Origin of the sequence: Streptomyces sp. NPDC047841, assembly GCF_040704085.1 — a bacterium.
GTDB lineage: Bacteria > Actinomycetota > Actinomycetes > Streptomycetales > Streptomycetaceae > Streptomyces > Streptomyces argyrophylli.
This window is the reverse complement of the sequence record NZ_JBEYRP010000006.1, coordinates 347,247-395,797: the sequence shown is the minus strand read 5'-3', so window position 1 is coordinate 395,797 and position 48,551 is coordinate 347,247. Positions and strand designations below refer to the sequence as shown.

Genomic DNA, 48,551 nt, shown 5'->3' with positions numbered 1-48,551 from the left:
TTCCCTTTCCGGCGGTTCCGACTCTATCAGATCCTTTCGGCGTCTGATCCCCGGTCAGCGGGGTTCGTCCTCGCGGCTGTTGGGCCGTTCCGACGAGTGAGACTTTAGCGGATTCCTGGCTCCCGAGCTAATCGGCGGCCGGCGCCCTTTCGAACGCGGATTCCTCATTTCGCAAATACGCACGCCAAAACAGCCGACGCGAAGAGCGTCGATCGAGTGGGTGGTGCTTGCGGAATGGCTGTCCGGGGACCGACCGGGGTCGGCGCTCACGTCGGACAACTCGGAGAACAGTACGTATCGGCGTGGGGCGTGTCAACTCGCCGCCACGAGGCGCTCCCGCGGCGTACTGTGGAGCGCGTGATGACGCGTACGTGCACCCAGCTCTGGTGGGCCGCCTGACGGCGGCCGTACTCACGTATGCACTCAACGGCCGCCGCTTCGGCGGCCGTTCTCGTATCTCCCTCCGGGTCCCGGGGGCCGGCCGCAGGGGCGGCGGTCCCGACCAGAAGGAGTGGAGATGACTCGGGTCTTCAGCGGGATTCAGCCGACCGGGCACCTGACCCTGGGCAACTACCTGGGGGCCATGCGGCGCTGGGCCGAGGTGGACCAGCACCGGGCGGACTCGCTGTTCTGTGTGGTGGATCTGCACGCGCTGACCATGGACCACGATCCGGCGCGCGTATGCAGGCTCAGCCGGCAGACGGCGACCTTGTTGCTGGCGGCCGGGCTCGACCCCGAGGTGTGCACGGTGTTCCTGCAGAGCCACGTCGACGAGCACACGCGGTTGTCGTACCTGCTGGAGTGCGTGGCGACCGACGGTGAGACGCGGCGGATGATCCAGTACAAGGAGAAGGCCGCGAAGGAGCGGGAGCGTGGTGGGAGCGTGCGGCTGTCGCTGCTGACGTATCCGGTCCTGATGGCGGCGGACATCCTGGCGTACGGGACGGACGAGGTGCCGGTCGGTGAGGACCAGGCGCAGCACGTGGAGCTGACCCGGGACCTGGCGGTGCGGTTCAACCAGCGCTACGGGCAGGCGTTCGTGGTGCCGAGGGCGACGATCCCTCAGGTGGCGGCACGGGTCATGAACCTCCAGGACCCGACGAGGAAGATGGGGAAGTCGGACGACTCGGGCGCGGGGGTCGTCTATCTGCTGGACGAGCCGGACGTGGTGCGCAAGAAGGTGCTGCGGGCCGTGACGGACAGCGGGCGGGACGTCGTCTACGACCGGGCGGAGCGGCCGGGCCTCGCGAACCTGCTGGATGTTCTCGCCGCGTGCACGGGCGGGAACCCTGAGTCACTGGCGGACGTTTACGACTCGTACGGCTCTTTGAAGAAGGACACCGCGGAGGCGGTGGTGGAGGTGCTGCGGCCGGTGCAGGCCAGGCATCGGGAGCTGTGCGCCGATCCGGCGTACGTCGAGGGGGTGCTGCGCGATGGTGCGGAGAAGGCGAGGGCGTTGGCCCGGCCGACGGTCGATACGGCCTACCGGGCGATCGGGCTGCTGCCGCCCGTGGCGGAGCCCTCGCTGAGCGCCGCGCGTTAGCCGGGCGGCGCTCCGGCGCGGTCGGCCGGTTCAGTCCTTCTTGCCGGAGGCGAGTTCGCGGCTGCGGTCGCGGGCGGCTTCGAGGGCGGCGATGAGGGCGGCGCGTACGCCGTGGTTCTCCAGTTCGCGGATGGCGTTGATGGTGGTGCCCGCCGGGGAGGTGACGTTCTCCCGGAGCTTGACGGGGTGTTCGCCGCTGTCGCGGAGCATCACGGCGGCGCCGATCGCGGACTGGACGATGAGGTCGTGCGCCTTGTCGCGCGGGAGACCGAGCAGGATGCCGGCGTCGGTCATGGCTTCGACCAGGTAGAAGAAGTACGCCGGGCCGGAGCCGGAGAGTGCGGTGCAGGCGTCCTGCTGGCTCTCGGGGACGCGGAGGGTCTTGCCGACGCCGCCGAAGATCTCCTCGGCGTGTGCGAGGTGCTGTTCGGTGGCGTGGCTGCCTGCCGAGATGACCGACATGGCCTCGTCGACCAGGGCGGGGGTGTTGGTCATGACGCGGACGACGGGGGTGCCCTCGGCCAGGCGCTCCTCGAAGAAGGAGGTGGGGATGCCGGCGGCTCCGCTGATGACCAGGCGGTCGGCGGGGACGTGCGGGGCGAGTTCGTCCAGGAGGGTGCCCATGTCCTGCGGCTTGACCGTGAGGATCAGGGTGTCGGCGGTCTTGGCGGCCTCGGTGTTGGTGACCGGGGTGACTCCGTGGCGGGTGCGGAGTTCTTCGGCGCGTTCGGGGCGGCGGGCGGTGACCAGGAGGTCGCCGGGGGCCCAGCCGGCCCGGATCATTCCGCTGAGCAGGGCTTCGCCGATCTTGCCGGTGCCGAGGACTGCGACTTTCTGGCTCATGCGGTTCAGTCTGGCACCGGGGTGGGGGGTGCGGGCGGGTTGTCCGGTGGGCGGAACGGCGGCGGGTGGGGCCCGTGGTCACGCCGTGCGCCGTCGTAGCGTCGCCGCGCCCAGGCCCAGGACGAGCAGTGCGCAGCCGGCCACGATCAGCACGTCGCGGACGAAGGCCGCCGTCATGTCGGTGTGGTGGAGGACCTGGTTCATGCCGTCGACGGCGTACGACATCGGCAGGACGTCGGAGACGGCCTCCAGGACGGGGTGCATGTCGGAGCGGGGGGTGAACAGGCCGCAGAGGAGGAGCTGGGGAAAGATCACCGCGGGCATGAACTGGACCGCCTGGAATTCCGAGGCCGCGAAGGCCGAGACGAAGAGACCGAGGGCCGTGCCGAGCAGAGCGTCGAGGAGGGCGACGAGGAGGAGCAGCCAGGGGGAGCCGGTGACGTCGAGGCCGAGGAGCCAGAGCGCGAGTCCGGTGGCGAGGGCGGACTGGACGATGGCGAGGGCGCCGAAGGCGAGGGCGTAGCCGGCGATGAGGTCGGCCTTGCCGAGGGGCAGGGCGAGGAGCCGTTCGAGGGTGCCGGAGGTGCGTTCGCGCAGGGTGGCGATGGAGGTGATCAGGAACATCGTGATCAGCGGGAAGATGCCGAGCAGCGAGGCGCCGATGGTGTCGAAGGTGCGCGGGCTGGCGTCGAAGACGTAGCGCAGCAGGATCAGCATCACGCAGGGGATCAGGACCAGCAACGCGATGGTGCGCGGGTCGTGGCGCAGCTGGCGCAGGACCCGGGCCGCGGTGGCGGTGGTGCGGGAGGCGTTGAGGGTGCTGGGGCCCGTGGTGGGTGCCGCCGGGGTCGTCGTGGGTGCCGCGGTCGCGGGGCTGGGGTTCATCGGGTGCTCTCTCTGGTACGGCCTGCGGCTTCGTCGACCAGGCTCAGGAAGGCGGCCTCGACGGTGTCGGTGCCGGTGCGGCTGCGCAGGGCGTCCGGGGTCTCTGTCCCGGCCTCGCCCCCGGTGAGGATCTCGCCCTCGCGCATGAGGAGGAGGCGGTGGCAGCGCTCGGCCTCGTCCATGACGTGGGAGGAGACGAGGAGGGTGGTGCCGCGGGTGGCGGCGAGGTCGTGGAAGAGCTGCCACAGGTCCCGGCGGAGGACGGGGTCGAGGCCGACGGTCGGTTCGTCGAGGACGAGGAGTTCGGGGGTGCCGAGGAGGGCGACGGCGAGCGAGACGCGGCCGCGCTGGCCGCCGGAGAGGTTGCCGGCGAGGGCGTCGGCGTGGCTGGTGAGGTCGACGTCGGCGATGGCCTGGGTGACGTGCTGGTGGCGGCGGTCGGCGGCGGCGCGGCCGGGGTCGAGGATCGCGGCGAAGTAGTCGAGGTTCTGGCGGACGGTGAGGTCGTCGTAGACGGAGGGGGCCTGGGTGACGTAGCCGATGCGGTTGCGGAGGGCGGGGTGGCCGGCCGGGTGGCCCAGGACGTCGAGGGTGCCGGTGACCTTGGCCTGGGTGCCGACGATCGAGCGCATGAGGGTGGATTTGCCGCAGCCGGAGGGGCCGAGCAGGCCGGTGATCCGGCCGCGGGGGACGGTGAAGCGGAGGTGGTGCAGGACCGTGCGGGGGCCGCGGGTGACGGTGAGGTCGTCGGCGTGGACGGCGGGGGGCGGGGCAGCGGGGGCCGGAGGGCCCGGCTCATTATTCATCACATGATGAATAATTGGGCTGGAGGGGTCGGGGCGTCAAGGGGCGGTGACGAACAGAGGGCGGCGGCAGCCGGTGAAGGGTGCGGGAGGCGGGGTCAGGGCTTGCGGGCGACCAGGAGGAGGACGTCGTAGGTCTCCTCGACCGTGCCGTCCGGGAAGACCTCCAGGAGGTGGGCGCGCTCCTCTTCGAGGAAGGCGGTCGTGCGCTCCTCGGACGTGATGAGGAAGGCGGAGTGGCTGCCGATGTTGGCGAGGTGGACGTCGACCGGCACGCGGCGGCTCCAGCGGACCGTGCGGCGGGTGAAGTCCAGGCGCCCGCTGGGGTCGGCCAGCTCGACGCGGTCGCCGGCCTTGCGTGCTTCGGCGGCGACGTCTACGCCCAGGAAAGCGCCGACGCGGCGGGCGGCGTCGGCGATCCACTCGACGTCCAGCGCCTGGGTGTTCCACCACAGCGCCAGCGCACCGCCCGGGCGCAGCACGCGCAGCGCCTCCGGCACCGAGTGGGCCTGGTCGGTCCAGTGCCAGGCCTGGGCGTAGGTGATGAGGTCGGCGTGGGCGTCGGCGACGGGCAGGGCGTCGCCGTTGCCCCGGGCGAGCGGGACGTGCGGGAGCGCGCGGCGGAACTCGGCGGCCATGCCCGCGCCGGGTTCGACGGCGAGGACGTCGGCGCCGCGCGCGTGCAGGAGGGCGGTGGCGATGCCGGTGCCCGCGCCGACGTCCACCGTCCTGGCGCCCGCGAGGGGGCGGCCGGCCAGTTCCTCGACGGCGTCGAGGAGGGCGGGCGGGTAGGAGGGGCGGTTCGCGGCGTACTGGGCGGCGGCGGAGTTGAAGGAGGCGGCGCGGGAGGCGTGGGAGGCGCCCGGGTCGGCGGGCGACGGCTCGGTGACGGTCATGGGGTCCTGTCTACGGCATCGCCGGCCGCCTGTCGTACCCGGTTTTCCGTCCCGTGGCCGCGGTTCCGCCGTCGGCGTCCCGGCCTTGCCGTTCGACGGCGCCGTCCTACCGGCGGCGCTTCTTCTTCGACGGGTTGCCGGTGCGGCGGGTGGTGCGGCGGGCGTGGGCCTCACGGGCCTGCGCGTACTCCTCGCGGTGCAGCTTCTCGCCCGGCGCCTCGGTGAGGGAGCGGAAGAAGTAGGCGAGGAGGGTGCCGACGAAGCCGATGGCGAGCAGACCGCGCAGGGACGCCTGGCGCTGCGGGTCGTGGCGCCTGCCGAAGCCCTCCCAGGTGTTGCGGAAGGCGAGCGCGCTGCAGATCGCGAACATGGCGACGACCAGCACGGTCACGAAAGAGCCGGACTCGGCGATCCGGATGCCCTCGTAGGCGAGGCGCAGCACCAGACAGGAGGCGGTGGCGGCGGCGAGGGAGCCGACGGCGACGCCGGCGCGGCGGGCCGCGTAGCCGTTGTCGTGGTCCACCCAGGAGGTGCCGAAGAAGCGCAGGGGCTCCGGGCGGGGGCCGCCACCCTGCGGCGGGGCGCCGTCGTCCTCGGGCGCGCGGCCGAGGGAGCCCGCCGAGGTGTCCGGGGTGCCGGTTTCGTCGCTCACAGCACGATTATGGCGCCGGCCGTGGACGGGCTTCCGGGCGGGGTCCGGGCGGCGGTTCCGCGTCGGCGGCCCCGCCCGCCCAGGCACGGCCCGGACGGGACGGGGGGGCTCACGGCGCCCGGTGGTGCGGGCCGGGGTCAGCCGCAGCGGGAGGCGATGTAGCCGTCGCTGCCCGTGTGGACGTAGGCGTCCGAGACGTACTCGCCGCTGTCGATGAGGTCCCAGATGTTCGTCGTGCCGTAGGTCCCCGTCACGGTCGTGCCGGGTGTCTGGCAGTAGATCGGCACCTGGACGCCCTCCGGCAGGACGCGGACCAGGTTGTACTGGGTGCCCGGGCCGCTGCGGACGTTCAGCCGGACGCCGGGCGCCACGGCGTAGGTGCGGACGGCTGCCGCCGCCTCCGTCACCACGCTCCCGGTGTCACCGGCTCCGTTCTCGATGGCCTCGGCCTCTTGTGCGCGGTCGACCGACATGAATGGTCCTCCCCCGTCGTCTTCCTCGAACTCGGCGCGAAACGCTGCTGCGCGACGCGCACGCAGACGCTAGCAAGCCGCCTCCGTCTCGTACGAGTCATCGACTAGGCTCCGTGCGTCGCGCGCGCGGACGAAGAGCACGGGGGTGGTCCATGGCGCCACAGCGCAACACCGGAGCGGGCGCGGAAGCGGAACTTCCCGAGTACGCCGGGCACTATCGGCTGGAGTCCTGCCTGGGCTCCGGCGGCATGGGGGTCGTACACCTCGCCCGGAGCACCTCGGGGATGCGGCTCGCGGTGAAGGTCGTACACGCGGAATTCGCGCGGGATCCCGAGTTCAGGGGCCGTTTCCGGCAGGAGGTGGCCGCCGCGCGCCGGGTCAGCGGGGCCTTCACGGCATCTGTCGTGGACGCCGATCCCGAGGCCGAACGCCCCTGGATGGCCACCTTGTTCATCCCCGGGCCGACCCTCTCCGACCAGGTGAAGCGGAAGGGTCCCCTGCCCAAGGAGCAGTTGCGCCGGCTGATGGCCGGGCTCGCCGAGGCGCTGCGCGACATCCACCGGGTCGGGGTCGTGCACCGGGATCTCAAGCCCAGCAACGTGCTGCTCGCCGACGACGGGCCGAAAGTCATCGACTTCGGCATCTCCCGGCCGAAGGACAGCGAACTGCGCACCGAGACCGGCAAGTTGATCGGCACCCCGCCGTTCATGGCGCCCGAGCAGTTCCGGCGGCCCCGGGAAGTCGGCCCGGCCGCCGACATCTTCGCGCTCGGTTCGGTCATGGTGCACGCGGCCACCGGGCGCGGGCCGTTCGACTCCGACAGCCCGTACGTCGTCGCCTACCAGGTGGTCCACGACGAACCCGACCTGACCGGCGTGCCGGAAGGGCTCGCACCGCTGGTACGCCGGTGTCTGGCCAAGGAACCCGAGGACCGGCCCACGCCGGACGAACTGATGCGGGAACTGCGCTCGGTGGCGGCCTCGTACGACACCCAGGCGTTCATACCGGCGCAGCGGACGGGCGAGGCGCAACGGGCCGGCGAGGAGCGGACTCCCGCGGAAGCCGGGGCGGCGGCAGGGGCGGCACAGGCAGGGGGATACCCTGCCGGGGCCGGCCGCTCCGAGGGAGCCGGCCGTTCCGAGAGTGCCGGCCGCTCCGAAGGCCCCCGTCGGCGCACGGGCCGACGTCCCGGGCGCCGGCGGGTGGTGGCGCTCACGGCCGGGAGCCTGGGGCTGGCGCTGCTCGGCGCGCTCGTCGGAGTGTGGGTGTCCGGCGGAAACGATCAGGCAGCCAGGGGGGCGGGCGAGCCGACCCTGACGGCGGCTTCCGGCGGCACGTGGACGGCCCGGCCGGCGGTCGGCGGCGAGGGCATGCCGCACTGCGCGTACGCGGCCGGCAAGGTGTTCTGCGCGCGGCCGGGTGCCGTCTTCGCGCTCTCCGCGAGCGACGGCGGGCTGCTGTGGCGGCGCTCGGTCGGCACCGGGTCCACGAGCGGGCCCCCGGCCCTCTCCGGCGGGCTGGTCCAGCCGTACACGGACGGCGGCGGCTCACGGCTCACCGGGCTGGATCCGGCCACGGGCAGGCAGGTGTGGCAGCGGCGGCTGCCGGCCGGGACGACCGTGCGCTACGCCGGTGACACGGCCCTGCTCACCAGCGCCGACGGCACGGTCACCGGCGTGGACGGCGCGAACGGCGCCACGCGCTGGCGGAAAGCGGTGCCCGGTCGGGGCGTGCCGGTCCTCGACGCGTTCCCCGGCGCCCCGACGGCCTTCGCGACGCGTACGTCCGCCGACGGGACGAGCACCCAGGTGACCGCCGTGGACCCGGGCACCGGCCGGGTGCGGTGGGACGTGCGGCTCGGCGGCTGGCTCAAGCCGTTCGCGGCGCAGGGCGGTTCGGTGTTCTTCCTGGCCGTGGACAGCGCGTACGGCGCCAAGGAGATCGTCCGCTACACCCCCGGCACGGGCGCGGCCCGGCGCGTGGCACTGCCCGCCGTCCTCGACGGCGCGCACGCGACGGTGCGCGGGAACGTGGTCTACGTGCTGGCCACCGGTGGCCCCCTGGACGCCGTGGACCTGGAATCCGGGCGGTCGGGCAAGCACATGTGGCACCTGGAGACGTCGGTGAGCCGCGGTTCGGCGCCCGTCGTGCGGGGCGGGCGGGTGTACCTCACCGCGAGCGACGGCCGGCTGCTCGCCGTCGACGCCGGCGACGGCAGGCTCGTCGGGCAGACGCCGGCGCGGCTGGGCGCGAACTCGGCCGAGGTCGTGAGCACCCCGCCCGCGCCGGTGCCGGTCGGCCCCCGCGTCCTCGGCGCCGCGCCCGACGGCACGGTCTTCACCGTGGACGGCGGGAAACCGTCGGCCTGGTGACCCCGGTCACGGGGAGGGTCCTCCATGGAACGGCGAAGGGCCGCCCCCTGTCGGGAGCGGCCCTTCTGCCTCGGCTCGGCCCGGGCGGGTGCCCTGGCTCAGCCCAGGCGGGACACGTCGCGCACCGCGCCCTTGTCCGCGCTCGTCGCCATCGCCGCGTAGGCGCGCAGGGCGGCGGAGACCTTGCGTTCGCGGTTCTTCGGGGCGTAGACGCCGTTCAGGGCCTGCTCGCGGCGGGCCAGCTCGGCCTCGTCGACCAGCAGCTCGATGGTGCGGCCCGGGATGTCGATGCGGATGCGGTCGCCGTCCTGGACCAGCGCGATGGTGCCGCCGGAGGCCGCCTCGGGCGAGGCGTGGCCGATGGAGAGGCCGGAGGTGCCGCCGGAGAAGCGGCCGTCGGTGATCAGGGCGCAGGACTTGCCGAGGCCGCGGCCCTTCAGGTACGAGGTCGGGTACAGCATCTCCTGCATGCCGGGGCCGCCCTTGGGGCCCTCGTAGCGGATGACGACGACGTCGCCGTCCTTGACCTCCTGGGTCAGGATGCGCTGGACGGCCTCCTCCTGGGACTCGCAGACGACGGCCGGGCCCTCGAAGGTCCAGATCGACTCGTCCACGCCGGCCGTCTTGACCACGCAGCCGTCGACGGCGAGGTTGCCGCGCAGGACCGCGAGGCCGCCGTCCTTGGAGTACGCGTGCTCGGCGGAGCGGATGCAGCCGTTCTCGGCGTCGTCGTCCAGGGCCTCCCAGCGCTCGGACTGGGAGAACGCCTCGGCGGAGCGGACGCAGCCGGGCGCCGCGTGCCACAGCTCCACGGCCTCCTGGGACGGGGAGCCGCCGCGCACGTCCCAGGTCTTCAGCCAGTCGGCGAGGGACGGGCTGTGGACGGCGTGGACGTCCTCGTTGAGCAGGCCGGCGCGGTGCAGTTCGCCGAGGAGGGCGGGGATGCCGCCGGCGCGGTGCACGTCCTCCATGTAGTACGTGCGGTTCTTGGCGACGTTGGGGGCGACCTTGGCCAGGCAGGGCACGCGGCGCGAGACGGCGTCGATCTGGTCCAGGCCGAACGGGACGCCCGCCTCCTGCGCCGCGGCCAGCAGGTGCAGGATCGTGTTGGTGGAGCCGCCCATCGCGATGTCCAGGGCCATGGCGTTCTCGAAGGCCTGGAAGGTGGCGATGTTGCGGGGCAGGACGGTGTCGTCGTCCTGCTCGTAGTAGCGGCGGGTGAGGTCCATGACCGTGCGGGCCGCGTTCTCGTACAGGGCGCGGCGCGCGGTGTGGGTGGCGAGGACGGAGCCGTTGCCGGGCAGGGACAGGCCGATGGCCTCGGTCAGGCAGTTCATCGAGTTGGCGGTGAACATGCCGGAACAGCTGCCGCAGGTCGGGCAGGCGTTCTCCTCGATGCGGAGGATGTCCTCGTCGGAGATCTTGTCGTTGACGGCGTCGGAGATCGCGTCGACCAGATCGAGGGTGCGGACCGTGCCGTCCACGAGGGTGGCGCGGCCGGACTCCATGGGGCCGCCGGAGACGAACACCGTCGGGATGTTCAGGCGCAGGGCCGCCATCAGCATGCCCGGGGTGATCTTGTCGCAGTTGGAGATGCAGACCAGGGCGTCGGCGCAGTGCGCCTCGACCATGTACTCGACCGAGTCCGCGATCAGGTCGCGGGAGGGCAGGGAGTACAGCATGCCGCCGTGGCCCATGGCGATGCCGTCGTCGACGGCGATGGTGTTGAACTCGCGCGGGATGCCGCCGGCCTCCTTGATCGCCTCGCTGACGATCCGGCCGACGGGCTGGAGGTGGGTGTGACCCGGCACGAACTCGGTGAAGGAGTTGGCGACGGCGATGATCGGCTTCCGGCCGATGTCCGCACCGGGTACACCGGAGGCGCGCATAAGGGCGCGGGCGCCCGCCATGTTGCGGCCGTGGGTGACTGTGCGGGACCTCAGCTCGGGCATCGTCGCTCGCTCCTTCAGACGGGTGTGGCTGTTGTCGAGCGTACGCCGGTCATCCAGTGGGCGGGACAAGGTGTCCGCATCGCGGGATGCGCGTTTCACGGAGCCGTCAGGTGCCCCTGTACGACGGGGGCGACCCGGGCGATGATCCGCTCCAGGTCGGCCGACGCCAGCGGCTCCACCTTGATCACGTACCGGAGCATGGCGCAGCCCACGAGCTGGGCGGCCGCCAGCTCGGCGCGCAGCTCGGCGTCCGGCAGCTCCAGCTGGGCGGCGATGCGGCGCAGCAGCTGGGTGGCGACCAGGCGGCGGAAGACGGCGGCGGCCGTGTCGTTGTTGACGGCGGAGCGCACGATCGCGAGCAGCGGGGTGCGGGTGGTGGGGTTCTCCCAGATGCCGAGGACGAACCGGGTCAGCCGCTCGCCGACGGCGTCCGGGGGGCCTTCGGCGACCGCCTCCGGCCCGTTCAGCGCGGGCGCGAAGGCGACCTCGACGGCGGCTTCGAAGACCTGTTCCTTGGTGCCGAAGTAGTGGTGGACGAGTGCGGAGTCCACGCCGGCGGCCTTGGCGATGCCGCGTACGGACGTCTTCTCGTAGCCGCGCGCGGAGAACTCCTCGCGGGCGGCGGCGAGGATGCGGTCCCGGGTGCCGGCGGACTCGGTGCGCGGGGGGCGGCCCCGGCGCCGGGCGGGCGGCTCGGGGGCGGTGTCGTGCGCCGGCGGGGAGGCGGTCATCGGCGGGTCACCCGTACGGCCGCGGCGGCCAGGTGCTTGCGGGTGTACTCCAGGGCCTCGGCGAGGTCGGCCTCGCGCTCGGCGCCGGACATCGCCCGCCGGGTGTTGACCTCGATGACGACATGGCCGTCGAAGCCGGTGTGCACCAGGCGCTCCAGCAGTTCGGCGCAGGGCTGGGTGCCCCGGCCGGGCACCAGGTGCTCGTCCTTGGCGGAGCCCCGGCCGTCGGCGAGGTGGACGTGCCCGAGCCGGTCCCCCATGCGGTCGATCATGCCCAGGGCGTCGGTGCGGGCCGTCGCCGTGTGGCTGAGGTCGATCGTGAAGTGCCGGTAGTCGTCGTGGGTGACGTCCCAGTCGGGGGCGTAGGCGAGCATCTCGCGGTCGCGGTAGCGCCAGGGGTACATGTTCTCGACGGCGAACCGCACGTCCGTCTCGTTCGCCATCCGCCAGATCCCGTCGACGAACTCCCGGGCGTACTGGCGCTGCCAGCGGAAGGGCGGGTGGACGACGACGGTGGAGGCGTCCAGCTTCTCCGCCGCCGCCCGGGCCCGCTGGAGCTTGACCCAGGGGTCGGTGGACCAGACGCGCTGGGTGATCAGCAGGCAGGGGGCGTGGACGGCCAGGATCGGGATGCCGTGGTAGTCAGACAGGCGACGCAGGGCCTCGATGTCCTGGCTGACCGGGTCGGTCCACACCATGACCTCGACGCCGTCGTAACCGAGGCGCGCGGCGATCTCGAAGGCCGTCGCCGTCGACTCGGGGTAGACGGAGGCGGTCGAGAGCGCGATGCGCACGTCTGCGTCCCTTGGTTCAGCCACGTCCGTCACCATACGGCGCTGAGGGGCTCGGGTGTTGGGTGGCTGTTCGCCGTTGTGAGGTTTGCCATTTGCCTGGTGCGGGCGCGTGGTCGCTTCCCGCGCAGTTCCCCGCGCCCCTCTCTCGGGGCGCTACGCCGAACCCATGTGGTCGAGGCGCCGCAGGATCACGCCCTCCCTCAGGGCCCAGGGGCAGATCTCCAGCTGCTCCACGCCGAAGAGGTCCATCGCGGCCTCTGCCACCAGGGCGCCGGCGAGGAGCTGGCCGGCCCTGCCGTCCGAGACGCCGGGGAGTTCGGCGCGCTGCTCCACCGTCATGCCGGCCAGGCGCGGGACCCACGCCTCCAGCGACTCGCGCTTGAGTTCGCGCTGGACGTAGAGGCCCTCGGCGCTGCGGGCGGCACCGGCGATGCGGGCGAGCTGCCGGAAGGTCTTGGAGGTGGCGACCACGTGGTCGGGGGCGCCGAAGCGGCTGAACTCGCCGACCGTGCGGGCGATCTCCGTGCGGACGTGGCGGCGCAGGGCGCGGACGTCCTCGGGGGCGGGCGGATCGCCGGGCAGCCAGCCGACGGTGAGACGGCCGGCGCCGAGCGGGAGGGAGACGGCCGCGTCCGGTTCCTCGTCCATCCCGAAGGCGATCTCCAGGGAGCCGCCGCCGATGTCCAGGACCAGCAGCTTCCCGGCGGACCAGCCGAACCAGCGGCGTACGGCGAGGAAGGTGAGCCGGGCCTCCTCGGCTCCGGTGAGGACCTGGAGCCGTACACCGGTCTCGTCGGCCACGCGTGCGAGGACGTCGTCGGCGTTGGTGGCCTCGCGGACGGCGGAGGTCGCGAACGGCAGCAGGTCCTCGACGCCCTTGTCCTCCGCGGCCTGGAGCGCGTCCCGTACGACGGCGATCAGCCGGTCGATGCCTTCGTCGCCGATGGCACCGCTGTTGTCGAGGAGCTGGGCGAGCCGGAGTTCGACCTTGTGCGAATGCGCGGGCAGCGGGCACGCGCCGGGGTGCGCGTCCACCACCAGCAGGTGCACCGTGTTCGAACCCACGTCCAGGACACCGAGTCTCATGTACGGAACGCTACTGCCAGATCGTCCGTCCTCGGTCCCCGATGCGGCACCCGGCCACTTACCCTGGACGGGTGCCAAAGACGAAAAAGGCAAAGGTCGACAAAGCCGACAAGCATGACAAGGCGGACAAAGGACGTAAGGCCGCCAGAACCACCACGGAGGCGCTGATGGGCGACGAGAAGGGGCTCGACTTCGCCCGCGCCTGGGTGGAGTTTCCTGATCCGGCGGACGACGAGCAGGTCTTCCGCTGCGATCTGACCTGGCTGACCTCTCGCTGGAACTGCATCTTCGGCAGTGGCTGCCAGGGCATTCAGGCGGGCCGCGCGGACGACGGGTGCTGCTCGCTGGGGGCGCACTTCTCCGACGAGGACGACGAGAAGCGGGTCGCCGGGCACGTGGCGCGGCTCACGCCGGAGCTCTGGCAGCACCACGACGAGGGCACGCGCAACGGGTGGGTCTCCGAGGACGAGGAGGGGTCCCGGCAGACGCGGCCGTTCCAGGGGTCGTGCATCTTCCAGAACCGGCCCGGGTTCGCGGGCGGGGCCGGCTGCTCGCTGCACATCCTGGCGCTGAAGGAGGGCCGGGAGCCGCTGGAGACCAAGCCGGACGTGTGCTGGCAGCTGCCGATCCGGCGGACGTACGAGTGGATCGACCGGCCGGACGACACGCGGGTGCTCCAGGTGTCCATCGGGGAGTACGACCGCCGGGGCTGGGGGCCGGGCGGGCACGACCTGCACTGGTGGTGCACCTCGGCGACGTCGGCGCACGGCGCGGGTGAGCCGGTGTACGTGTCCTACCGGGCCGAGCTGACGGAGCTCATGGGCAAGGCGGGGTACGACCGTCTGGTCGAGCTGTGCGAGGCGCGGCTGGCGTCGCGGTTGCCCCTGGTGGCGCCCCACCCGGCCGACCCGGGAGCCTCGTGACGGCCTTCTCCGCCCGCTCACCCGGCTTTCCCGGCTTTCCCGGCTGACAGATCCCGTCCTCCCGGTCGGCGCCTAACTGTCCGCCGGGGTCGGGGTGCCGGTGTCGGTCGGCGTGGGAGTCGGCGTCGGGGAGTCGGAGGGGGGCGGGGTCGTCGGGGTCGGCGTCGGGTCCGTGGGCGGCGGGGACTGCGTGGCGGGCGGTTCGGTGGGCGGTGTGCTCGGCGGGGGTGACGGCGGTGTCGGTGAGGCGTGGGGCGGGGCCGGGCGGCTCGGCGCCGTGCCGTAGCCGTCGATCGAGACGACCGCGCCCGCCGGTGCCACCGCCACCTGCGCGTGCCAGTGGCCGGACGGCTCGCGCAGGTGGTCGACGTACACCTTGACCGTCAACGTCCGGCCGGGCTCCAAGGTTCCGGAGGACTGGCTGAAGTAGAGCCAGCCGGCCGGCGTGGACACCGACCAGCGGACCTCGGACGCGCCGGACGCCGTGAGGGTGATCAGGGTCGTGTCGCCGTCGTTGGCGGCGCTCACCTCCAGCTGTCCCGCGCCCTTGGCGCCCGTGCCGCCGACGCTGACGACCTCCACCGAGACGTCCGCCTTGCCGTCCTTGCCCATGCGGACGCCCGGCTTCACGCTGGCGTTCCCCGCGTTCTCGTAGCCGCCGGACGTGTCGCCGCCGAGTGCCCCGGGGCCCTGCGCCTCCCGCGCGGTCGCCGGGCGCCCGTCGTCCTCCCCGGCCGGCCCGCCCCGGTAGGCGGCCCAGAGGGCGAGGACCGGCGCCGCGACCACGGTGGCCACGACCGTCGTCGTGACCGCCCGCGCGCGGATGCGGTCGCGGCGGGCCGCGCGGTCCTTGGGGTCCATCGGGAAGCCGCGCCGGTCGAAGCGGGGCACGGCCGCGCCCCTCGTGCGCGGGTGGGGTGCCAGGGCCGCGCGCGGGGCTTCCAGGACGGGCAGCTCGGCGGGGGTGACCGTGGCGCCGGGCCAGTGGCCGGGGACCGCGCGCTCGGCGGTGCGGCGGCAGCGCGGACAGTCGTCGACGTGCCGGACCAGCTCGCGGCGCACCGCCGCGCTGAGGACCAGCCGGTTGTCACCGGTGAGGTGGGCCACGCTGGGGCAGCCGCCCGTCTCGACCACCGCGAGGGCCGCGCGCGTGCGCTCGACCTCGCAGGCGGCGGACGCGAGCAGTTCCCGGGCGGCGGCGGGCTCCATGCCGAGGACGGCGGCGACCTCGTGGGTGGCGAGGTGGTGACGGACGGCGAGTTCCAGGGCCTCGCGCTGCTCGGGCGTGGTCCCGGCGGCCTCCGGCCAGGCCAGCAAGGCGAGTTCACGCCGCCGCCGCTCCTGGACCTCCGGGGGGAGCGCGGCCGGCGTGGAGGGTTCCCCGGCGGCGGGCTCCTTACCGGCGGACCCGGGAGGCCGGGCACTCCCGTCGGCCCAGGAGGGCCACTGAGCGGCGGCGCGGGGTCCGGCGAACGCGGGATCTCCCGCTGGTCCGGGAGATCCCGCGGGCCCGGGAGATCCGGGGGACCTGTGCGATCCCAGGGGCGGTTCCGGAGACCCGGACGGCCCCCCTGTCCCTGTGAACCCGGCCGGCGCGGCAGACCGGCCCGGCCCGGCGGTCCGCTCGGCCCCGGGCGGCCCGCCTGTCCCCTTTCCGGCGCCGCCCGGCCCGCCGCGCCCCGCCGCGTGCGTGGCCTGACGTTTCTGCTTGGCCTCGGCGAGCTTGCGGAGGCAGGCCCAGCGGGCGAGGGCGTACAGCCAGGCCCTGCGGTCGCCGGGCGCACCGGGGGCCCGGTGGCCGCGCCGTTCGGCCAGGGCGAGGACGTCGCCGAGGGCGGCGGTGGCCGTGTCGTGGTCGCACAGGACGGACAGGCAGTAGGTGAACAGGCCGTCCAGGTACGGCTCGTAGCGCGCGGGCGTGCGCTGGGCGACGTTGCGCGCGGCGGCGCGGTCGCGCGCCTCCTTCTCCTCACGGTTCTCGCGCGCTTCGCGTCGTGCGTCACGGGCCTCACGTGCCCCGCGATGCGCCCGGTGCGCGCCTGTCGTGCGGGTGGTCGTCTCCGGACTGCTGCTCATCACCCGTGCGACCGTAGGCGGCTGCGGAGTGCCCCTTCTGGCACCTTGAGCACTTTTAATCCGTACGGGTGAAACGATCCCTCATAAGGGGACAGGAACCCTTTATTCCGCGGCTGGATCCCTGTGGGCGGTGGCCGAGAACGGTTCACCCACATGTGCCCCCCGCTCCCGCGCACCCGACCGCCGGGCCCGTTGTCAGTGCTCCGGGCTACGGTTCTCCGCATGGCTGCCCGTACCAAGACAACCAAGGACCGCCCGTCCTACCGCTGCACCGAGTGCGGCTGGCAGACGGCCAAGTGGCTCGGCCGCTGCCCGGAGTGCCAGGCCTGGGGCACGGTCGAGGAGTACGGCGCGCCCGCGGTCCGCACCACGGCCCCGGGCCGGGTGACCAGCTCGGCGCTGCCCATCGGCCAGGTCGACGGCCGGCAGGCCACCGCCCGGACGACGGGTGTGCCGGAGCTGGACCGGGTGCTCGGCGGCGGCCTGGTGCCCGGCGCGGTCGTCCTGCTCGCGGGCGAGCCCGGCGTCGGCAAGTCCACCCTGCTGCTGGACGTGGCCGCCAAGGCGGCCGGCCCCGAGCACCGCACCCTCTATGTGACCGGCGAGGAGTCGGCGAGCCAGGTGCGGCTGCGCGCCGACCGCATCGGTGCGCTCCACGACCACCTCTATCTGGCCGCCGAGACCGACCTGTCCGCCGTCCTCGGCCACCTGGACGAGGTCAAGCCGTCCCTGCTGATCCTCGACTCGGTGCAGACGGTGGCCTCCCCGGAGATCGAGGGCGCGCCCGGCGGCATGGCCCAGGTCCGCGAGGTGGCGGGCGCGCTGATCCGGGCGTCCAAGGAGCGGGGCATGTCCACGCTGCTCGTGGGCCACGTCACGAAGGACGGCGCCATCGCCGGGCCCCGCCTGCTGGAGCACCTGGTGGACGTCGTCCTGCACTTCGAGGGCGACCGGCACGCGCGCCTGCGCCTGGTGCGGGGCGTGAAGAACCGGTACGGGGCGACGGACGAGGTGGGCTGCTTCGAGCTGCACGACGAGGGCATCACGGGTCTCGCCGACCCCAGCGGCCTGTTCCTGACCCGCCGGGCCGAGCCGGTCCCGGGCACCTGCCTGACCGTCACGCTGGAGGGCCGTCGTCCGCTGGTGGCCGAGGTGCAGGCGCTGACCGTCGACTCCCAGATCCCCTCCCCGCGCCGTACGACGTCCGGGCTGGAGACCTCCCGGGTGTCGATGATGCTGGCCGTCCTGGAGCAGCGCGGCCGGATCAGCGCGCTCGGCAAGCGGGACATCTACTCGGCGACGGTCGGCGGCGTGAAGCTGTCGGAGCCCGCCGCCGACCTAGCCATCGCGCTCGCCCTCGCCTCGGCCGCCAGCGACACCCCCCTGCCGAAGAACCTGGTGGCGATCGGCGAGGTCGGGCTCGCGGGCGAGGTCAGACGGGTCACGGGCGTGCAGCGCAGGCTCGCCGAGGCGCACCGGCTGGGCTTCACGCACGCGCTCGTACCGGGCGATCCGGGCAAGGTGCCGGCCGGCATGAAGGTCCTGGAAGTCGCCGACATGGGCGACGCGCTCCGGGTCCTGCCGCGCTCCCGTCGCCGAGAGGCCCCACGGGAGGCGGAGGAGCGCCGGTAGACTTTGCCCAGGTCTCGCCCGTCCGTACGAACCGAGTGCGGGTGCGGGAGCGCGTCAGAACCTGCGACCGGAGGAGTGCAGTGGCAGCCAACGACCGGGCAGCAGCTCCCGGCAAGTCCGGTGGGAGTGCCGGTTCCGATGGCCTGATGCGCGCCTCGCTGAGTGCCGTGGCACCCGGTACGGCCCTGCGTGACGGGCTGGAGCGCGTCCTGCGCGGCAACACCGGCGGGCTCATCGTCCTCGGCTCGGACAAGACGGTCGAGGCGATGTGCACGGGCGGTTTCGTGCTGGACGTCGAGTTCACCGCGACCCGGCTGCGGGAGCTGTGCAAGCTGGACGGCGGCATCGTGCTGTCGTCGGACCTGTCCAAGATCCTCCGGGCGGGCGTGCAGTTCGTGCCGGACGCGACGATCCCGACGGAGGAGACGGGCACGCGGCACCGCACGGCGGACCGGGTGTCCAAGCAGGTCGGCTTCCCGGTGGTCTCGGTCTCCCAGTCGATGCGGCTGATCGCCCTGTACGTGGACGGTCAGCGGCGCGTCCTGGAGGACTCGGCGGCGATCCTGTCCCGCGCGAACCAGGCGCTGGCGACCCTGGAGCGGTACAAGCTCCGGCTGGACGAGGTCGCGGGCACGCTGTCGGCGCTGGAGATCGAGGACCTGGTCACGGTCCGGGACGTGTCGGCGGTCGCGCAGCGGCTGGAGATGGTCCGCCGCATCGCCACCGAGATCGCCGAGTACGTGGTCGAGCTGGGCACGGACGGCCGTCTCCTCGCCCTCCAGCTGGAGGAGCTGATCGCCGGTGTCGAGCCCGACCGCTCGCTCGTCGTCCGCGACTACGTGCCCGAGCCCACGGCCAAGCGGTCGCGCACGGTCGACGAGGCGCTGGCCGAGCTGGACGCGCTGACCCACTCCGAGCTGCTCGAACTCGGCACGGTGGCGCGGGCGCTGGGCTACACGGGGTCCCCCGAGACGCTCGACTCGGCGGTGTCCCCGCGCGGGTTCCGGCTGCTGGCCAAGGTGCCGCGGCTGCCGGGGGCCATCATCGACCGGCTGGTGGAGCATTTCGGGGGCCTGCAGAAGCTGCTCGCCGCGAGCGTCGACGACCTGCAGACCGTGGACGGGGTCGGCGAGGCCCGCGCGCGGAGCGTGCGGGAGGGGCTGTCGCGCCTGGCGGAGTCGTCGATCCTGGAGCGCTACGTCTGAGGTCCGGCCGGGCGCCTGAGGGCTCGCAGCCGGAGGGCGTACGGCGACTGCGGGTGCGTGGGGGTGTTCGCGCGGTCCGCGCGCTCCTCAGTCAGCCGACAGTACGAACGACGCCTGGGTCTTGCCGAATCCTGGGGTCTTGGCCTCCAGCAGGTACGTGCCCGGCTTCGCCGCGCCCCCGGAGGGCGTCGCGCAGTGGGCCGCGCTCGGTTTGCGGTCCCACTTCACGGTGTAGGTGATGCTCTGGCCGGCGGGCACCCGGAACACCAGGCTGCCCGCGCCCGCGGGGCAGTCGGCCGACGACCAGAGCGCGTCGTCGCCGTCCGCGGGCGTGACCGTCAACACCGCGTTCTTCGGGCCGAGATCCACCTTGCAGTCGGCAGACGAGCCGTTCTTCGCGGTCAGTTCGAACGTCGGCGTCTGGTCCGGGGAGTAGGAGTTGCGCAGGCTGCGCAGGCTCAACGACACCGCTTTGGACGTGCAGTCGGGCAGCGTGGAGGACGCCGGGAGCGTGTCGCCCGCGCCGACACCGCCGCCACCGGACGCCGTACCGGAACCCGAGCCGCCACCGGAGCCCGAGGAGCCGCCGGCCGGGCCGCCGGCCCCTCCGGAGGCGGAACCCGAACCAGAACCCGAACCCGAACCGGAGCCGCTGCCGCCGGAGTTGCCGCCGCCCGACTCGTCGCGCCCGCCCGGGTGCTGACTGATGGCGGGACCGGACGAGCTCGGTCCGGGCGTGATGGTGTGCGTGGGATTCTTGCCGTTGGACCCGTCGGCGTTCTTCTTGCCGCCTCCGCCGCCGGCGGTGACGATCCATATGATCACCAGCGCCAACAGGGCGACCACGGACAGCAGTACGGCCCTCCGACGCCAGTAGATGGTGGAGGGAAGCGGCCCGACCGGATTGCGCAGAGATCCCACGGCGCAAACTGTACGAGAGATCGCCGCGCTTGCTCGCGTCACCCGCCGCGCCGACGTCAACTTTTCCGGATCATCATCCCGGTAACTGCCGCGAACGGCACGGCCCTTCCCGTTCCGCCACGCTCGGTGAGCGGGAGGTCACCCATCGGGCCCGCCAACCCGTGGCAGGATCGGAAGGGCCATGACTGAGAAGCTGCACGCCCCCGTGATCGCCTGGTTCGACATCCACGCCCGCGACCTTCCCTGGCGCCGCCCGGAGGCGGGCCCGTGGGGCGTGATGGTCAGCGAGTTCATGCTCCAGCAGACCCCGGTGAACCGGGTGCTGCCCGTCTACGAGGAGTGGCTGGCCCGCTGGCCGCGCCCCGCCGACCTGGCGAAGGAGGCGCCCGGCGAGGCGGTGCGCGCCTGGGGCCGGCTCGGCTATCCGCGCCGCGCGCTGCGCCTGCACGGTGCCGCGGTCGCCATAACGGAGCGGCACGGCGGTGACGTACCGACGGATCACGCGCAGCTGCTCGCGCTGCCCGGCATCGGCGAGTACACGGCCGCCGCGGTGGCCTCGTTCGCGTACGGGCAGCGGCACGCGGTGCTGGACACCAATGTGCGCCGGGTGCTCGCGCGGGCGGTGACCGGGGTGCAGTACCCGCCGAACGCCACCACGGCCGCCGAGCGGCGCCTGGCGCGGGAGCTGCTGCCGCAGGACGAGCGGACCGCCGCGCGGTGGGCCGCCGCCTCCATGGAGCTGGGCGCGCTGGTGTGCACGGCGAAGAACGAGGGGTGCGCGCGGTGCCCCATCGCCGCGCAGTGCGCCTGGCGGCTCGCGGGCAAGCCGGAGCACGCGGGTCCGCCGCGCCGCGGACAGACGTACGCCGGCACGGACCGGCAGGTGCGGGGCAAGCTGCTGGCCGTGCTGCGGGAGGCGCACGCGCCGGTGCCGCAGGCGGTGCTGGACCGGGTGTGGCACGAGCCGGTGCAGCGGGCGCGCGCGCTCGACGGGCTGGTCGCCGACGGTCTGGTGGAGCCCCTTCCGGGCGGCCTCTACCGGCTGCCGCTCGGCTGACGCACGGCTGACCCACGGCCAAGTCACAGCCGCCCGGCGTCCGTTACGGAGAAACCGATCGGACAAATCACCCCATACAGGGATAAGTCCCCTGTTGGCGCTACCCAGTTCGTCCGTCCGTTACACAACCGACGGATAGCTGATTGCCAGCCGCAGGCTGGTCCGCACAGCCCCGTGACAACCACTCCGTAGCTTCTACTGCGTGCCCGGCGGACCACCGGGCGCGGGGAGAGCGGGACTTCGGGCAAGGGCCGGAAGCACAACGGGGAACGGAGGCGGTTGATCATGGCGCAGGGCGAGGTGCTCGAATTCGAGGAGTACGTCCGCAGCCGGCAGGACGCGCTGCTGCGCAGCGCCCGCCGGCTGGTCCCGGACCCGGTCGACGCCCAGGACCTGCTGCAGACGGCGCTGGTGCGGACGTACGGCCGCTGGGACGGCATCGCCGACAAGCGCCTCGCCGACGCCTATCTGCGCCGCGTCATGATCAACACGCGGACCGAGTGGTGGCGGGCGCGCAAGCTGGAGGAGGTGCCGACCGAGCAGCTGCCGGACGCCTCCGTCGAGGACTCCACCGAGCAGCACGCCGACCGGGCCCTGCTGATGGACGTCATGAAGGTGCTCGCACCGAAGCAGCGCAGTGTCGTGGTGCTGCGACACTGGGAGCAGATGTCCACTGAGGAGACGGCCGCTGCCCTCGGCATGTCGGCCGGTACGGTCAAGAGCACGCTGCACCGGGCGCTCGCCCGGCTCCGTGAGGAGCTGGAGGCCCGCGATCTGGACGCACGCGCTCTGGAGCGTGAGGAGCGGGAGCGTTGCGCGGCCTGACCGGGGCCGGGCCCGACCGGGCCCGAGGCAGTACACAGGCGGTGATCGCGGTGGGGGCCGCGCTCGCCGCCCCCGCCCTTTTCCTCGCCGCGTGCGGCAGCGGGGGCACGGGCGCACGGGACGAGGGCCCGGCACACGCCTCGGCGATGGCGGGGGCCGTCGCCTCCCCCTCCCCCAGCCCGTCCGAGCACTACCGGCGGGTGGACCCCGTGGCGCTGGTCAAGAGCGATCCCGAGGTGTCGCCGGCGGTCAAGCGCGAACTGAAACCGTGCAACGGTGATGAGTACCCGGTCGACGTCTCCTACGGCAATCTGACCGGGGCCCCGGTGGACGACGTCGTGGTCAACGTGCTGACCTGCGCCGACGCCGTCGGCATCGGCTCGTACGTGTACCGGGACGCCGGCGGCTCGTTCCGGAGCGTCTTCAAGAGCGAGGAGTCCCCGGTCTACGCGGAGATCGACCAGGGCGTCCTGTCGGTGACCAGGCAGTACTACGAGAAGGGCGACCCGATCTCCAGCCCGTCCGGTGAGATCGTGACCCCGTACACCTGGAAGGCGGGACGGTTCGCCCAGGGCAAGCCCACGCGCAACGAGTACAGCAAGTCGGCCGGCGGGGGCCCGACACCCGTGCCGGACAGCTGACCGCCCCGCACCCTCGCACACCCGACCGCCGCACCTACCCCACGAAGACTGAGAGCACCGGGATGGCAGACCAGACCCACGTCCTGTTCGTCGAGGACGACGACGTCATCCGCGAGGCCACCCAGCTCGCCCTGGAGCGGGACGGCTTCGCGGTCACCGCGATGCCCGACGGCCTGTCGGGCCTGGAGGCGTTCCGGGCGAACCGCCCCGACATCGCGCTGCTGGACGTCATGGTGCCGGGCCTGGACGGCGTCAGCCTGTGCCGCCGGATCCGGGACGAGTCGACCGTGCCGGTGATCATGCTGTCGGCGCGCGCCGACTCCATCGACGTCGTCCTGGGGCTGGAGGCGGGCGCCGACGACTACGTGACCAAGCCCTTCGACGGTGCCGTGCTGGTCGCCCGGATCCGCGCGGTGCTGCGCCGCTTCGGGCACGCCGGCGGGTCCGCGCAGGCGGAGGAGGCCGTGTCGGCGGACGGCGGCGGCACGCTCGCCTTCGGCGACCTGGAGATCGATACCGACGGTATGGAGGTGCGCCGGGCCGGGCAGCCGGTGGCGCTGACACCGACCGAGATGCGGCTGCTGCTGGAGTTCTCCGCCGCCCCGGGCACCGTGCTCTCCCGCGACAAGCTGCTGGAGCGGGTGTGGGACTACGGCTGGGGCGGCGACACCCGGGTCGTGGACGTGCATGTGCAGCGGCTGCGGCAGAAGATCGGCCAGGACCGGATCGAGACGGTCCGCGGCTTCGGCTACAAACTGAAGGCCTGAGCGGAGCGGCGGTATGCGGGGGATTCTTCGGCATCCGGTCCGGCGCATGGAGCGCGCGGGCCTGCGCACCGGGCTCCGGTGGAAGGTCAGCGCGGCCATCGCGCTGGTGGCCGGGCTGGTGGCGATCGTCCTCAGTCTGGTCGTGCACAACGCGGCCCGCGTCTCGATGCTGGACAACGCGCGCGAGCTGGCCAACGACCGGGTCCTGATGGCCCAGCGCAACTACGAGCTGAACCGGGGGCCGGTCTTCCCCTACGTCAAGGTCGACGACCCCGGGCTGCCGGCCGCGCTGCGCGAGAGGGTCGAGCGGGGCCGCCGGGCGAGCGACGTCTCCGAGCACCACGGGGTGGCGGACGTCTGGGCGGCCGTACCCGTGAAGGACGGACATGTGCTCTCCCTGCACAGCCATCTGCCCGACCGCAGCACCGACATGCTGCAGGACCTGGACCAGGCCCTGGTCATCGGCTCGGTCGCGGTCGTGCTCGGCGGCAGCGCGCTGGGCGTGCTGATCGGCGGGCAGCTGTCCCGCCGGCTGCGCAAGGCGGCGGCCGCCGCGAACCAGGCCGCGGCCGGTGAGACCGACGTACGGGTGCAGGAGGCCATCGGCGGGGTCGTACGGGACGAGACCGACGAACTCGCGCGCGCGGTGGACGCCATGGCGGACGCGCTGCGGCAGCGCCTGGAGGCCGAGCGGCGGGTCACCGCCGACATCGCGCACGAGCTGCGCACCCCGGTGACGGGTCTGCTGACGGCGGCCGAACTGCTGCCGCCCGGCCGGCCCACGGAGCTGGTCCTGGACCGGGCCAAGGCCATGCGCACCCTGGTCGAGGACGTCCTGGAGGTGGCCCGGCTGGACGGGGCGTCGGAGCGGGCGGAGTTGCAGGACATCATGCTCGGCGAGTTCGTCGCGCGCCGGGTGGCGGCCAAGGATCCGGACATCGCCGTACGGGTGGTGCACGAGTCGGAGGTCACCACCGACCCGCGGCGGCTGGAGCGGGTGCTGTTCAACCTGCTCGCCAACGCCGCCCGGCACGGCCGGCCACCGATCGAGGTCACCGTGGAGGGACGGGTCATCCGCGTCCGCGACCACGGCCCCGGCTTCCCGGACGAGCTGCTCGCCGAGGGGCCGAGCCGGTTCCGCACCGGCAGCAAGGACCGCGCCGGGCAGGGCCACGGCCTCGGCCTGACCATCGCGGCGGGCCAGGCGCGGGTGCTGGGCGCCCGGCTGACGTTCCGCAACGTACGGCCCGTGGGGGCGCCCGCCGGTGTTCCCGCGGAGGGTGCGGTGGCCGTGCTGTGGCTGCCGGAGCACGCCCCGACCAACACGGGCAGCTATCCGCTCCTCCCCGCGTCCGGCGGCACGTCGCTGCCGTCCCACCGCGCGCCCCGGGACGCGTGAGGAGGCACCGCGCACCGGGGCCCGATCCGGGTCCCGCCCCCAGCCTCACCGCTCACCGGGGCCTGGTCCGGGCCCTGCCACCCAGGCCCACCGCTCACCGGGAAGCCCGAGCCGGAACCCGCCACCCAGGCCCGGCACCGCGCCGGTACCGTCCAGGCTCAGCGCCGCCCCCGCCTCAGCCCCGTCCCGGACAGGTGCCTGGGACGGCCGAAGGCCCCGGCGCTGCGGACGCGCGCCGGGGCCTTCGGGCTATGGCTGGTTCAGACGGCCTCGACCACGGTCACCGGCGCCGCGTCGGCACCCTCCGTGGCGGCCTTGGGACCGCCCTTGAGCGGCACCTCCTTGACGAACAGCGCCGCGATCAGCACCAGCACCGAGATGCAGGCACCGAGCAGGAACGCCGAGTGCGTGCCGGAGGACACCGCGTGCTGGTACGCCTCGCGGGCCGCCGCCGGGAGCTTCGCCAGGCTCTTCGCGTCCAGCTGCGCCGACTGTTCGGTCATCTTGGCCCCCGCCGTGCCGGCCCGCTCGGCCATGACGTCCTGGACCCGGTGGTTGAACAGAGCGCCCATGATGGCCACGCCGAAGGAGGAGCCGAGCGTACGGAACAGGGTGGTGGAGGAGGACGCCACGCCCATGTCCCTCATCTGGACGCTGTTCTGCGCTACCAGCATGGTGATCTGCATCAGGCAGCCCATGCCCGCGCCGACCACGGCCATGTAGAGACCGGAGGTCAGGCGGGTCGTCCCGGTGTCCATCAGGGACAGCAGGTACAGGCCGACGGTCATCAGGACGCCGCCGACGATCGGGAAGATCTTGTACCGGCCGCTGTTGGTGGTGACCCGCCCGGCGATCATCGAGGTCACGAGCATCGCGCCGAGCATCGGCAGGAGCAGCAGTCCGGAGTTGGTGGCGGAGGCGCCCTGCACGGCCTGCTGGTAGAGCGGCAGGAACAGGGTGGCGCCGAACATCACGAAGCCGGTGATGAAGCCGATGACCGACATCAGGGTGAAGTTGCGGCTCTTGAAGATGTGCAGCGGCACGACCGGTTCGGCGGCCTTGGTCTGCCAGAACACGAACCCGACCAGCGCGGCCACGCCGATGCCGGTCAGCTCCATGATCCGCGCGGAGGTCCAGGCGTACTCGGTGCCGCCCCAGGTGGTGACCAGCACGATGGAGGTGATGCCGACGGTGAGCAGCAGCACGCCCAGGTAGTCGATGCCGGCCTTGGAGCGCTTCTTCGGCAGGTGCAGCACGGCGGTGACGAGCGCGAGGGCGACCGCGCCGAGCGGCAGGTTGATGTAGAAGGCCCAGCGCCAGCCCCAGTTGTCGGTGATGGTGCCGCCGACGAGCGGGCCGCCGATCATCGCCAGCGCCATCACGCCGGCCATCATGCCCTGGTACTTGCCGCGCTCCCGCGGCGGGATCAGGTCGCCGATGATCGCCATGACGCCGACCATCAGACCGCCGGCGCCCAGGCCCTGTACGGCACGGAACCCGATCAGCTGGCCCATGTCCTGGGCCATGCCGCTCAGCGCCGAGCCGAGCAGGAAGATCACGATCGAGCTGAGGAAGGCGCCCTTGCGCCCGTACATGTCGCCGATCTTGCCCCAGATGGGGGTGGAGGCCGCAGTGGCCAGGGTGTAGCCGGTGACGACCCAGGAGAGGTGTTCCAGGCCGCCCAGCTCGCCCACGATCGTGGGCATCGCCGTACCGACGATCATGTTGTCCAGCATCGCGAGCATCATCGCGATCATCAGTGCGAGCAGCACCACCCGCACACTCCGGGGCTGTTTGCCCTCGGCAGCACTCTGGGGCTGTCCGCCCTCAGCTATGACACTTTCGACCGTGTCCGCCATCGTCTTTCCATTCCCCCTGCGGCAGCTACTTACTTGCCGCCCGGCTAGTTACTACACTGCGGAAGGTAGACCCGCTACTAGCCGGTCGTCAAGTAAGTTTTCGCGGGAGCGCGAGGAGTACGAGGATGGGCCTCACCATGGACGGCACCAAGCACCAGCGCCGCGGCAACACCCGCCAGCGCATCCAGGACGTGGCGCTCGAACTCTTCGCGGAGCAGGGCTACGAGAAGACCTCCCTGCGGGAGATCGCCGAGCGCCTCGACGTCACGAAGGCGGCCCTGTACTACCACTTCAAGACGAAGGAAGAGATCATCGTCAGCCTCTTCGCGGACCTGACGAAGCCGATCGAGGACCTGATCGAGTGGGGCGGGCGGCAGCCGCACACCCTGGAGACCAAGCAGGAGATCGTCCGCCGCTACAGCGAGGCGCTGGCCGGTGCGGAACCGCTGTTCCGCTTCATGCAGGAGAACCAGGCGACGGTCCGGGAACTGCGCATCGGCGACACCTTCAAGGACCGGATGCGCGGCCTGCGGGACATCCTCATCGACCCGGAGGCGGAGCTGGTCGACCAGATCCGCTCGGTCAGCGCGATGTTCACGCTGCACGCCGGGATGTTCGTGCTGCAGGACCTCGAAGGCGACTCCGAGAAGAAGCGCGAGGCTGTTCTCGAAGTCGCCATGGACCTCGTGGCGCAGGCGCACGAGCACGCCCGCGAGAAGGGCTAGGCCCCGTCGTAGGTCAGACCTTCACGCCCTGGGCGCGCAGGAACGGGACCGGGTCGATGCCGGAGCCGTAGTTCGGGGTCGTGCGGATCTCGAAGTGCAGGTGCGGACCCGTGGAGTTGCCGGTGGAGCCGGAGAGCGCGATGTGCTGGCCGGTCGCGACGACCTGGCCGATCCGGACGTCGACGCGGGACAGGTGCGCGTACTGCGAGTAGGTGCCGTTGCCGTGCTTGATGACGATGGCGTTGCCGTACGCCGGGCCGTCGCCGGCGCCGTTGGGGCCGGCCTTGACGACGGTGCCGCCGTGCGCGGCGACGACCTCGGTGCCGGTCGGCACGGCGAAGTCCTGGCCGCTGTGCTTGTGCGCCCAGTGGCTGCCGGCCTGCGCGAAGCCCGCCGAGAGCGCGTACTTCTTGACCGGGTCGACCCAGGAGCCGGCGGACGCGGTGGCGGCGCTCGCGACCCCGGTGCCCAGCACGGCCGCGGCGCCGAGTCCGGCAGCCAGGACGGTCACACGGGAACGGAGCGAGGACGTACGGGAGGAGCGGGACGTGAAGCGCTGGAACATCTGGACCTCGTGAACTCGGAGACACTTCCGCCACCCGGCGTACGGACGTCCATGGAGACGTTTCACCGGAGCGGCTGTTCCTTGGTAACCGAGCACCCCATCAAGCCCAAAACACCCCAAGTACGGCATCACGTAGTAGAGGCCGCCAATACCACTTGCTTTCTTGACAGCCGCCCCCTCTCGCGCGCAGGGCCCTGACGACGCACTTCTCAGGCGTGACTCCGCCGAATAAAGCTCTCCCTTTTGTCCGTTTTGCCCGTACGATGCATCCCACTATGCCGTCTAGTACCGGACATTTCGCCTGTGCCGCATATCACCGGCACCCCTTGTCGGGAAATGCAGAAATGTGACGCAGGCCTCTAGGCGCCTACCCTCCAGTAACCCTACGGTTCCCCTCGCGCCACCCTCGCCTCAGATCATGCCCCTGACATTCAGACGCGAGAGGACCCCCACCGATGACCAGACGCCCCTGGGCGCGCCGCATCTGCGTGACCACCGTCTCCGTGGCCGCCCTGGCCTCGCTGGCCGCCCCGGCGGCGACGGCCGCCCCCGCCGGGGCCGCGGCCACGAGCACCTCCTCCGCCAAGGTCGACCACGCCGCCTGGCAGAAGGACTGCCAGGCGGTCATGGACCAGGCCCTCCCGTACCTGAAGGACCGCATCGCCGCCGCCAGGCCCGGCGAGAAGCAGGCGATCGTCTTCGACATCGACAACACCACGCTGGAGACCGACTTCGGCTTCAGCTACCCCCAGCCGGCCAACCGCCCCGTCCTGGACGTCGCCCGCTACGCCCAGGAGCACGGCGTCTCGCTCTTCTTCGTCACCGCCCGCCCCGGCGTCCTGTACTGGCCCACCGAGTACAACCTCGAGCACGACGGCTACGACGTCTCCGGTCTCCGTGTCCGCGGCCTGGCCGACCTCTTCAAGGACGTCGCCGCCTACAAGACCGCCCAGCGCGCCGGCATCGAGAACGACGGCTACACGATCATCGCGAACATCGGCAACAGCGCCACGGACCTGTCCGGCGGTCACGCCGAGAAGACCTTCAAGCTGCCGGACTACGACGGACAGCTGTCGTAGGACCGGACGCGCCCGGCACGGACCGCGTCCTGGGCACGCGACCGCGCCCGGGAACGCCGAAGGGGCCGGTGCCCGAAGGCACCGGCCCCTTGAGTCCGGCTGGACCGCCGGAGGCTGACGCTTACTCCTTGCTCAGGTTGGGCCCTGCCCCACCCGCGGCCTGCTCGATCGGCGGGACGTCCGGCAGTGCCGACTTCTCCTCACCCCGGAAGGTGAAGGTGACGGCGTCGCCCTCGCCCTCGGTGTCCACGACCACGATGTGACCGGGGCGCAGCTCACCGAAGAGGATCTTCTCCGAAAGCGTGTCCTCGATCTCGCGCTGGATCGTGCGGCGCAGCGGCCGGGCGCCCAGCACCGGGTCGTAACCCTTCTTGGACAGCAGTTCCTTGGCGGACTGGGACAGCTCGATGCCCATGTCCCGGTCCTTCAGGCGCTCGTCCACCTTGCTGATCATCAGGTCGACGATCCGCAGGATGTCCTCCTGCGTCAGCTGCGGGAAGACGACCACGTCGTCGACGCGGTTGAGGAACTCGGGGCGGAAGTGCTGCTTGAGCTCGTCCGACACCTTGTTCTTCATGCGCTCGTAGTTGGTCTTCGTGTCGCCCGCGGCGGCGAAGCCGAGGTTGAAGCCCTTGGAGATGTCCCGGGTGCCGAGGTTGGTCGTCATGATGATGACCGTGTTCTTGAAGTCCACGACCCGGCCCTGGGAGTCGGTCAGACGACCGTCCTCCAGGATCTGCAGCAGCGAGTTGAAGATGTCCGGGTGGGCCTTCTCGACCTCGTCGAAGAGGACGACCGAGAACGGCTTGCGGCGGACCTTCTCCGTCAGCTGGCCGCCCTCCTCGTAGCCCACGTATCCGGGGGGCGAACCGAAGAGACGCGACACCGTGTGCTTCTCGCTGAACTCCGACATGTCGAGGGAGATCAGCGCGTCCTCGTCGCCGAAGAGGAACTCGGCGAGCGCCTTGGACAGCTCGGTCTTACCCACACCGGACGGGCCGGCGAAGATGAACGAACCACCGGGACGCTTCGGGTCCTTCAGGCCCGCACGCGTACGACGGATCGCCTTCGACAGCGCCTTGACGGCGTCGTTCTGGCCGATGACCCGCTTGTGCAGCTCCTCCTCCATGCGGAGCAGGCGGCTGGACTCCTCCTCGGTCAGCTTGAAGACCGGGATGCCGGTGGCCGTGGCGAGGACCTCGGCGATCAGCTCGCCGTCGACCTCGGCGACGACGTCCATGTCGCCGGCCTTCCACTCCTTCTCCCGCTTCGCCTTGGCGGCCAGGAGCTGCTTCTCCTTGTCGCGCAGGGACGCGGCCTTCTCGAAGTCCTGCGAGTCGATCGCGGACTCCTTGTCCCGGCGGACGGCGGCGATCTTCTCGTCGAACTCGCGCAGGTCCGGCGGAGCGGTCATCCGGCGGATGCGCATCCGGGAACCGGCCTCGTCGATCAGGTCGATCGCCTTGTCCGGCAGGAAGCGGTCCGAGATGTAGCGGTCGGCCAGGGTGGCCGCCTGGACCAGGGCCTCGTCCGTGATGGAGACGCGGTGGTGCGCCTCGTACCGGTCGCGCAGCCCCTTGAGGATCTCGATCGTGTGCGGCAGGGACGGCTCGGCGACCTGGATGGGCTGGAAGCGGCGCTCCAGGGCCGCGTCCTTCTCCAGGTGCTTGCGGTACTCGTCCAGCGTGGTCGCACCGATGGTCTGCAGCTCACCGCGGGCCAGCATCGGCTTCAGGATCGAGGCCGCGTCGATGGCGCCCTCGGCGGCACCCGCACCGACCAGCGTGTGCAGCTCGTCGATGAACAGGATGATGTCGCCGCGGGTGCGGATCTCCTTGAGCACCTTCTTCAGGCGCTCCTCGAAGTCACCGCGGTAGCGGGAGCCGGCGACCAGGGCGCCGAGGTCCAGCGTGTAGAGGTGCTTGTCCTTGAGGGTCTCGGGCACCTCGCCCTTGACGATGGCCTGGGCGAGGCCCTCGACGACGGCGGTCTTGCCGACGCCGGGCTCACCGATCAGCACCGGGTTGTTCTTCGTACGGCGGGACAGCACCTGCATGACCCGCTCGATCTCCTTCTCGCGCCCGATGACCGGGTCGAGCTTGGACTCACGAGCGGCCTGGGTGAGGTTCCGGCCGAACTGGTCCAGGACGAGAGAGGTCGAGGGGGTGCCCTCGGCCGGGCCGCCCGCGGCGGCGGTCTCCTTGCCCTGGTAACCGGAGAGCAGCTGGATGACCTGCTGCCGCACCCGGTTGAGGTCTGCGCCCAGCTTGACCAGGACCTGGGCGGCGACGCCCTCGCCCTCGCGGATCAGGCCGAGCAGGATGTGCTCCGTGCCGATGTAGTTGTGGCCCAGCTGAAGGGCCTCGCGGAGCGACAGCTCCAGGACCTTCTTGGCACGGGGGGTGAAGGGGATGTGACCGGACGGGGCCTGCTGGCCCTGGCCGATGATCTCCTCCACCTGCTGGCGGACCGCCTCAAGCGAAATGCCGAGGCTCTCCAGGGCCTTAGCGGCGACACCTTCGCCCTCGTGGATGAGACCCAGGAGGATGTGCTCGGTGCCGATGTAGTTGTGGTTGAGCATCCGGGCTTCTTCCTGAGCCAGGACGACAACCCGCCGCGCGCGGTCGGTGAACCTCTCGAACATCGTTAATCGCTCCTCAGAGCGGTCAGGCAGTGGGGGGAACTTCCCCTCCCTGTCCTTCCGCAGCTTAGTCCCGCAAGCGGGGACCGCTCATTCCAACTGCCGACACCGTGGATGGCCTCCTGACCCGTGACGCCGACATCTGCTCCAACCCGATGGTGCGAGACGATGTTCCCGCAGGCCAGGCAGTTACCCCAGTCGCCAGTACGCCGATGGCGAACGTGAGACGGCCTTTCCTGCGTGTCGCCCCCTCCCACTAGGCATGTCTTACCCGCAGGGACTGACACTCCATGCGGCGCGCACCGGTTCCCTCCGCTATGGGCGAACAACCTTGCGCCTCCCCGCACCCCCACGCGCCCCTACTTCCGGCACTGTGCGCAGTCGACAAGGCACCCAGCGTAACCCGAAAGGGGGTCCGGCTGTTGCTCCTTGCATGGTTGGCTCGGTCCGCATGACCTCCACGGTCCCCCTTCCCCGCCGGCCCGTCGATCCGGAGGCCCGGACCCGGCACTGGTACGAGAACGATCTGGGGTGGCCGACCGTGCCCGGACGGCCGCTGCGGCTGCGCACGGGGGTGCGGTTCGACGTGCTGGACGTACCGGCCGAGGCGGGCGCGAAGGCGCTCCGGCATCTCGCGCCGGACTCCCCGGTGGCCCTGTGGGGCGACCGGATGCGGCTGCTGGTGGCCGCGGGCAGCGCGGAGGAGCTGCCCGGTCTGCTGGCCTGGCTGGAGTGGGGCGCGGTGGCCCTGGACCTACGCGTCCTCGGGGCGGGCGAGACGATGGAGGCCCCGCCGCCGCCCGCGGGGTCCGCCGTCGCGGGGCCCGGGTCCGTACGGGCCGGGGCCGCGCCCCGGCGGTCCGAGCAGGGGGCCGCCGTGTGGATGCGGCCCCCCGGTCCGGGACGCGAGGCCGGGGCCTCGCTGCCCGCCATGCCGGCCGTGCCGGCGTCGCCCCCCGCGGGGCGCGAGGGGAGCGCCCCCGATCTCGTGCGACTGGTGGACACGGTGGCAGCGGAGTGCCACCGGGTCCGGCTGCGGCGCGCGTGCGCCGGGCACCCCGCCGACCGGCGGGATCAGCCGTTGGCCTTCTCGTAGGCTTCGCGGATGGACGCGGGAACCCGGCCGCGGTCGTTGACCTCGTAACCGTTCTCCTTCGCCCAGGCGCGGATCGCCGCGGTGTCCTGGTTGCCGCCGGTGGCGGCACGCGCCTTTCCACGCCCGCCGGAGGAACGGCCGCCGGTACGGCGCCCGCCCTTCACATAGGGGTCGAGAAGGGTGCGCAGCTTGTCCGCATTGGCAGTCGTGAGATCGATCTCGTACGTCTTGCCGTCCAGCGCGAACGTCACGGTCTCGTCCGCCTCGCCGCCGTCGAGGTCGTCGACAAGAAGGACCTGAACCTTCTGTGCCACCGTATTTCCTTTCATCGATAACGTTGAGGGCCAGGGCTGTGCGGCGTCCGCCGTTTCGCCGCCCCTGTTATATGCAGTACTGCAGTACGTCGGAAAGCAAACCGCTTTTGCCGGAAAAACACAAACCCTCGGGAGTGACTCAGTGGACCGCCCCCGCCCGGAAACATGCGCGTTTCGGACATAGGCCACCGGGGCAATGACGATCACAGATGCAGAAGCATCCGGCTGTTGCCCAAGGTGTTCGGCTTCACTCGTTCGAGACCGAGGAACTCGGCGACGCCCTCGTCATAGGAACGCAACAGCTCCGCGTACACATCCGTGTCGACCGGTGTCTCCCCGATCTCCACGAAGCCGTGCTTCCCGAAGAAGTCGACTTCGAAGGTCAGGCAGAAAACGCGTCGAACGCCGAGCCAGCGCGCGGTCTGGAGCAACTTCTCCAGAACCTGATGACCGACGCCGGCGCCCTTGAGGCCGGGCTTCACCGCCAGTGTGCGGACTTCCGCGAGGTCCTCCCACATGACGTGCAGCGCTCCGCAGCCGACCACCTCGGCGTTGTCGTCGCGTTCGGCGACCCAGAACTCCTGGATGTCCTCGTAAAGCGTGACCGTGGCTTTGTCGAGCAGGATGCGGTCGCGGACGTAGGCGTCGAGGAGGCGGCGCACGGCGGGGACATCGCTGGTCCGGGCCCGGCGGATGCTGATGGCTTTTGCGGGGACTTCGGGACGCTCTGTCGACATGAGCGGACGCTATCGCCCGCCGGAGCCCTCCGGCGCGCCGGGGTTCTCCTCTCGGCGGGCTTCGGCGGGTTCCTGTTGGCGGGCTTCGGGGGCTTCCCGGGTTTCTTCCGGTCCCTGGACGATGCGTACGGCGTCCCTGAGGGCCTGGCGCTGTTCCTCGCTCATCATGCCGAAGAAGGCGACGAGCGCGGCGGCCGGGTTGTCGCTCTGCGACCAGGCGTCGTTCATGAGGGCGGCGGCGTACGCGGCCCGTGTCGACACGGCCTCATATCGATAGGCCCGCCCTTCGGCCTCGCGACGCACCCAGCCCTTCTGATGGAGATTGTCCAAAACGGTCATCACGGTGGTATACGCGATGGAGCGTTCCCGCTGGAGGTCTTCCAGGACTTCTCGAACGGTCACCGGGCGGTTCCACTTCCACACCCGCGTCATGACCGCGTCTTCGAGTTCTCCCAAGGGGCGAGGCACAACTCAGAACAATAGTGGGAGATCCCGGCAATGGCGTGCCAGACGTGCACTAGAGCTGCAGACGCGAACAAAAAGGGCGTACGACTCGTGGGGCGCCGGGGCGCGGGGAGTCGTACGCCGGGGGACGGCCGGGGTGCTGTGACCTGTGGTGATGCGGTGTGCTCCGCCGTGGGCCCGGTCAGGCGTCGCCGGCGGCGGAGGCCTGGCGGGCGCTCTCCGCGCGGGCGAGAGCGGCGTCGACGGCCGCGTCCTCCTTGGCCTTGGCGGCCCCGCCCTGCGTCTTCACGATCACCCTGACCACACCGATGAAGAACACGGCCATGACGACCGGGGGCACGAGCGCGGAGATGTAGTCCATGGCTCCAGGGTAGCCACGCCGGAACGCCGAAAAGGGGCAGGGGCGCCCCTCGGGGCCTTTCTAACCCGCGGCCAGCCGGCACGGCGCGGACTGTGCCGGGGGCGCCGGCTTGCGGGGCGGGAAGACCTCCCCGGGTGTCGGGATGGGCCGCTTGGGGGCCGCCGGTTCCGGAGCCGGCCGGTCCGAGGGGCCGGGCGACGGCTTCCGCCCGGGCTCCTGCGCGGGCTCCTGAGGGGGCTCCTGAGGGGGCCTGGAGGGCCCGTCGGCCTCCCCCGCGCCCCGCGGGGCCCCGGACTCCCCTGCGCCGCCCGCAAGCGCCAGCAGACGCGTCCTGGCCGGCGGCACGGCGGGCGCGGGCACCTTCCGCCCGCCCTGCGCGAACCGTGCCCGCACGTCCTGCTCGGCCAGCTCCCGGCAGCGGTCCAGCAACGCCGCCGCCGCGGGGTTCCCGCGCAGCGCCCGGAGCGCGGCCAGGTCGTCCGGCGTCGGCCGGCACCCGGCGCCGAGCACCTCCTCCAGGAGGGTGAGGTAGCCGGCGGCGGTACCAGGCAGGGCGGCCCGGTAGCGGCCCAGGTCGGCCACCAGGAAGGCGCGCAGCCTGGCCCCCTCGCACATCGCCTCGTCGAGCGTCTCGGCGAGCCGGAGGCAGTCCTGCACGTCCTCGGCGGAGGCGTGGCCGGGGTGGAGGGCGAGAGCGAGGGCGCGGCGGAGCACACGCAGCTCCTCCGCGCCGAACGCCATGCCGCCGCGGGATCCGTATGGCGTGGGCATGCGGCGACGCTACCCACTAATCGGACAAAAGTGACGATTCCGCATCTCTTTTCCCCCGCGTGTCGCTCCGGCTTCCTCCATCCGGTGCCACGCGCGGCGGGGGGCCCTCACGGAACGGCCCGGCACCCGGTCGGGCGCCGGGCCGTTCTCACAGCCGTGAGACGTTGCGTTCGTAGACCAGGCGGAGGCCCATCAGGGTCAGCCACGGCTGGTGCTCGTCGATCACCGAGGACTCGCCCAGCACCATCGGCGCCAGTCCGCCCGTGGCGATCACCGTCACGTCCTCCGGGTCGTCCGCCAGCTCCCGGGCCATCCGGCTGACGACCCCGTCGACCTGCCCGGCGAAGCCGTACACGATGCCCGCCTGCATCGCCTCGACCGTGTTCTTGCCGATCACGCTGCGCGGCCGGGCCACCTCGATCTTCCGCAGCTGCGCGCCCTTGACGCCGAGCGCCTCCACGGAGATCTCGATACCGGGCGCGATCACCCCGCCGACGTACTCCCCGCGCGCGGAGACCGCGTCGAAGGTCGTCGCCGTGCCGAAGTCCACGACGATCGCGGGACCGCCGTACAGGTCGACGGCCGCGACGGCGTTGATGATCCGGTCGGCGCCGACCTCCTTGGGGTTGTCGGTGAGGATCGGCACGCCCGTCTTCACGCCCGGCTCGACCAGGACGGCGGGCACGTCGCCGTAGTACCGCCGGGTGACCTCGCGCAGTTCGTGCAGCACCGACGGGACGGTCGCACAGATGGCGATGCCGTCGATGCCGTCGCCCAGCTCCTCGCCGAGCAGCGGGTGCATGCCCATCAGGCCCTGGAGCAGCACCGCCAGCTCGTCCGCCGTGCGGCGCGCGTCCGTGGAGATGCGCCAGTGCTCGACGATGTCCTCACCGTCGAACAGGCCGAGGACGGTGTGCGTGTTGCCGACGTCGATCGTGAGGAGCATCGCCGTTACTCCGCCTCGCGCAGGTCCAGGCCGATGTCCAGGATCGGCGAGGAGTGGGTCAGCGCGCCGACGGCGAGGAAGTCCACGCCGGTCTCGGCGTACGCGCGCGCGCCCGCGAGCGTCAGCCGCCCGGACGCCTCCAGCAGCGCCCGCCCGCCGACGATGCCGACGGCCTCCTCGCACTCGCCGGGCGTGAAGTTGTCCAGCAGGATCAGGTCGGCGCCCGCGTCCACGACCTCGCGCAGCTGGTGCAGGGTGTCGACCTCGACCTCGATCGGCACGTCCGGGAAGGCCTCCCGTACGGCCTTGAAGGCCTGCGCGACACCGCCGGCGGCGACCACGTGGTTGTCCTTCACCAGGGCCGCGTCGGACAGCGACATGCGGTGGTTGACGCCCCCGCCGCAGCGGACGGCGAACTTCTCCAGCGAGCGCAGGCCCGGCGTCGTCTTGCGGGTGTCGCGCACGCGCGCCTTGGTGCCCTCCAGCGCGTCCGCCCACGCGCGCGTGGCGGTCGCGATGCCGGACAGCCGGCACAGGATGTTCAGCGCGCTGCGCTCGGCGGTGAGCAGGTCACGCGTGCGCGTGGTGACCGACAGCAGCTTCTGCCCGGCCACGACCCGGTCGCCGTCCTCCACGTGCCGCTCGACCTCGAACTCGTCCGTGCACACCACGGAGAGCACGGCCTCGGCGACCCGGAGACCGGCCACGACGCCCGCCTCGCGCGCGGTGAAGTCGGCGGTGGCGACCGCGTCCTCCGGGATGGTCGACACGGTCGTCACGTCCACACCGCCGTCCAGGTCCTCCTGGATGGCGACGTTGGCGATGTCCTCGACCTCGATCGGGTCCAGTCCGGCGGCGGCCAGCAGTTCGGCGAGCGCGGGGTCGAGCCCGCACTCCAGGTACTCCTCGTCACCCTCGGCGCCGCAGGTGCAGCCGTCGCCGCAGCCGCCGTTCGAGGCGAGGGGAAGGTCGTCGGTGCTCACGTCTGTCACTGCTCCTGGGGCGCTGGTGTTACCGGACAGGGGGGAAGTCTGCGGTGTCGGTGGTGCGTACGGCCAGCGACCGGTCCGGATTGAGCCGTACGACGATGTGGCGCCGCCAGTTCGCGTCGTCGCGCCCGGCGCGGTCCTCGCGCCAGTGGCAGCCGCGGGTCTCCTCGCGCAGCCGGGCGGCGGCGACCAGGACCCGGGCCACGCACAGGAGGTTGGTGGCCTCCCAGGTGTCCACGCCGGGCTCGGCGGTCTTGCCGTTCTCCTCCAGCGCGTCCCGGGCCTCGGAGTGCAGCCTCTGGAGCTGGTCCGCGGCCCTGGCGAGGGACTCCTCCGAGCGCAGCACGCCCGCGCCCTCGGTCATGGTCCGCTGGATGGCGAACCGGGTCTCGGGGGTGAGCAGCGGGTGGGCCGGCTTCGCGGGCTCCGGGACCGGTACGGGCACGCGCGCGTCCAGGCCGTCCGCCGCACGGGCGGCGGCGATGTCGGCGGCGATCCGCTCGGCGTAGACGAGGCCTTCGAGGAGGGAGTTGGAGGCGAGCCGGTTGGCGCCGTGCACGCCGGTGCAGGCGACCTCGCCGCAGGCGTACAGGCCCGGGACCGTGGTGCGTCCCCGCGCGTCGGTGCGGACGCCGCCGGAGGCGTAGTGGGCGGCCGGGGCGATCGGGATGGGCTCGGTGACCGGGTCGATGCCGTTGGCGCGGCAGGCGGCCAGGATGGTCGGGAAGCGGTGCTCCCACATCGCGGCGCCGAAGTGCCGGGCGTCGAGGTACATGTGCTCGGCGCCCCGCTCCAGCATCCGCCGCAGGATGCCCTTGGCGACGATGTCCCGGGGCGCCAGCTCGGCCAGTTCGTGCTGGCCCACCATGAAGCGCACGCCGTCCCCGTCGACCAGGTGCGCGCCCTCGCCGCGCACCGCCTCGGAGACGAGCGGCTGCTGGCCCTCGGCGTCCGCGCCGAGGAACAGCACGGTCGGGTGGAACTGCACGAACTCCAGGTCGCTGACCTCGGCGCCCGCGCGCAGCGCCAGCGCCACGCCGTCGCCGGTCGACACGGACGGGTTGGTGGTCGCCGAGAACACCTGTCCCATGCCGCCGGTCGCGAGGACCACGGCGGGCGCGTGCACGGCGCCCACGCCGTCGTGCTGGCCCTCGCCCATCACGTGCAGGGTGACCCCGGCCGTGCGGCCCTCGGCGTCCGTCAGCAGGTCGAGGACCAGCGCGTTCTCGATGGTGCGCAGCCCGCGCGCGCGTACGGCCTCCACGAGCGCCCGGGAGACCTCCGCGCCGGTCGCGTCGCCGCCCGCGTGCGCGATCCGGCGCCGGTGGTGGCCGCCCTCGCGGGTGAGGTGGATGTCGCCCTCGTCGTCGGTGTCGAAGTGGGCGCCGGTGGAGATGAGCCGCCGGACGGCGTCGGGGCCCTCGGTGACGAGGATGCGCACGGCCTCCTCGTCGCACAGGCCCGCGCCGGCCACCAGGGTGTCGTCCAGGTGCTGCTCGGGGGTGTCGCCCTCGCCGAGGGCCGCGGCGATGCCGCCCTGCGCCCAGCGCGTGGAGCCGTCGTCGAGGCGGGCCTTGGTGACGACGACCGTGGTGAGCCCGGCGGCCTCGCAGCGCAGCGCAGCGGTCAGGCCGGCCACTCCGGAGCCGACGACGACCACGTCCGCGGAGATGCTCCACCCGGGGGCGGGTGCGTGCAGTCGTATGCCTGTGCTGGTCACGAGGCGGCTCCGAAGGTGAGAGGGAGATTGTCGATCAGCCGGGTCGTGCCGACCCGGGCCGCGACGGCGAGAACGGCCTCGCCGGTGAAGTCGTCGCCGATCTCGGTGAAGTCGGAGGGGTCGACCAGGGCCAGGTAGTCCAGCCGGAGGGGCGGTTCGAGGCGGGCGGCCTCGTCCAGGACCTGGCGGGCGGCGGCGCGGACGGCCGCCGGGCCGCCGGGCGCGGCGGTGGCCACCGCGTGCGCGTCGGCCGCCGCGCGGGACTCCCCTATGGCGCTCAGCGCCTCGGCACGCGCGTGCGTGGAGGGCACTTCCCGGGCCCGCGCGCGCAGCGCTTCCTGTGCCGCGTGCCGGTCCCGGCCGGCGAACAGCGCGCGGGACAACGCGAGGGCGGTACGGCGCTCGTACACCGAGAGGTAGCGGTTGCGGCTGGACAGCGCGAGTCCGTCCTCCTCGCGGACGGTCGGTACGGCGACGATCTCGACGCCGAAGTTGAGGTCCCGCACCATGCGCCGGATCAGGGCGAGCTGCTGGGCGTCCTTCTGGCCGAACAGGGCAGCGTCGGGGCGGGTGAGGTGCAGCAGCTTGGCGACGACGGTGAGCATCCCGTCGAAGTGCCCGGGCCGCGAGGCACCCTCCAGGCGCCCGCCCATGGGGCCCGCGGAGACGCGCACCTGGGGTTCGCCGCCCGGGTAGACCTCGTCCACGGAGGGCGCGAACACGGCGTCCGCACCCGCCCGCCCGGCGAGCTCGAGATCCGCGTCCAGGGTGCGCGGGTAGCGGTCCAGGTCCTCGCCCGCGCCGAACTGCAACGGGTTGACGAAGACCGTGACGACGACCTCGCCGCCGGGGCCGGCGGCCTCCCGCGCGGCGCGGATGAGCGTCGCGTGGCCCTCGTGCAGGGCGCCCATGGTCATCACGACGGCGCGGCGGCCGTGGCGCACACGCGCGTGCAGCTCGTCGGCGGTGCTCAGCAGGGCGGTGCTCATCGGTCGTTCCCCTCGGTGCCGGTCGTGCCGTCGGAGCCGTCCGGGCCGTCCGGGCCGTCCGGGCCGCCGGAGCCGTTCGGGCCGCCGGTTCCCTCGCCGTCCTGGTCTCCTCGGCCTTCCTGTCCTCCCTGGCCTCGGCTTTCGCCCCCGTCGGCTAGTACCCCGAGGAGGTCCTCGGCGAGTTCCGGCTTCAGCAGGCCGTGGGCGAGCGCGCGGTCGGCCGTCGCGCGGGCCATCGCCAGATAGCCCGCCACGGTCTGCGGGGCGTGCTCGCGCAACTCGGTGACGTGCGCGGCGACCGTACCGGCGTCCCCGCGCGCGACCGGGCCGGTCAGGGCGGCGTCACCGAAGCGCAGGGCGTTGTCCAGGGCGGCCCCGAGCAGGGGGCCGAGCATCCGGTCGGGTGCCGCCACACCGGCGGTGCGCAGCAGTTCCATGGACTGGGCCACCAGGGTCACCAGGTGGTTGGCGCCGAGCGCGAGGGCCGCGTGGTAGAGCGGGCGGTTCCGCTCGCTGATCCACTCCGGTTCCCCGCCCATCTCGATCACCAGGGCCTCGGCGGCCAGCCGCAGCTCCTCGGGCGCGGTGACGCCGAAGGAGCAGCCCGCGAGCCGCTGGACGTCGACCGGCGTGCCGGTGAAGGTCATCGCCGGGTGCAGGGCCAGCGGCAGCGCGCCCGCGCGCAGGGCGGGGTCGAGCACCTTCGCGCCGTACCGGCCGGAGGTGTGCACCAGCAGTTGTCCCGGCCGCACCGCGCCGGTCTCGGCGAGGCCGGCGACCAGGCCGGGCAGGACGTCGTCGGGGACCGTGAGCAGCACCAGGTCGGCGCGCTGGAGCACCTCGGCGGGCGGCACCAGCGGGACGTCCGGGAGCATGGTCTCGGCGCGCCTGCGGGAGGCGTCGGAGACTCCGGAGACGGCCACCGGGCGGTGCCCGGCGAGCTGGAGGGACGCGGCCAGCGCGGGGCCCACGCGACCGGCGCCGACGACGCCGACGGTGAGCCGCGCGGGGCGGTCCCTGAGGTCTGGTTGGTGGACTGTACTCACGCGACGGCGGCCTTCCCGTTCCAGTCCGCTCTGGGTACCGGACGATTTCTCGTCATGTTAACGCTATCGGGTGGGGCGGCGGCCGGTTGTCCACAGGCTGTGGGTTTCACCACGTCCCCCTCCCGCTCTTCCCCGCGGGAAAACCGGGCTGCCGCGCGGGCGCCGCGCGAGGCATGATCCACGGCATGACTGATGTGGCTGAGCAGGACGACGAACGGTCGGCGGAGGAACGCTCGCGGGAGCGGCGCAGGGCCGCCCAGCGGGGGGCGCGGCGCATCCTGGCGCACGCGACCCCCCGGGACTCCATCCGCGAACGGCTCGCGCAGCTCCAGGAAGCGGGCGCCGAGGTGTACGACCTGGACGAGCCCGGGGACGTCTACGGCGACCGGATCGTGGCCGCCCTGGAGGAGCGGGTCGCCGCGCTGCTCGGCACCGAGGCCGCCGCGTTCTTCCCGACGGGCACCATGGCCCAGCAGGTGGCCCTGCGCTGCTGGGCGGCCCGCACCGGGAACCCGGCGGTGGCCCTGCACCCGCTGGCCCACCCGGAAGTCCATGAGCGGCAGGCGTTCAGCCAGGTCAGCGGGTTGCGTCCGGTCAGGGTGGGCGGGGAGCGGCGGCTGCCCACGGCGGCCGAGATACGCGACCTCGAAGAGCCCTTCGGCGCGCTGATGCTGGAGCTGCCCCTGCGGGACGCCGGTTTCGTGCTGCCCACCTGGGAGGAGCTGACCGAGACCGTCGCGGCGGCGCGGGAGCGTGACGCGGTGGTGCACTTCGACGGCGCGCGCCTGTGGGAGTGCACCGAGCACTTCGGGCGCCCCCTGGCGGAGATCGCCGGCCTCGCCGACAGCGTCTACGTCTCGTTCTACAAGTCCGTCGGCGGCTTCGGCGGCGCCGCGCTCGCCGGTCCGAGGACGCTGGTGGAGGAGGCGAAGACCTGGCGGCACCGGTACGGCGGCACGGTCTTCCAGCAGTTCCCGACCGTGCTGTCCGCGCTCGTCGGCCTGGACCGCGAAGCGCCCCGGCTGCCCGAGTACGTGCGGCACGCGCGCGTGGTGGCCGCCGCGCTGCGCGAAGGCTTCGCGGCGGCCGGGGTGCCCTGGGCCCGTGTCCACCCGGAGGAGCCGCACACCCACCAGTTCCAGGTCTGGCTGCCGTACGAACCGGAGGTGGCCGCCGAGGCGTCGCTCCTTCAGGCCGAGGAGACCTCGGTGATGCTGTTCGCGAACGTCTGGAACACCGGCGGGCCCGGCCTCGCGTTCACGGAGGTCGGCGTCCAGGCCGCGGGGCTGGAGTGGACGGCGGACGACGTCCGCGCGGCCGTGCGGGACTTCGTGGACCGCCTGCCCGGCAGGGCCTAGAGGGCGCGGGGGCGCGCCCGGCGGGCCAGGGCGCGCCGGAGCCGCCCGTGCGCCGGGCGTCCGGCGATGACCGCGCGGAAGCGCCGGTGGTCGCGCACCTCGCGGAGGAGGCCGAGGTCGTGGCGGCCCGGCGCGGGCGGCCCGGGCTCGCCGTGCAGACGGGCGCGGTAGCTGTCGAGGAGGTACTGCTGGGTGATGCTCATGGCTGATCGCCTTCTCGTGACGTGGCTGACCGGTGACCGACCGGGCGCCGCGGCGGCCCCGGCGCACTCGACGCTGCCCCTGAGCGGCGTGGATGTCCCGTGGATTGACGGTTGCCGTCAATCCACGGGGGCGCTGTCAGTGGCCCGGTGCACCATGGGGCCATGAGCGTGACCATCGACATCACCGGACTGCCTCTGGAGAGGGTCTCCGTCGTGCCCTCCCCGCTGGCGGAACTGGGGATGGCGCTGCACGCGCTGAGCGAGCCCGGGCACCACCCGGAGCTGCGGGGCTGGGCGGCCGCCGTCTCCTCCCGGCTGGAGCCCTGCCTGGCCGACCGGCTGTGCGAGGCGGACTTCCTGTGGCGCACGACGTTCTCGGACGTCTTCGCCCCGTTCGCCGGCCTCCCCGGCGGACGCGCGCTCCCCGGCGCGACGCTCGCCGAAGAGCTGGACCAGCTGGACGAACTGACGGACCAGCAGTTCGTCAACGCCGCCCTGGAGTTCACCTGCCAGCTCCGCTACGACGTCCAGGAGCCCGGTCCGCTCGAGGACCCGGAGCTGCGCCGCCGCTCCCTGGAACTGGCCGCCGCGCGCGGTGCCGTACAGGAGCGGTTCACGCGCCGCCTGCTGACCGACCCGCCGGCCGTGCGCGCCTGGTTCCGCCGGCTGATGCTCGACTGCGACGAGGCCTTCTTCGCCGACACCTGGGCCCGTGTCCAGCCCCAGCTGGCCGCCGACGCCCGGCACCGGACCGAGCTGCTGCGCCGCAAGGGACTCGGCGAGGCCCTCGCGTCCCTGTCCGGGGCCGTCTCGCTGGACGAGGAGGCCGGACTCGTCACGGTCGACAAGCTGCTGGTGGGCCGCGCCGCCACTGGCGACGGCGGCCTGGTGCTGGTGCCGACCAGTCTCGGCTGGCCGCACGTGATGGTCCTGCACCGGTACGGCTGGCAGCCCTCGATCACCTACCCCGCGAGCGGTACCCGGCCGCAGGCGCCCTCCGTCGAACAGCTCACGCGCCGGCTGGAGGCCCTGGCCCACCCGGTGCGGATGCGGCTGTGCCGGCACCTGGCGCGCGCCCCGCACACCACGAGCGAACTGGCCGACGCGCACGGCATGTCGGCGCCCGAGATATCCCGGCACCTGACGGTGCTGAAGAAGGCGGGCCTGATCACCGACTGCCGCCGCGGCCGGTACGTCCAGCACCAGCTGGACCTGACTGCGGTGGCCCGACTGGGCAGCGACTTCATCGAAGGCGTCCTGCGCTGACCAAGCGGGGCCCGGCCGGGCGGCCCTTGCTGAGGAAACGTAGCCCGGGGCCGGGCGGCCCTTGCTGAGCAAGCGGGGCCCCGAGGTCGGGCGACCCCTGCCGAGCAAGCCGGGCCAAGGCTGACGGCTCACCCGGGCAAGCGGGGCCCAGGGCCTGGCGGCCGATGCTGAGGAAGCGGGGCCCGAGGCTGACGGCCCACGTCGAGGGAGTCGAGGCTGACGGCTAACGCGAGCAAGTCGGACCCGAGGCCGGGCGGCCCACGCCTAGCAAGCCGAGCCAGGGGCCGGGCGGCCCTCGCTGAGCAAGCCGGGCCGGGGCTGACAGCCCACGCCAAGCAAGCACAGCCCAAGGCCGGGCGGCCCACGCCGAGCGAGCCGGGCCCAAGCTGACCGCCCACGCCGGGCAAGCCAGGCTCAAGGCTGACGGCCCACGCTGAGGAAGCCGCACCCAAGCCCAGCGGCCCACGCTGAGGAGGCCGGGCCCAAAACCAGCCGCCCACGCTGAGTACCCCGGGCCCGAAACCAGCTGCCCCCACCGAGCAAGCCCGCCCAAGACCAAGCCGCCCCCGCCCAGCAAGCCCGCCCAAGACCAGCCGCCCCCGCCCAGCAAGCCGGCCGAGTCGTGAGCGTCAGCCGTGGCCGCCGGCGCGTACCAGCCCCGTCTCGTACGCCAGCACGACCACCTGTACCCGGTCGCGCAGGCCGAGCTTGGTCAGGATGCGGCCCACATGGGTCTTCACGGTCGCCTCGCTCAGCACCAGCCGGGCCGCGATCTCGCCGTTGGACAGGCCCTGCGCCACCAGCACCATGACCTCGCGTTCCCGCTCGGTGAGCCGTTCCAGCTCCTTGTGCTGGGGCTCCTTGCCGGCGGAGGGCAGCATCGGCGCGAAGCGGTCCAGCAGGCGCCGGGTGGTGGAGGGCGCCACGACCGCGTCGCCGCTGTGCACAGCACGGATGGCGGCGAGGAGATCACCGGGCGGCACGTCCTTGAGCATGAAACCGGAGGCGCCCGCCTTCAGCCCGGAGAAGGCGTACTCGTCCAGGTCGAACGTGGTCAGGATGAGGACCTTGGGCGCGTCCGGCTCCGCGCAGATCCGCCGGGTGGCCTCCACACCGTCCAGCTTCGGCATCCGGACGTCCATGAGGACGACGTCGACGGCGGTCGACCGCACCACCTGGATGGCCTCGACGCCGTCGCCCGCCTCGGCGACGACCTCCATGTCCGGCTGGGCGGCGAGCACCATCCGGAACCCGGTGCGCAGCAGCACCTGGTCGTCGACGAGCATCACGCGGATCGTCATCGGGCTTCTTCCGTTCGGGATCAGGGGTCGGTCAGTGCGCCGGTTTGAGCGGCAGCAGGGCGCTGATGCGGAATCCTCCGCCCGGGCGCGGGCCGGCGTCCAGGGTGCCGCCGACCATGCCGACGCGCTCGCGCATGCCGATCAGGCCGTGGCCCTGTCCGTCGGCGCCGCCCTCCTCGTACAGCTCGTGCGGGGCGCCCTTGCCGTCGTCCTCGACCAGCAGGCCGAGACCGTCGTCGAAGTAGACCAGGCGGACGCTCGCGCCCGCGTGGGGCCCCCCGTGCTTGCGGGTGTTGGTCAGCGCCTCCTGCACGATGCGGTACGCGGTCAGCTCCACGCCGCTGGGCAGTGGCCGCGGGGTGCCCTCCACCTTGAAGTCGACCGGGAGGCCGGAGCTGCGGCACTGCTCGATGAGGTCGTCGATCTGCTCGACGTCGGGCTGGGGGACGTACTCCCCGCTCTCCTGGTGCTCGCCGGTGCGCAGCACGCCCAGCAGGCGGCGCATCTCGGCCAGGGCCTGACGGCCGGTGGAGGAGATCGTCTCCAGGGCCTTCCTGGCCTGGTCGGGGGCGGTGTCCATGACGTAGGCGGCGCCGTCGGCCTGCACCACCATCACCGACACGTTGTGCGCGACGACGTCGTGCAGCTCGCGCGCGATCCGGGCGCGCTCGGCGGCGACCGCGACCTTCGCCTGCGCCTCGCGCTCCTTCTCCAGGCGGGCCGCGCGCTCCTCCAGCTGGGCGAAGTAGGCCCGCCGGGTGCGCATGGAGTCGCCGAGGACCCAGGCGAGGGCGAAGGGCACCGTCTGGAAGACCGCTATGGCCGCCTGCCCGAGGAGGCTGCTGTCCGCGGCCGGCCAGCGGATCTGGGCTACGGCCGCCGCGCAGAGGCTGACGGCGAGCGCCAGCCGGGAGGCCCAGCGCGCGCCGACCGTCGCGACCGTGTAGGTGATCACCAGCATGGCGAAGTCGGCGACGGTCGTCTCGATGTCCAGGACGAGTTGCACCAGCCCGGTCACGAGGGCGAGCAGCAGCATCGGCTCCGGCAGACGGCGGCGCAGCGCCACGACCACGCACAGGACGGTGGACACGGCCATCCCGCCCGGGATCGTCCCGTGGTGACCCCGCACCCCGTCGAGATTGACCACGCTCAGCGCGGACAGCCCGAACAGGACGACGGCCCAGAAGGAGTCGACCCAGACCGGGTGGCGGCGGAGGAAGTCGTAGAGGCGCTGCACGTAACCCAGAGTAGGGAAACCAGATGCGTGCAGGGGTCAACCGGAGGACCGATCCGTGCCCGGTGCGCGTACTCCCCAAGGTGGATGCCGTGATCAACGATGTGCCTAGTCTGGTGCCGTGACGGATGGGACGACGGCGGCGGGTCCCCGCCACGGCAGCGAGGGCTCCCGCCACGGCGGCGAGCGCTCCCGCCACGGCGGCGCGGACCGCGCCCCGCGCGGCTGGCGCGCGGCGGCCGGGGCGGCCCTGTACGGGCCCGGCGGCTTCTACCGGCGCCCGGAGGGCCCGGCGGGTCACTTCCGCACGTCGGTGCACGCCTCCCCGCTGTTCGCGCGGGCCGTGGCCCGGCTGCTGTGCCGGGTCGACGCGGCGCTCGGGCAGCCCCCGGTGCTGGACTTCGTCGACCTGGGCGCCGGGCGGGGGGAGCTGGTCGGCGGGGTGCTCGCCGCGCTGCCGGCCGACGTGGCCGCACGCGCGCGTGCGTACGCCGTCGAGATCGCCGACCGCCCGGCCGGCCTGGACGAACGGATCACCTGGCTGGGCGAACTCCCGGAGGCGGTCACCGGGCTGCTGTTCGCCAACGAGTGGCTGGACAACGTGCCCGTGGACGTCGTGGAGGTGGACTCCTCGGGCGTGCCCCGGCTGGTGCTCGTCGCGGAGGACGGCTCCGAGCGGCTCGGGGAGCCCGTGACGGGCGCGCCGGCCGACTGGCTCGCCCGCTGGTGGCCGCTGCCGGCCGGGCCGGGGCTGCGGGCGGAGGTCGGGCTGCCCCGGGACCTGGCCTGGGCGTCGGCCGTGGACCGGGTGGAGCGGGGGCTCGCGGTGGCCGTGGACTACGCGCACACCGTCGACACGCGCCCCCCGTTCGGCACCCTCACCGGCTTCCGCGAGGGTCGTCAGACGGTGCCCGTCCCGGACGGCTCCTGTGACATCACGGCCCATGTGGCCCTGGACGCGTGCGCGGCGGCGGCCGGTACGGTCCGCGCGCCCTCCGGTACCGCCCACACGCCCTCCGGTACGGCGCGCACCCCCTCCGCTGCCGCGCCGGCGCGGGAGCTTCCCGGCGCGCGTCTGCTCACGCAACGCGCCGCTCTGCGCGCCCTCGACATCACCGGCGCACGCCCCCCGCTCGCGCTCGCCTCCGCGGACCCCGCCGCCTATGTGCGCGCCCTCGCGACCGCCGGTGAGGCGGCCGAGCTGACGGCACCGGGCGGCCTCGGCGACTTCGGCTGGCTGCTCCAGCCGGTCGGCATCCCGGACCCGCTGGAACCGGACCCGCGGGACGCGCCCGGACGGTGAGGCCCCGCCCGCCGATGCCGCCGGCTACTTGTCGATGTCGCCGACCACGAAGAACAACGACCCCAGGATCGCCACCATGTCCGCCACCAGCGTCCCCGGCAGCAGCTCGGTCAGCGCCTGGATGTTGTTGTACGAGGCAGAGCGGAGCTTCAGCCGGTACGGGGTCTTGTCACCCTTGCTGACCAGGTAGTAGCCGTTGATGCCGAGCGGGTTCTCGGTCCACGCGTACGTGTGCCCCTCGGGCGCCTTCAGCACCTTCGGCAGCCGCTGGTTGATCGGCCCCGGCGGCAGCTCGGCGAGCCGGTCCAGGCAGGCGTCGGCGAGGTCCAGCGCGTTGTGGGTCTGCGCCAGCAGCACCTCGAACCGGGCGAGGCAGTCGCCCTCGCTCCGGGTGACGACCTCCAGGGTGTCCTGGAGATCGCCGTAGGCCAGGTACGGCTCGTCGCGGCGCAGGTCGAAGTCGACGCCCGAGGCGCGCGCGATGGGGCCGCTCACGCCGTAGGCGTGCACCGCCGCCGGCGTCAGCACGCCCACCCCGCGGGTGCGCCCCCGGAAGATCTCGTTGCCGAGCACCAGGTCGTCGAAGACGTCCATGCGCGAACGCACGGCGGCGACGGCCTCGCGCGCGCGTGCCGCCCAGCCGGCCGGCAGATCCTCCTTGAGGCCGCCGACCCGGTTGAACATGTAGTGCATGCGCCCGCCGGAGACCTCCTCCATGACGTTCTGGAGCACCTCGCGCTCGCGGAACGCGTAGAACACCGGCGTGATCCCGCCCAGCTCCAGCGGGTAGGAGCCGAGGAACATCAGGTGGTTCAGCACCCGGTTCAGCTCGGCGAGCAGCGTGCGCGTCCACACCGCCCGCCCGGGGACCTCCATGCCGAGCATCCGCTCCACGGCGAGGACCACGCCCAGCTCGTTCGAGAACGCCGACAGCCAGTCGTGGCGGTTGGCGAGCACGATGATCTGGCGGTAGTCGCGCGCCTCGAACAGCTTCTCGGCGCCCCGGTGCATGTAGCCGATCACCGGCTCGGCGCGGACGATGCGCTCCCCGTCCAGCACCAGCCTGAGCCGCAGCACACCGTGCGTGGACGGGTGCTGGGGCCCGAT

45 protein-coding genes (1 of these 45 only partly in view) are annotated in these 48,551 nt (G+C 72.6%); 16 read left to right on the top strand and 29 right to left on the bottom strand.

The window, feature by feature from the left end; translation table 11 throughout:
* Positions 1 to 517: 517 nt before the first annotated feature.
* Positions 518 to 1,543: a tryptophan--tRNA ligase gene (gene trpS, locus AB0947_RS12430; RefSeq protein WP_366750295.1), complete on the top strand. Its 1,026-nt coding sequence runs from the start codon at positions 518 to 520 to the stop codon at positions 1,541 to 1,543.
* Positions 1,544 to 1,573: 30 nt separating this feature from the next.
* Here trpS and proC read toward each other — a convergent pair whose 3' ends face one another.
* From proC to AB0947_RS12400, 6 genes are all read right to left on the bottom strand, one after another.
* The gene (gene proC / locus AB0947_RS12425; RefSeq protein ID WP_366750294.1) at positions 1,574 to 2,386 is read right to left on the bottom strand and encodes a pyrroline-5-carboxylate reductase; all 813 of its coding nucleotides are present in this window, start codon (positions 2,384 to 2,386) and stop codon (positions 1,574 to 1,576) included.
* Positions 2,387 to 2,464: 78 nt separating this feature from the next.
* Positions 2,465 to 3,271, bottom strand: coding sequence for an ABC transporter permease (locus AB0947_RS12420; protein ID WP_366750293.1), 807 nt, complete (start codon positions 3,269 to 3,271; stop codon positions 2,465 to 2,467).
* Positions 3,268 to 4,077 (bottom strand): ABC transporter ATP-binding protein, encoded by an 810-nt coding sequence (locus tag AB0947_RS12415; RefSeq protein WP_366750292.1) that lies wholly within the window; start codon positions 4,075 to 4,077, stop codon positions 3,268 to 3,270. The genes AB0947_RS12420 and AB0947_RS12415 overlap by 4 nt, the downstream gene beginning before the upstream one ends.
* Before the next feature lie 95 nt (positions 4,078 to 4,172).
* Positions 4,173 to 4,970 (bottom strand): class I SAM-dependent methyltransferase, encoded by a 798-nt coding sequence (locus tag AB0947_RS12410; protein ID WP_366750291.1) that lies wholly within the window; start codon positions 4,968 to 4,970, stop codon positions 4,173 to 4,175.
* A 106-nt stretch (positions 4,971 to 5,076) separates the two neighbouring features.
* Positions 5,077 to 5,622, bottom strand: a complete 546-nt coding sequence (locus tag AB0947_RS12405; RefSeq protein ID WP_366750290.1) for an EamA/RhaT family transporter — start codon at positions 5,620 to 5,622, stop codon at positions 5,077 to 5,079.
* 137 nt (positions 5,623 to 5,759) lie between these two features.
* Positions 5,760 to 6,095, bottom strand: a complete 336-nt coding sequence (locus AB0947_RS12400; protein ID WP_366750289.1) for an SH3 domain-containing protein — start codon at positions 6,093 to 6,095, stop codon at positions 5,760 to 5,762.
* 152 nt (positions 6,096 to 6,247) lie between these two features.
* Between AB0947_RS12400 and AB0947_RS12395 the strand changes: the two genes are divergently transcribed.
* Entirely contained in the window at positions 6,248 to 8,467 is a 2,220-nt protein-coding gene (locus AB0947_RS12395) for a serine/threonine-protein kinase (RefSeq protein WP_366750288.1), read from the top strand.
* A gap of 98 nt (positions 8,468 to 8,565) precedes the next feature.
* On the opposite strand, the gene ilvD is transcribed toward AB0947_RS12395, so the two are convergent.
* The 4 genes from ilvD to AB0947_RS12375 all read right to left on the bottom strand — a co-directional run bounded on the left by ilvD (position 8,566) and on the right by AB0947_RS12375 (position 13,030).
* On the bottom strand, positions 8,566 to 10,419 hold the full coding sequence (gene ilvD / locus AB0947_RS12390) for a dihydroxy-acid dehydratase (RefSeq protein WP_366750287.1): 1,854 nt from the start codon (positions 10,417 to 10,419) through the stop codon (positions 8,566 to 8,568).
* A 95-nt stretch (positions 10,420 to 10,514) separates the two neighbouring features.
* On the bottom strand, positions 10,515 to 11,150 hold the full coding sequence (locus AB0947_RS12385; RefSeq protein WP_366750286.1) for a TetR family transcriptional regulator: 636 nt from the start codon (positions 11,148 to 11,150) through the stop codon (positions 10,515 to 10,517).
* Complete coding sequence (locus AB0947_RS12380) at positions 11,147 to 11,968, bottom strand: sugar phosphate isomerase/epimerase (RefSeq protein WP_165951822.1); 822 nt, start codon at positions 11,966 to 11,968, stop codon at positions 11,147 to 11,149. Before AB0947_RS12380 ends, AB0947_RS12385 begins: the two co-directional genes overlap by 4 nt.
* A 129-nt stretch (positions 11,969 to 12,097) precedes the next feature.
* Positions 12,098 to 13,030 (bottom strand): Ppx/GppA phosphatase family protein, encoded by a 933-nt coding sequence (locus AB0947_RS12375; protein WP_366750285.1) that lies wholly within the window; start codon positions 13,028 to 13,030, stop codon positions 12,098 to 12,100.
* Between the two features lie 71 nt (positions 13,031 to 13,101).
* On the opposite strand from AB0947_RS12375, the gene AB0947_RS12370 reads away from it, so the two are divergent.
* Positions 13,102 to 13,953, top strand: coding sequence for a hypothetical protein (locus AB0947_RS12370; protein WP_366750284.1), 852 nt, complete (start codon positions 13,102 to 13,104; stop codon positions 13,951 to 13,953).
* Positions 13,954 to 14,025: 72 nt separating this feature from the next.
* Here the strand turns inward: AB0947_RS12370 and AB0947_RS12365 are convergent, their stop codons facing one another.
* Entirely contained in the window at positions 14,026 to 16,029 is a 2,004-nt protein-coding gene (locus AB0947_RS12365; protein WP_366750283.1) for a hypothetical protein, read from the bottom strand.
* 222 nt (positions 16,030 to 16,251) lie between these two features.
* Here AB0947_RS12365 and radA point away from each other — a divergent pair, with 222 nt between their 5' ends.
* Both radA and disA read left to right on the top strand, forming a co-directional pair.
* Complete coding sequence (gene radA, locus AB0947_RS12360) at positions 16,252 to 17,661, top strand: DNA repair protein RadA (protein WP_366750282.1); 1,410 nt, start codon at positions 16,252 to 16,254, stop codon at positions 17,659 to 17,661.
* Positions 17,662 to 17,741: 80 nt separating this feature from the next.
* On the top strand, positions 17,742 to 18,866 hold the full coding sequence (disA, locus tag AB0947_RS12355) for a DNA integrity scanning diadenylate cyclase DisA (RefSeq protein ID WP_366750281.1): 1,125 nt from the start codon (positions 17,742 to 17,744) through the stop codon (positions 18,864 to 18,866).
* 87 nt (positions 18,867 to 18,953) lie between these two features.
* Here disA and AB0947_RS12350 read toward each other — a convergent pair whose 3' ends face one another.
* A complete protein-coding gene (locus AB0947_RS12350) occupies positions 18,954 to 19,787 on the bottom strand; it encodes a hypothetical protein (RefSeq protein ID WP_366750280.1) in 834 nt (277 codons plus the stop codon).
* Positions 19,788 to 19,968: 181 nt separating this feature from the next.
* Here AB0947_RS12350 and AB0947_RS12345 point away from each other — a divergent pair, with 181 nt between their 5' ends.
* The 5 genes from AB0947_RS12345 (at position 19,969) to cseC (ending at position 24,476) form a co-directional block, all read left to right on the top strand.
* Positions 19,969 to 20,844 (top strand): A/G-specific adenine glycosylase, encoded by an 876-nt coding sequence (locus tag AB0947_RS12345; RefSeq protein WP_171154015.1) that lies wholly within the window; start codon positions 19,969 to 19,971, stop codon positions 20,842 to 20,844.
* Between the two features lie 285 nt (positions 20,845 to 21,129).
* Positions 21,130 to 21,669 (top strand): SigE family RNA polymerase sigma factor, encoded by a 540-nt coding sequence (locus tag AB0947_RS12340; RefSeq protein ID WP_366750279.1) that lies wholly within the window; start codon positions 21,130 to 21,132, stop codon positions 21,667 to 21,669.
* Positions 21,657 to 22,310: a hypothetical protein gene (locus tag AB0947_RS12335; protein ID WP_366750278.1), complete on the top strand. Its 654-nt coding sequence runs from the start codon at positions 21,657 to 21,659 to the stop codon at positions 22,308 to 22,310. The genes AB0947_RS12340 and AB0947_RS12335 overlap by 13 nt, the downstream gene beginning before the upstream one ends.
* Before the next feature lie 62 nt (positions 22,311 to 22,372).
* Positions 22,373 to 23,077: a two-component system response regulator CseB gene (gene cseB, locus AB0947_RS12330; RefSeq protein ID WP_366750277.1), complete on the top strand. Its 705-nt coding sequence runs from the start codon at positions 22,373 to 22,375 to the stop codon at positions 23,075 to 23,077.
* Positions 23,078 to 23,090: 13 nt separating this feature from the next.
* The gene (gene cseC / locus AB0947_RS12325; protein ID WP_366750276.1) at positions 23,091 to 24,476 is read left to right on the top strand and encodes a two-component system sensor histidine kinase CseC; all 1,386 of its coding nucleotides are present in this window, start codon (positions 23,091 to 23,093) and stop codon (positions 24,474 to 24,476) included.
* A gap of 260 nt (positions 24,477 to 24,736) precedes the next feature.
* Here the strand turns inward: cseC and AB0947_RS12320 are convergent, their stop codons facing one another.
* On the bottom strand, positions 24,737 to 26,335 hold the full coding sequence (locus AB0947_RS12320) for an MDR family MFS transporter (protein ID WP_366750275.1): 1,599 nt from the start codon (positions 26,333 to 26,335) through the stop codon (positions 24,737 to 24,739).
* A 125-nt stretch (positions 26,336 to 26,460) separates the two neighbouring features.
* On the opposite strand from AB0947_RS12320, the gene AB0947_RS12315 reads away from it, so the two are divergent.
* On the top strand, positions 26,461 to 27,060 hold the full coding sequence (locus AB0947_RS12315; protein WP_366750274.1) for a helix-turn-helix domain-containing protein: 600 nt from the start codon (positions 26,461 to 26,463) through the stop codon (positions 27,058 to 27,060).
* Positions 27,061 to 27,073: 13 nt separating this feature from the next.
* On the opposite strand, the gene AB0947_RS12310 is transcribed toward AB0947_RS12315, so the two are convergent.
* Positions 27,074 to 27,625: a M23 family metallopeptidase gene (locus AB0947_RS12310; RefSeq protein WP_366750272.1), complete on the bottom strand. Its 552-nt coding sequence runs from the start codon at positions 27,623 to 27,625 to the stop codon at positions 27,074 to 27,076.
* 455 nt (positions 27,626 to 28,080) lie between these two features.
* Here AB0947_RS12310 and AB0947_RS12305 point away from each other — a divergent pair, with 455 nt between their 5' ends.
* On the top strand, positions 28,081 to 28,704 hold the full coding sequence (locus AB0947_RS12305; RefSeq protein WP_366750271.1) for an HAD family acid phosphatase: 624 nt from the start codon (positions 28,081 to 28,083) through the stop codon (positions 28,702 to 28,704).
* Positions 28,705 to 28,825: 121 nt separating this feature from the next.
* On the opposite strand, the gene AB0947_RS12300 is transcribed toward AB0947_RS12305, so the two are convergent.
* On the bottom strand, positions 28,826 to 31,348 hold the full coding sequence (locus tag AB0947_RS12300) for an ATP-dependent Clp protease ATP-binding subunit (RefSeq protein ID WP_359272370.1): 2,523 nt from the start codon (positions 31,346 to 31,348) through the stop codon (positions 28,826 to 28,828).
* A gap of 448 nt (positions 31,349 to 31,796) precedes the next feature.
* Here AB0947_RS12300 and AB0947_RS12295 point away from each other — a divergent pair, with 448 nt between their 5' ends.
* Positions 31,797 to 32,441 (top strand): SCO3374 family protein, encoded by a 645-nt coding sequence (locus tag AB0947_RS12295; protein WP_366750269.1) that lies wholly within the window; start codon positions 31,797 to 31,799, stop codon positions 32,439 to 32,441.
* Here the strand turns inward: AB0947_RS12295 and AB0947_RS12290 are convergent.
* From AB0947_RS12290 to AB0947_RS12245, 10 genes are all read right to left on the bottom strand, one after another.
* Positions 32,420 to 32,755, bottom strand: coding sequence for an Lsr2 family protein (locus AB0947_RS12290; protein WP_103817333.1), 336 nt, complete (start codon positions 32,753 to 32,755; stop codon positions 32,420 to 32,422). The two genes, AB0947_RS12295 and AB0947_RS12290, sit on opposite strands and share 22 nt — an antisense overlap.
* A gap of 203 nt (positions 32,756 to 32,958) precedes the next feature.
* Positions 32,959 to 33,492, bottom strand: a complete 534-nt coding sequence (locus AB0947_RS12285; protein WP_366750268.1) for an amino-acid N-acetyltransferase — start codon at positions 33,490 to 33,492, stop codon at positions 32,959 to 32,961.
* Positions 33,493 to 33,501: 9 nt separating this feature from the next.
* Complete coding sequence (locus AB0947_RS12280) at positions 33,502 to 33,960, bottom strand: BlaI/MecI/CopY family transcriptional regulator (RefSeq protein WP_366750267.1); 459 nt, start codon at positions 33,958 to 33,960, stop codon at positions 33,502 to 33,504.
* Between the two features lie 178 nt (positions 33,961 to 34,138).
* Complete coding sequence (locus AB0947_RS12275; protein ID WP_366750266.1) at positions 34,139 to 34,318, bottom strand: hypothetical protein; 180 nt, start codon at positions 34,316 to 34,318, stop codon at positions 34,139 to 34,141.
* 60 nt (positions 34,319 to 34,378) lie between these two features.
* On the bottom strand, positions 34,379 to 35,059 hold the full coding sequence (locus AB0947_RS12270; protein ID WP_366750313.1) for a hypothetical protein: 681 nt from the start codon (positions 35,057 to 35,059) through the stop codon (positions 34,379 to 34,381).
* 178 nt (positions 35,060 to 35,237) lie between these two features.
* Positions 35,238 to 36,035, bottom strand: coding sequence for a type III pantothenate kinase (locus AB0947_RS12265; protein ID WP_171154041.1), 798 nt, complete (start codon positions 36,033 to 36,035; stop codon positions 35,238 to 35,240).
* A 5-nt stretch (positions 36,036 to 36,040) separates the two neighbouring features.
* Positions 36,041 to 37,018, bottom strand: a complete 978-nt coding sequence (gene nadC / locus AB0947_RS12260; protein WP_366750265.1) for a carboxylating nicotinate-nucleotide diphosphorylase — start codon at positions 37,016 to 37,018, stop codon at positions 36,041 to 36,043.
* 28 nt (positions 37,019 to 37,046) lie between these two features.
* Complete coding sequence (locus AB0947_RS12255; protein ID WP_366750263.1) at positions 37,047 to 38,744, bottom strand: L-aspartate oxidase; 1,698 nt, start codon at positions 38,742 to 38,744, stop codon at positions 37,047 to 37,049.
* Positions 38,741 to 39,733, bottom strand: coding sequence for a pantoate--beta-alanine ligase (gene panC, locus AB0947_RS12250; protein ID WP_366750262.1), 993 nt, complete (start codon positions 39,731 to 39,733; stop codon positions 38,741 to 38,743). The genes AB0947_RS12255 and panC overlap by 4 nt, the downstream gene beginning before the upstream one ends.
* Positions 39,730 to 40,779 carry a DUF2520 domain-containing protein gene (locus AB0947_RS12245; protein WP_366750260.1) on the bottom strand — a complete coding sequence of 350 codons (1,050 nt, stop codon included), beginning with the start codon at positions 40,777 to 40,779 and terminating at the stop codon, positions 39,730 to 39,732. Before AB0947_RS12245 ends, panC begins: the two co-directional genes overlap by 4 nt.
* A gap of 185 nt (positions 40,780 to 40,964) precedes the next feature.
* Here AB0947_RS12245 and AB0947_RS12240 point away from each other — a divergent pair, with 185 nt between their 5' ends.
* Positions 40,965 to 42,137, top strand: coding sequence for a beta-eliminating lyase-related protein (locus tag AB0947_RS12240; RefSeq protein WP_366750259.1), 1,173 nt, complete (start codon positions 40,965 to 40,967; stop codon positions 42,135 to 42,137).
* Here AB0947_RS12240 and AB0947_RS12235 read toward each other — a convergent pair.
* Positions 42,134 to 42,340, bottom strand: a complete 207-nt coding sequence (locus tag AB0947_RS12235; RefSeq protein WP_366750258.1) for a hypothetical protein — start codon at positions 42,338 to 42,340, stop codon at positions 42,134 to 42,136. The genes AB0947_RS12240 and AB0947_RS12235 overlap by 4 nt on opposite strands.
* A gap of 162 nt (positions 42,341 to 42,502) precedes the next feature.
* Between AB0947_RS12235 and AB0947_RS12230 the strand changes: the two genes are divergently transcribed.
* On the top strand, positions 42,503 to 43,606 hold the full coding sequence (locus AB0947_RS12230; RefSeq protein ID WP_366750257.1) for a DUF5937 family protein: 1,104 nt from the start codon (positions 42,503 to 42,505) through the stop codon (positions 43,604 to 43,606).
* 629 nt (positions 43,607 to 44,235) lie between these two features.
* On the opposite strand, the gene AB0947_RS12225 is transcribed toward AB0947_RS12230, so the two are convergent.
* Together AB0947_RS12225 and AB0947_RS12220 are read right to left on the bottom strand one after the other, a co-directional pair.
* Positions 44,236 to 44,907: a response regulator transcription factor gene (locus tag AB0947_RS12225; protein ID WP_366750256.1), complete on the bottom strand. Its 672-nt coding sequence runs from the start codon at positions 44,905 to 44,907 to the stop codon at positions 44,236 to 44,238.
* Between the two features lie 31 nt (positions 44,908 to 44,938).
* Positions 44,939 to 46,144 carry a sensor histidine kinase gene (locus tag AB0947_RS12220; protein ID WP_366750255.1) on the bottom strand — a complete coding sequence of 402 codons (1,206 nt, stop codon included), beginning with the start codon at positions 46,142 to 46,144 and terminating at the stop codon, positions 44,939 to 44,941.
* A 247-nt stretch (positions 46,145 to 46,391) separates the two neighbouring features.
* On the opposite strand from AB0947_RS12220, the gene AB0947_RS12215 reads away from it, so the two are divergent.
* Positions 46,392 to 47,444 carry an SAM-dependent methyltransferase gene (locus AB0947_RS12215; RefSeq protein ID WP_366750312.1) on the top strand — a complete coding sequence of 351 codons (1,053 nt, stop codon included), beginning with the start codon at positions 46,392 to 46,394 and terminating at the stop codon, positions 47,442 to 47,444.
* Between the two features lie 24 nt (positions 47,445 to 47,468).
* Here AB0947_RS12215 and AB0947_RS12210 read toward each other — a convergent pair whose 3' ends face one another.
* Positions 47,469 to 48,551, bottom strand: partial view of an NADH-quinone oxidoreductase subunit D gene (locus AB0947_RS12210; protein WP_366750254.1) — the 3' portion only. 69 nt of this gene lie beyond the right edge of the window; only the last 1,083 of its 1,152 coding nucleotides appear in the window; its start codon lies off the right edge, out of view — the gene reads right to left on this strand; it ends in the stop codon at positions 47,469 to 47,471.

Coding starts and splice junctions, on each gene's coding strand:
- AB0947_RS12270 (WP_366750313.1), bottom strand. CDS start 35,059: ATGGCGTTCGGCGCGGAGGAGCTGCGTGTGCTCCGCCGCGCCCTCGCT.
- AB0947_RS12395 (WP_366750288.1), top strand. CDS start 6,248: ATGGCGCCACAGCGCAACACCGGAGCGGGCGCGGAAGCGGAACTTCCC.
- cseB (WP_366750277.1), top strand. CDS start 22,373: ATGGCAGACCAGACCCACGTCCTGTTCGTCGAGGACGACGACGTCATC.
- AB0947_RS12230 (WP_366750257.1), top strand. CDS start 42,503: ATGAGCGTGACCATCGACATCACCGGACTGCCTCTGGAGAGGGTCTCC.
- cseC (WP_366750276.1), top strand. CDS start 23,091: ATGCGGGGGATTCTTCGGCATCCGGTCCGGCGCATGGAGCGCGCGGGC.
- radA (WP_366750282.1), top strand. CDS start 16,252: ATGGCTGCCCGTACCAAGACAACCAAGGACCGCCCGTCCTACCGCTGC.
- AB0947_RS12375 (WP_366750285.1), bottom strand. CDS start 13,030: ATGAGACTCGGTGTCCTGGACGTGGGTTCGAACACGGTGCACCTGCTG.
- AB0947_RS12265 (WP_171154041.1), bottom strand. CDS start 36,035: ATGCTCCTCACGATCGACGTCGGCAACACGCACACCGTCCTCGGCCTG.
- AB0947_RS12345 (WP_171154015.1), top strand. CDS start 19,969: ATGACTGAGAAGCTGCACGCCCCCGTGATCGCCTGGTTCGACATCCAC.
- ilvD (WP_366750287.1), bottom strand. CDS start 10,419: ATGCCCGAGCTGAGGTCCCGCACAGTCACCCACGGCCGCAACATGGCG.
- AB0947_RS12320 (WP_366750275.1), bottom strand. CDS start 26,335: ATGGCGGACACGGTCGAAAGTGTCATAGCTGAGGGCGGACAGCCCCAG.
- proC (WP_366750294.1), bottom strand. CDS start 2,386: ATGAGCCAGAAAGTCGCAGTCCTCGGCACCGGCAAGATCGGCGAAGCC.
- AB0947_RS12365 (WP_366750283.1), bottom strand. CDS start 16,029: ATGAGCAGCAGTCCGGAGACGACCACCCGCACGACAGGCGCGCACCGG.
- AB0947_RS12285 (WP_366750268.1), bottom strand. CDS start 33,492: ATGTCGACAGAGCGTCCCGAAGTCCCCGCAAAAGCCATCAGCATCCGC.
- AB0947_RS12235 (WP_366750258.1), bottom strand. CDS start 42,340: ATGAGCATCACCCAGCAGTACCTCCTCGACAGCTACCGCGCCCGTCTG.
- AB0947_RS12315 (WP_366750274.1), top strand. CDS start 26,461: ATGGGCCTCACCATGGACGGCACCAAGCACCAGCGCCGCGGCAACACC.
- AB0947_RS12275 (WP_366750266.1), bottom strand. CDS start 34,318: ATGGACTACATCTCCGCGCTCGTGCCCCCGGTCGTCATGGCCGTGTTC.
- AB0947_RS12340 (WP_366750279.1), top strand. CDS start 21,130: ATGGCGCAGGGCGAGGTGCTCGAATTCGAGGAGTACGTCCGCAGCCGG.
- AB0947_RS12310 (WP_366750272.1), bottom strand. CDS start 27,625: ATGTTCCAGCGCTTCACGTCCCGCTCCTCCCGTACGTCCTCGCTCCGT.
- AB0947_RS12305 (WP_366750271.1), top strand. CDS start 28,081: ATGACCAGACGCCCCTGGGCGCGCCGCATCTGCGTGACCACCGTCTCC.
- AB0947_RS12225 (WP_366750256.1), bottom strand. CDS start 44,907: ATGACGATCCGCGTGATGCTCGTCGACGACCAGGTGCTGCTGCGCACC.
- AB0947_RS12295 (WP_366750269.1), top strand. CDS start 31,797: ATGACCTCCACGGTCCCCCTTCCCCGCCGGCCCGTCGATCCGGAGGCC.
- AB0947_RS12400 (WP_366750289.1), bottom strand. CDS start 6,095: ATGTCGGTCGACCGCGCACAAGAGGCCGAGGCCATCGAGAACGGAGCC.
- trpS (WP_366750295.1), top strand. CDS start 518: ATGACTCGGGTCTTCAGCGGGATTCAGCCGACCGGGCACCTGACCCTG.
- AB0947_RS12420 (WP_366750293.1), bottom strand. CDS start 3,271: ATGAACCCCAGCCCCGCGACCGCGGCACCCACGACGACCCCGGCGGCA.
- AB0947_RS12240 (WP_366750259.1), top strand. CDS start 40,965: ATGACTGATGTGGCTGAGCAGGACGACGAACGGTCGGCGGAGGAACGC.
- AB0947_RS12415 (WP_366750292.1), bottom strand. CDS start 4,077: ATGAATAATGAGCCGGGCCCTCCGGCCCCCGCTGCCCCGCCCCCCGCC.
- panC (WP_366750262.1), bottom strand. CDS start 39,733: ATGAGCACCGCCCTGCTGAGCACCGCCGACGAGCTGCACGCGCGTGTG.
- AB0947_RS12385 (WP_366750286.1), bottom strand. CDS start 11,150: ATGACCGCCTCCCCGCCGGCGCACGACACCGCCCCCGAGCCGCCCGCC.
- AB0947_RS12300 (WP_359272370.1), bottom strand. CDS start 31,348: ATGTTCGAGAGGTTCACCGACCGCGCGCGGCGGGTTGTCGTCCTGGCT.
- AB0947_RS12410 (WP_366750291.1), bottom strand. CDS start 4,970: ATGACCGTCACCGAGCCGTCGCCCGCCGACCCGGGCGCCTCCCACGCC.